We start from the raw sequence: 56,177 nt of genomic DNA on the forward strand, positions 1-56,177 counted from the left end.
CGGCTGCCGCCGGGAGGCGTGCTGCCGCAGGTGGGCATCGGCACCGACATCCACGCCTTCGAGGAGGGCCGCGAGCTGTGGTGCGCGGGCCTGAAGTGGGAGGGCGAGGGACCGGGCCTGGCCGGGCACTCCGACGCGGACGTCGTCGCCCACGCCGCCTGCAACGCCCTCTTCTCCGCCGCCGGCCTCGGTGACCTGGGACAGCACTTCGGCACCGGCCGCCCGGAGTGGTCCGGCGCGTCCGGGGTGACCCTCCTGACGGAGGCCGCCCGGATCGTCCGCGAGGCCGGCTTCACCATCGGCAACATCGCCGTCCAGGTGGTCGGCCCCCGTCCCAGGATCGGCAAGCGCCGGGACGAGGCCCAGAAGATCCTCTCCGAGGCGGCCGGCGCGCCCGTCTCCGTATCCGGCGCCACCACGGACGGCCTCGGCTTCCCGGGCCGCGAGGAGGGCCTGATGGCGGTGGCGACGGCACTGGTGGCCCGTACGGGCTGAGGCCGCCGGCGGCACTGCTCGTGGTGCGGGTGAGCGGAGAGCGTGCGAGGGTACCCGGAGAGTCACCGCCGACTGAGGAGGCACCCATGCCCGCCACCCTGCCCGACCGGCTCAAGTCCCTGCTCGACGCTCCCGTCTTCATCGTGGTCGGCACGATCCAGCCGGACGGCCGCCCGCAGATGTCCCCGGTGTGGGTGAAGCGGGACGGTGACCAGATCCTCTTCTCCACGACCGTCGACCGCCGCAAGAAGAAGAACCTCGACCGCGACCCCCGGGTGAGCGTCGTCGTCCAGGACCCCGAGATGCCGTACTTCTACGGGGAGATCCGGGGCACCGCGGAGCTCGACACCCAGGGCGCCGAGGCACTGATCGACGAGCTGTCACTGAAGTACACCGGCAAGAAGTACGCGGAGTTCAACCCGGCCTCCGCCAAGGACGCCGACCGAGTGATCGTCAGGGTCACGCCGGAGAAGGTCGTCGGGATGTTCTGAGTCACGGGATGTTCTGAGCCAAGCGGGACGAGGCACCACCCGGCGCCCACTACCCTGGAGTGGTGACCATTCGCCTGTACGACACCAGCGCCCGGCAGATCCGTGACTTCTCCCCGCTGACGCCGGGTTGTGTCTCGATCTACCTGTGTGGTGCCACCGTGCAGGCGGCACCGCACATCGGGCACATCCGGTCGGGCCTCAACTTCGACATCATGCGCCGGTGGTTCACCTACCGCGGTTATGACGTGACCTTCGTCAGGAACGTCACGGACATCGACGACAAGATCATCACCAAGGCCCGTGAGCAGGGCCGGCCCTGGTGGTCGATCGGGTACGAGAACGAACGCGCGTTCAACGAGGGCTACACCGCGCTGGGCTGCCTGCCGCCGACCTACGAGCCGCGCGCCACGGGCCACATCACCGAGATGGTCGAGATGATGCAGCGCCTCATCGACCGCGGGCACGCCTACGCGGCCGACGGCAACGTCTACTTCGACGTACGGTCCTTCCCGCGGTACCTGGAGCTGTCGAGGCAGGAGCTGGACAACCTGCTGCAGCCGTCCGGCGAGGGCGAGACGGGCAAGCGGGATGCGCGTGACTTCGCCATGTGGAAGGCGGCGAAGCCGGGCGAGCCGACCTGGCCGACGCCGTGGGGAGAGGGCCGCCCCGGCTGGCACCTGGAGTGCTCGGCCATGGCGCACAAGTACCTGGGGACCGCCTTCGACATCCACGGCGGCGGCCTGGATCTGATCTTCCCGCACCACGAGAACGAGATCGCCCAGGCCAAGGCCTACGGTGACGACTTCGCGCAGTACTGGGTGCACAACGCCTGGGTGACCATGGCCGGCGACAAGATGTCCAAGTCGCTCGGCAACAGCGTGCTCGTGAGCGAGATGGTCAAGCAGTGGCGGCCGATCGTGCTCCGCTACTATCTGGGCACCCCGCACTACCGCTCGATGATCGAGTACAGCGAGGAGTCGCTGCGCGAGGCCGAGTCGGCGTTCGCGCGGATCGAGGGCTTCGTGCAGCGTGTCACGGAGCTCGCCGGGAAGACCGTGGAGCCGGCCGCCGAGGTCCCGCCCGCGTTCGCCGAGGCGATGGACGACGACCTGGGTGTCCCGCAGGCCCTCGCGGTCGTGCACACCACCGTCCGGCAGGGCAACAGCGCGCTGGCCGCCGACGACAAGGACGCCGCCGTCGCCCGGCTCGCCGAGGTCCGGTCCATGCTCGGCGTCCTCGGTCTGGACCCGCTCGACGAGCAGTGGGCGGGGGAGTCCGACCAGGGCGAGGACCTTCACGGCGTGGTCGACAGTCTCGTCCGGCTCGTCCTGGAGCAGCGCGAGTCGGCCCGTGCCCGCAAGGACTGGGCCACCGCCGACGCCATCCGCGACCAGCTCAACCAGTCGGGCCTGGTCATCGAGGACAGCCCGCAGGGCCCGCGCTGGACCCTCGGGTCCCGGTAGGTCCCCGACCCTTGATCGATTGTGCCGCCCGGCCCCCCGGGCGGCACACTGCATAGACGTACACACACTTTTTCGTAGAGAACAGGTAGGTCATGGCCGCGAACAACCGCCGCATGTCCGGCAAGAAGGGCGCGCAGGTCGGCAGCGGCGGCCAGCGGCGCCGGGGCCTGGAGGGCAAGGGGCCGACCCCGCCCGCCGAGATGCGCAAGGGCCACGCCAAGCAGCGCGCCGCCGCCGCCAAGGCCCGCCGCGCCCAGGGCCGCCCGCAGCAGCGCCGGGGTGGTGGCAGGTCGGCCTCCGAACTCGTCGTCGGCCGCAACCCGGTGGTCGAGGCGCTCCGCGAGGGCGTCCCCGCCTCCACCCTCTATGTCCAGCAGTTCATCGACAACGACGAGCGCGTCCGCGAGGCCCTCCAGCTCGCCGCCGAGCGCGGCGGCATCAACCTGATGGAGGCCCCCCGCCCCGAGCTGGACCGCATGACGAACGGCCTGAACCACCAGGGCCTCGTCCTGCAGGTCCCGCCGTACGAGTACGCCCACCCCGAGGACCTCGCCGAAGCCGCCTACGACGACTCCGAGGACCCGCTGATCGTCGCCCTGGACGGGGTCACCGACCCGCGCAACCTCGGCGCGGTCGTCCGCTCCGTCTCCGCCTTCGGCGGCCACGGCGTCGTCGTGCCCGAGCGCCGCTCGGCCGGCATGACCGCCGGCGCCTGGAAGACCTCCGCCGGCGCGGCCGCCCGCACCCCGGTCGCCCGCGCCACCAACCTCACCCGCGCCCTGGAGGCGTACAAGAAGGCCGGCATCACGGTCGTGGGCCTGGCGGCGGACGGCGAGGTCGAACTCGGCGACCTTCAGGCGCTGGACGGCCCGGTCGTCATCGTCGTCGGCAGCGAGGGCAAGGGCCTGTCCCGCCTGGTCGGCGAAACCTGCGACTTCCGCGTCCGCATCCCGATGCCCGGCGGCGCGGAGTCGCTGAACGCGGGTGTCGCGGCGGGGATCGTCCTGTACGAGGCGGCGCGCAGGCGCAGCTGACGTGACGGCATGCCGACGGGTCTGAACACCCGTCCGGAATTTCACCCGTGCGGGGTAATTCTGGTGTCCATGTGGCGTTCGAGGCCGCTTTGACGGGGTCCGGACACATCCGCCCGGTCCAAGCAGTGTCCTAACTCCACGTCGCTCGGTTAGATGAGCGTGGACACCAGAACACCCCGCACACCCACGGGGGGACGCTCGTCGGGATTCCGGTCAGCACCCGACGAGGCTCCCGCGCTGAGCATGGTGAAGGTGCCGAGCGATCCGGCGCAGGTCATCGTCAATCACGCCAGCTTCCGCGTGCAGCTGGGCGCATCGGCGAAGCGCACCCAATCCCCGCGGATCGCCCGGCATCTGAGCGCCGCCCAGGACACCGCCCGGATGCCCGTCGTGGGCACGGCGGGCCGGCCGGGCGCCGCCGCCGGCCGCCGCCGCCCCGTCGTGTGGAGCGGCAAGTCCGCCCCCGACGACACCGGCGCCCACCGGCTCCTCCAGGCCGTGCGGGGCAGCAGCGTCCGCCACGCCGAAGAGCCCGAGCCCGGCGCCACCCAGGTCATCCCGCGCGTAGGCACCGACTACGCCGACGCCTACGACGACCTGGGCCAGACGGTCGAGACCCCGGTCGTGGGACACCAGCGCACGGCCCCCGACGCCGCCGACGGCACCCGCCTGCTGCCGCACATGCGCACGGTCGGCGGCGCCTACGACGACCCCGGCTACCCGGACACCGGCTTCGAGCCGTACGGCGGCTACGACGACCACGACGGCTACGACGAGTACGCCGACCCCTCCGACCCCGACGCCCCGCGCCCCGCCCGCCGCCAAGGAGACGATCCGGCCCGGCACGCCTACTTCCCCGGCCGCCGGATGAACCTGGGCGTGGTCCTGCTCCCGCTCCGCATCTTCCTGGGCTTCATCTCCATCTACGCCGGCATGGGCAAGCTGTGCGACCCCGTCTACTTCGACGGCGGCAAGCGCGGCTCGATGGTCAAATGGCTCAACACCCTGCACCCCTGGGACGTCGCCGAGCCACTGCGCCAGTTCGCCCTGCACCACCCCGTCGGCTCCGGCCTGGTCATCGCCTTCCTCCAGGTGGTCGTCGGCGTCCTGACCGTCCTCGGCTGCTGGCAGCGCGTCGCCGCGGTCGTGGGCGCCCTGCTGTCCGCCGCCCTCATCGTCACCGTCAGCTGGAAGACGGTCCCCGCCTACGACGCCCCCGACATCATCTACATGGCCGCCTGGTCCCCACTGGTCATCGCCGGCGCGCCCGTCTACTCCGTGGACGGCCGTCTCGCCGCGGGCGCCTGGCGCCGCCTCGGCCCCCGCGCCGACATCTGGGACCTGCGCCAGTACGTCCTGCGCCGCGGTGCCCTGATCACGGTCGTCACCGTGGGCCTCACCCTGCTCGTCGGCTCCCTGCTCGGCGGCGCCGTACGCGACTCCAGCCGCGTCATCGTCCCCGGCCCGGGCGAGGCCCCCCGCAACAACCTCCCCGGCTCCGCGCTCCCCCAGAAGCCCGGCCGACAGCACAAGAAGACCCCGGCGGCGTCCACCTCGCCCTCGGGCGGCGCCACGGCCGGAGCGAGCCCCTCCGGGGCGGCGACGACCCCGGGCGCCACCCGCAGCGCCGGCGGTACGACCACGACCCCCAGCCAGACCCAGGGCACCACGGGCCAGAACCCGCCCCGCCAGTCCTCCCCGACGGGCGGCGCCCCGAGCACGACGTCCGGTCCGTCCAGCAGTGGCGGCACCGGCGGCACCTCGGGCGGCTCGTCCGGCTCCGGCGGTTCCTCGTCCTCCGGGCAGACGGGCCTGGTGGGCGGCCTGCTGGGCTGACGGAACGCCACAGGAGAGGGCCCCGTACCGTGCAGGTACGGGGCCCTGTCCACATGGTGTGGATGCGGTGCGGGGAGACTACCGTCCCAAGGCCGCCAGTTCCCTGGCCGCTTCCGTCAGATCCTTCGCCGTGTCGATGGCCCGCCAGTAGGCCCCCTGCGGAATGGGGAACCCGGCGAGCTTCCGCTCCCGGGCGAGCACGGGAAACGTCGTGCGCTCGTGATCGCCCCGCTCGGGCAGCAACTGGGCGAACTCGGGCGAGAAGACGTACACACCCGCGTTGATCTCGAACGTCGACGGCGGGGCCTCGATGAAGTCGGTGATGTGCCCGAACCCGTCGGTCTTCACCGCGCCCCAGGGGATCCGCGGCCGGGCCAGAGCGAGGGTCGCGACGGCATCCCGCTCGGTGTGGAAGTCGGCCATGTCCCGCAGGGAGAAGCGGGTCCAGATGTCGCCGTTGGTGGCGTACCAGGGCCGGTCGGGGCGGGGAAGACGCGCGGCGGCGTACTTGAGGCCGCCGCCGCGGCCGAGGGGCTCGGTCTCCACGACGGTGGTGACGGAGACGGGCAGGTCGGCGGAGTCCAGCCACTTCTGCAGGACGTCGGCGAGGTGGCCGCAGGAGACCACCACGTCGGTCACGCCTTCCTCGGCGAGCCAGGTCAGTTGGTGGCCGATGATCGGAGTGCCCGTGCCGGGGATCTCGACCATCGGCTTGGGCCGGTCATCGGTGTAGGGACGCAGCCGGGAGCCCTGGCCACCGGCCAGGACCACGGCTTGAGTGGGGCGCGACGCGGCGTTGGGATGGGTCATGACCGCACTGTACGTTGCGCCCCGCTCGGCTCGGCCGACGGTTGTGAACCCGCAAGGGTGATGGACCGGAACCCGTAGGAGGCGAAGGAGCCGTCACCGAGGTCCCGGCGCACCCGGCGTTCAGCTGTGCGCGGCGAGCACGCCCGAGGCGAACGCCGTGTCGCACACCGGGCGGGCGTAGGACTGGGCGCGTGGGGCGCCGTAGATGCGCACCGCGGCCTGGCCCAGCGCGCGGGCGATGGCGGCGCAGTGCCGGGCCAGCGAGGGGTGTCCGTCGACGGCCTGCTGGAGGTGGGTGAGGACGACCCCGGGGTTCTCGTCCTGCAGCTCGCTCATCAGCTGGTCGCGGAGCATGTCCTGCGGGGCGAGGGCGACCGCCTTGTCGGAGACCTCCGCCGAGGAGACGTCCGAGGCGGCCAGCGCCGAGCTGGAGGGGCTCCCCGTCCAGTTGACCCGGGTCACCGCGAGGGTTCCGGAGAGCACCAGGACGACGGGCAGGACGAGGGCGAGAGTGCGGCCGATCCGGCGGGCAGGGCCGCCCCGGTGGCCGCGTCGCGTCTGAGGGTTGGTGGAGTGCTTCACGCGTGTGAGGGTAGCGCGGGGTAATGATTTGGCGACATTTAGTCACCCCTTCGGGGGATGGAGAGGCGCCACTTTCTGGGTAAGGGGTTGACGCGGCCCGCCCGGAATGATTGCTGTGCCGGGGTATATCCGGGGTGATCCGGACGCGCAAACCACACGAAAGGGGCCCCGCGGCACTCCGCGGGGCCCCTTTCGTCAACTCGGCGCAAACGCGCAGCTCAGTCGGCGTGAAGGCGTTCAGTCGGAGAGACGCTCACCCGAGGACGTCGAGAACACGTGGATCTCGCCCGGCCGCGGCACCACGTGCAGCGTGGAGCCCTTCTCCGGGACCTGGCGGCCGTTGACCCGGACGACCAGGTCCTTGACCTCGCCGCCGACCTCGGCGGTGCCGTACACATAGCCGTCGGCGCCGAGCTCCTCGACGACGTTCACGGAGACGGCGAGACCGGCCGGCGCGTCCGCGCTGTCCTTCGTCAGGGAGGTGGCCGCGCCGCCGCCCAGCTCCACCACGTCGAAGTGCTCGGGCCGGACACCGACCGTCACCGTGCGGTCGCCCTTGTCGCCGGCGGCCTTCAGCGCCTCCCGGTTGACCGGGACGACACTGTTGCCGAACTTCACGCCGCCGTCGGTGATCGGGACCTCGACCAGGTTCATGGCCGGGGAGCCGATGAAGCCGGCGACGAAGAGGTTCGCGGGCTTGTCGTACATGTTCCGCGGCGAGTCGACCTGCTGCAGGAGGCCGTCCTTGAGCACGGCCACCCGGTCGCCCATGGTCATGGCCTCGACCTGGTCGTGGGTGACGTAGACGGTGGTGATGCCGAGCCGGCGCTGCAGCGACGCGATCTGCGTACGGGTCGAGACACGGAGCTTGGCGTCCAGGTTGGACAGCGGCTCGTCCATGAGGAAGACCTGCGGCTCACGCACGATCGCGCGGCCCATGGCGACACGCTGGCGCTGACCGCCGGAGAGCGCCTTCGGCTTGCGGTCCAGGTACTCGGTGAGGTCGAGGATCTTCGCGGCCTCCTCGACCTTCTGCCGGATCTCCGCCTTGTTGACGCCCGCGATCTTGAGCGCGAAGCCCATGTTGTCGGCGACCGTCATGTGCGGGTAGAGGGCGTAGTTCTGGAACACCATGGCGATGTCCCGGTCCTTGGGCGGCAGGTGGGTGACGTCGCGGTCACCGATGCGGATGGCGCCGCCGTTGACGTCCTCCAGGCCCGCGAGCATCCGCAGCGAGGTGGACTTTCCGCAACCCGACGGGCCGACCAGGACGAGGAACTCGCCGTCCTCGATCGCGATGTCGAGCGAGTCGACGGCGGGCTTGGTGGAACCCGGGTAGATCCGGGTCGCCTTGTCGAACGTGACAGTGGCCATGGTGATGGGCCCCCTTCTACCGGCAGGAACGTGCCGGACGATCCGTTGTAGGAAGGTGGTTGGTGTAGTCCACACGAGTGAACTGCGCGAACTGGCTCAGGACGGTACCCGGCGTTCACCGGTCTGTCAGTACCTCGACGACTGTGAACTTCGCGGAAATTTTCGACAGGACCCGTCGCGGACCTGGGTACACTGCACGAGCACCCCGGTGCACGCCTCCTTAGCTCAGCTGGTCAGAGCGCCGCTCTTGTAAAGCGAAGGTCGTCGGTTCGAATCCGACAGGGGGCTCCACACACCAGAACCACCCGCGCCGGTCGGCGCGGGTGGTCTCTTCGCCCGCGAGGGCGCCGCGGCCGTCAGTAGAGGTTCAGGTAGTTCTGCCAGCCGGCGCCGGCCTTGATCCGGGCGCCGAACGTTCCGTCGCCGTGGCCGGGGTTGACCCAGACGTTTCCGGCGGAGTCGCGTTCCAGCAGGTCCGCCTTGCCGTCACCGGTCACGTCGCCCACGCCGTTGATCGCGTTGTATCCCCGTCCCCAGTCGGCGAAGATCTCCTTGCGCGCCGCGTAGTCGCCCTTGCCGTTGCCGGCCATGAGCCACAGGTTCCCCTGGTGGTCGTACGCCAGCAGGTCCCCGACCCCGTCACCGGTGACGTCCCCGACCGCGATCAGCCTGGTGTACGCCAGGCCGCTGCGCAGCAGCACCCGTGCCCCGAACCGGCCCTGGGCGTTGCCCGGGTACAGATACAGGTTGCCGTTCGACGCGCTCCACGCCAGCAGGTCCGGGTACCCGTCCCCGTTGACGTCCCCGGTGTGGCCGAGCCACTTGAACTGGTTCCAGCCGGTGCCCAGGTCGGTGTAGGCGTTGCCGTTGTACGGGCTCGAGTACGCGCGCAGATCACCGGACGGCATGCGCACGAGCACGTCGTTGGTCTTCCGGTCGCGCAGCGGACCGAACGGCACCATCGTGGTGCCGGCGGGCCAGGTCGTCTTGTCCTGGAGCGGGATGAAGGAGCCGTTTCCGGTGCTGTCCTTGTAGGAGAACGTGGTCGCCGAGGTGCGGACCAGGATGTCGCCGAAGGTGTCCGGCAGGCCGTTCGCCGACTGGAAGTCGTGGAAGGCCGGTGCGCCGCCGGGCAGCAGGGTCGTACCCGTGGTGGTGGCGTCCGGGCCCCGGCCGTCGGCCGGCCGAGCGGTGATCTTCCACGTGTAGGGCCCGATCGAGGGCCGGGTGATGCCCGGCTCGGTGCCGTCCCACTGGGCGGTGAACTGCGCACGAGCCGGACCGCCGGTGACGGTGCTGACGACCCTGCCGGTGGCCATGCTCGTGACGGTCAGCGTCCAGGAGGCGATCGGCCGGGAGATCTGCCACGTGCCCCGCCACCCCGTGCCGTCGTCCCTGGTGCCGGTCGTCTGGCCGTACAGGACCACGTCGGACGGCGACACCCCGCTGGGTACCACGTGCACCGTGCCGTCGCTGCCCGCGTACACAATCCCGCCGCCGTACGGGTCGACGGTCCAGCCCTGTCCCAGCACGGGGTCGGCCAGGTCGGCGACCTTGCGGGTCTGCGCCGTACCGCTCGTGACGTCGGTGACGCTCAGGGTGTTGCCGGAGACGGTCGCCACGAACCCGTCGCCGAGCGCGGTGTCCCCGTCGGCGGTCCACGGCACGGGCACCGAGGTGCGGGTCACCGTGTTGTAGACCCCGGCGCCGCCGTCGGCGGTGGCACAGGCCCAGTAGAGCCACTGGCCGTTCGCCCGCAGTACCGACAGCGGACAGTCCGCGACGGTGAACGTGCCGGGCGCGGGGGCGGTGGTGGGCAGGTTGATCAGGTCGGCGCCGGTGACCGTGCCCGGCGCGGTCTGGGTCCACAGGGTGGTCGCGGACAGCGCGAACGTCTTGAAGGGCAACTGGTGCGTGTTGACGCCCGTACCGACCTGGATGATCCGGGTCCCCGCCGGTGTCAGGCCGCTGAACGCCTCCGTCGAACCGGCCACCTGGACGTCGCTCAGGTGGGACAGGCCGGTGGGGGACATGGACCCGGCGCCCGCACCGATGTCGCCGTTCGCCGCGTCCACCACGACCGGCGAGCCGCCGGCGGTCGAGAACAGCGCGTCACCCCGCGGCAGAGAGGGGGCCGACGAGGTGGTCGAGCCCGTGGTCCCCGCGGCGTCGACGGGCAGTTCGGTGTGCTGCATCCGGGAACTGTCCGGGGTGTACGGGCTGGTGTAGGCGACGGTCAGTTCCCCGTTCGCCAGCGCGAGGGCGTCCGGCCGCCAGGTGGCCGTCGGGAAGTCCGCGAGCGGGGTCGAGTCCACGGAGCCGTCGGAGGCGGCGGTCAGCACACGCAGGGTGGTGCCGGACGCCGATGGCTGCGCGACCACGACCTTGCCGTCCGGGGACTCCGGGTCGGTGAGCGGTGCGGCGGTGACCGGGTAACCGGCGCCCAGCGACTGGCCGGGCCCCCCGTTCAGCGGGAGCGCCGACACCGTGAAGCCGGAGGCCCCTGCGGACGTGACCACGATGAGGTTGTCCCCCACCACGCCGACCGGGCGGAACCAACCGCGCAGACTCAGGGTCACGGACACCGGGGGCGCCGTGACGTCGCCTGCGTCGAAGACCCGGACGTCACCGGCGGCGTTCAGAAAGACGAGCTTGCCGCCGCCGACAGCGACGAACTGTCCCGACCCCGGCAGCTGGGACGCGTCGATCACGGAGGTGCTGCCGTCAGCGTTGATCCACAAGTAGTGTTGGACGCCGTTCTGCACATAGCCGATCATCATGTGATCGTTGTCCCCGCCGCCCCAGACCGAGCTGCTGAACACGGCGCCGGCCGGCGCGGCGACCGGGGTGAGGGTGCCGTCCGGCGAGGCGAGTGCCAGCCCCCTGCCTTGGTCGGACACCAGGGCCTTTCCGGCGAAGGCGCCGTACACGTAGCAGTCGCAGGCCGTTCGGCGGCTGCCGTCGGAAAGGCTGTGGAACACCAGCAGACTGCGGCCGGCCCCGTCGGCGTAGAACGCCACCAGCCCGTTGCCGGCGTACCGGGCGTTCAAGGTGCCTGAGGGGAGCGCCAGTTGCGTGGTGGTCCCGGAGGCGAAGTCGGTCCAGGCGTAGCTGTTCCCAGAACTGCCGTGCAGGACACCGGTCGAGGAGACGTCGACCACCTGGCCCGGGTCGACGGAGGCCGGAACGGTCTCGGCCGGCAGGGTGATCGGCGCGGTGACCGGTCCTGGTGCGGCGGTGTCCGCCCAGGCGACGGGAACGGCCAAGGTCGTCGCGAGCACGGTCGCGGTGGCCGCGGCCAGCAGACGGCCGCGTCTGTGAGGGTGTCGAGTCACCCGTTCCTCCCCATGAAGGGAGCGCACCGGGCGCTCAACGCCGGTCATGGTGGGGGAGAGCACGCCGGCGGCCGGTACCCGGTCCGCTCAAGTCGCGTCAGTGTACGCACCCTCCCCCCGGACCACGGCAGGGGCCCGCACCCCGCGCCGGCACCGGGCGCCCGGCCTGCCGGCCCGGACACCGCCACCGCGGGTGTCCGGGCCGTCGGTTGCCGAGGCGGCTCAGGTCCTGACCGTGAAGTAGAGCCAGCCGCCCCACGTGCTCAGGTTGGTGTTGTCCTTTGTGCTGGGCACGTACTCCGAGCGCACCCGGAACTTCTGGTCGACCGCGTTGGTGAGGCTCAACTGCGTCGCCCAGGTGCTGTTCGGGTCGAGGTAGTAGCAGCCCGAGGTGGTGAGCGTGTGCCAGGCGCCGCTGTAGTACTCCTGGGCCTGGAACTTCTCGCACTGGCCGGACTTGTTCGGCGACACGACGGCGGTCACCCGCGGCTTCACGGTGTGGTGGTAGACGCGGTAGGTGGTGCCGCTGTACGTGGTGCTCGTGTAATAGCCGCTCAGCGTCTCCGCGATCTTCACCTGGTCGTAGGCGGTGCGGGTGGCCGTGGCAGGAGCGTATCGGTAGTCGCCCGCGAAGGACGCCGTGAACGTCGTGTTGCGGGTGAGCCTGTACGTGGCCGAGAGGTTGCCACTGCTGTCCACGGTGCCGGCCTTGACCAGCGTCTTCCCGCCGCCGTAGGGCTGGGCGTAGATCGCCACCGTACGGCCGTTGTACGTCGTGCCCAGGTGGGCGGTGACGGTGGCGGTCGCGCCGTACGCGTACGAGGAGGCGTTGGTGGTGACGGACAGGGCCGTCGCGGCGCGGGACACCTGGACGATCGCGGAGGCGGTGGCCGCCTGGTGGGAGGCGTCGCCCGGGTAGCTGACCGTGTAGGTGTCGGCGCCACCGACGGACGGCGTGTCCTTGACGGCGATCGTGCCGTCGGCGCCCACGGGTACGGTCCACTGCACGGGTGTCGTCGTGTGGGCGGCGTCCGTACGGGACACGGTGACCGTCTCGCCGCTGTCGTACGGCGCGTCGCCCAGCGTGCCGCCGAACGTCAGCGCGGTGCCGCGGGTGGCGGTCGCGGGCGCGTTCAGCGTCAGGGCCGGGGCGTACGGGGAGACCTGGACGGTCACGTCGGAGGACGTCGGCCGGCGCGTGGCGTCACCCGCGTACGACAGGTGGTAGGTGAACCGTCCCGCGCGGTCCGGGGCGTCGGTGACGGTGAACTCGGTGGTGGCCGGGTCGACCGTGACCGACGGGAGCTGCGTCGTCTCCTGGGTGTCCTCGTTCGTCCTGGACACCTGGACGGTGGTGCCCTGAGGGAGGCTGCCGAGGTTCAGCCCGGTCATGAGCGAGCCCATGAAGGCCACCGAGTGCGGGGTCGCCGAACTGACGTCCGGGAAGGGGATGGTGGTCGTCGACTTCGCCACGTGCACCGCCAGCGAGGCCGTCACGGGCCGGTGCGTCGCGTCACCGGCGTACACAACCTGGTACGTGTACGCGCCCTCGTCCTGCCTGGTGTCACTTACGGTGAAGGATCCGTCCTTGCCGACCGTGGCATCGGGTAGCGGCGTGCCGTCACGGGTCACCTGGAGCGACGCGCCGGCCGGTACGAAGCCTCTGGTGCTCAGCGATCCGGTGAACGTGAACTGCTGGGTGGGGACCGCGTACTGCGGGGGATTCAGGGACAGTTGGGTGTCGGTGAGCTTGGGAGCGCTCAGCGTGCCGAGGGTGTAGGCCCCCGAGGAGTCCCGCGTGACGGCGTAGAGCGCCCCGTCGGCTCCCCACTCCAGGCCGTCCGGAGCCAGGGTGCCGGAGGCGAGAGTGACGTGGTTCTCGGCAAGGTTGTTCGGCCCGGCGTAGAGGTACAGGTTGGCTTCCGCACCCGAAGTGCCGCCGACGGCGATCGTCCCGTCGGTGTCGACCGCGACCGAGTTCGGGCCGGAGTTCACGCCGCCGACGTAGTACGCGTAGGGACTGGCGGAGGCGAGGTCCGCGGTGCTGTAGACATACACGGCGGACCCTTGGGGAGCGGCGAGTACGACCTCGGCGCCGTCCCCGGTGACGTGGAGCCCGGTCGCCGTGCCGCCGTGGACCAGGGTGTCGGCCTTGGCCGACGGCGTCCCCGAGGAGACGTCGAACGTGGCCACGTGGCTGAGGTTCTGCTGGGGCTCCTCGGCCGCGAGCACGCCACCGCCCGTCGCGAGCAGCGGTGCGACCGACCAGTGCGACATCGAGGGCTGGGGCGCTGCCGCCGGGGCGGCGGCGGACGGATCCACCGACCCTACGGCGCCCTTGCTGTCGGCGGTGTATCCGTACCAGACCTTGCCGCCCGCCACGGCGACGGAGACCGGGGCACTGCCGGACCCGGTCGAATAGCGGGTGGACTCGGTCAGCGTTGCCGTGTCGATCGCGGCGACCGCGTCTCCGTCTGCCAGGGCCGCGTAGAGCGTCCCGCCGTCGGCGGACAGGGCCAAACCGGTGGCGCCCGGCTCGTCCTGGATGGTGGTGACGGGGGTGCCGGACAGGTCGGTCACCACGATGCCGGTCGAGCCGGCACCCTGGCTGAAGAAGATGTGCTGGTGCGCGGCGTCGACCAGCATGTGCGCGTAGTGGGACAGCGGCAGCGCCGCCGTACCGTCGGCCCAGGCGGCGGAGCCGGTGAGGCCGACCGTGGCAGTGGTCAGCCCGGCGACGACCGATATCGCCGCCGTGAGCGAGGCCTGCTTGAGGCGCATGGGGCTCCTGGGGAGAAGGTGAACAAAGCAGGTCGGACGATAACGCCCGACCGTGACGAGGCCGTCTTCGCGGGCTCCCTCCCCAGCCCGTCCGACCAGCGCTTTTGCCCCGTTTCGCAGCATGGCCGCTCGCGCTCCGGCACCGCGCCGCAGGTCAGCGCCTCCGGCCCTGACCTGGTAAAGAGTCGGAAAATCCGGTTCAGGAGGTGTGGCCGAAGCCGCTCGCGTGGATGACCCGGCCGTGGTGGTGGCGTCGGTGGCTGTCGGGCTCGCGGTGGAGGGCGACGAGAGCCGCGTCGTCGTTGAGGCGCCCGCGGGTATGGGCGTACAGGTCGCGTTGGATGTGGTGGAGCAGTGATTCGGGACCGGCCTTGTGCCACTGGGCGGCCCGTGCCTCGAAGGGGTAGAAGCGACCGGCGGCGTCACGGGCTTCGATGACGCCGTCCGTGTAGAGCAGGAGTGTGTCGCCCGGCTCGAAGGAGGCCATGTCGATGGCGTAGTCGTCCGGCCCCGTCTCCGCGATCCCCAGGGGCGGCGCGGGGTGCAGGGTGGGGACGGTCAGGGCGTTACCGGGGCTGAGCAACAGGGGAGGGGGGTGCCCGCAGCTGATCATGCGGATGACGGGGTCGTCGTCGGGTATTTCCAGGAGCAGGGTGGTGGCGAAGCGTTCGCCGGCCTCGGCGGTCGGCTCGAAGTCGGCCAGGTAGCGGGTCACGCTCTGCTCGAGGGTGGCGGCCAGATCGGGGAGGGTGGCGTGCCGGTGGGCGGCTTCGCGGAAAGCTCCGAGCAGGAGCGCGGATTCGCCGATGGCGGACAGGCCCTTGCCGCGCACATCTCCGATCATGATGCGCACCCCGCCGATGATGCGGGTGGCCGCGTACAGGTCACCGCCGATCTGTGCCTCGTCCTCGGCGGCCAGATACAGGCAGGCGATCCGCAAGGGGCCCATCCGCTCGGGCAGCGGCCACAGCAGGCTGTGCTGCGCGGCTTCCGCGACGGACCGCACCTGGGCCAGCTGGCGCTGGTGCCGCTCGCGGACCAGGCAGAAGAACACGATCAGGGCCGACAGCACCGCCAGGGCGAGGATCTGCACCAGCACGTTGCGCGAGAACAGCACGCCGAAGTGCCAGCCGATGTACGCCTGTGCCGCCACGGTCAGGAAGCCGATCAGCCCGGTCAGCCAGGGCCCGGCGAACGAGGCGGTGATCGCGGGTGCGATGACCAGGAGCGGGCCGAGATGGACGTCCTCCGGGACCATCTGGTCCACCATCGTGATCACCAGGATGAGCACGATCGGGATCAGCAGCAGCGCGTGGCTCGACGCCCGTGGCTGCCGCACCCCGGCGAAGCCGTGCCCGGCGTTCACGTCTTCCACAGTGCCACCACCGAGCGCGCCTGACGACCAGGGACCGCTGCGGACGTTCTGGCCGAGGCGGAAGGCGTCGGCAGGGCCCCTTCACTCGGTCCTCAGGTCGGCCCGCTCACGTCGGCACCCTTCAGTGCCGCCCCGCCACCCGGTCCGCCAGCTTCGCCAGACGTGAGGACTCCGTGCCCGGCCGCAGGCGTTCGCGCTGGTCGGCGGTGCGGTAGGTGGCGTACATGCCGTGGACGCCGAGCCAGCGGAAGGGTTCGGGTTCCCACTTGCGGACCTTGTGGTCGACCCAGGGCAGGTCGGTCAGCTCGGTGCGGCCGCCCTGGCCGGAGTCCTGCTGGACCAGGTCGCGCAGGGTGCGGGCGGCCAGGTTGGTGGTGGCTACGCCGGAGCCGACGTAGCCGCCGGCCCAGCCGAGGCCCGTCGAGCGGTCGAGGGTCACCGTGGCGCACCAGTCGCGGGGTACGCCGAGGACGCCCGACCAGGCGTGTGTCACCCGGACCCCGGCCAGGGCCGGGAAGAAGCGGGTCAGGATCTCCCGGAGGGCTTCGACGGTCGCATCCTGCGTGCGGCCGTCGTTGTCCGTCCTCGAGCCGAAGCGGTACGGCATGCCCCGGCCGCCGAGTGCGATGCGGCCGTCGGCGGTGCGCTGGGCGTACATGTAGGCGTGGGCCATGTCACCGAGGGTTTCGCGGCCGTCCCAGCCGATGGCCGCCCACTGGTCCCCGGTCAGCGGCTCGGTGGCGATCATGGAGGAGTTCATGGGGAGCCAGGTGCGCTTCTGGCCCTTCAGGGAGGCGGTGAAGCCCTCGGTGCAGCGCAGGATGTAGGGGGCGCGGACGGTGCCGTAGGGGGTGACGGCGTGCCTGGGGCGGATCTCGGTGACCGGGGTCGACTCGTGGATCGTGACCCCGAGGGCCTCCACCGCCGCCGCGAGGCCCTTGACCAGCTTCACGGGGTGCAGCCGGGCGCCGTGCGGGGTCCAGGTGGAGCCGACCGCGTCGGCGATGCGGATGCGTTCGGCGGTCTGACGGGCGCCGTACAGTTCGCGGTCCTTCTCGCCGTAGGACAGCTCGTGTTCGTGGAAGGCCTTCAGACGGGCCAGTTGGGCGGGGGTGGTGGCCACTTCGAGGACGCCGCCTTTGTGGATGTCGGCGTCGATGCCCTCGGCCTCGGCCACCGCGATCACCTCGGCGACGGTGTCGTTCATCGCCTGCTGCAGGCGTACGGCGGCTTCGTGGCCGTGCAGCCGGGCGTACCGGTCGCGGCCGGCGATGCCGTTGTAGAGCCAGCCGCCGTTGCGGCCGGAGGCGCCGTAGCCGCAGAACTTCTGTTCCAGGACGGTGATGCGGAGGAAGGGGGCGGCCTTCTTCAGGTAGTACGCGGTCCACAGGCCGGTGTAGCCGCCGCCGATGATGGCGACGTCGGCGGTCGCGTCCCCGGGCAGTGGCTCGCGTACCGCGGGGAGACCGTCGTCCGCGTACCAGAAGGAGATTCCGCCGTTGACCACACTGCGTGCCGAGCTGCTCATGGCCGGGACGTTAACCCCTGGGAGCGGCCGGTGTCTCCTTCGGATTCCATGCTTTTCCGCGGCCTCTGGTCAGGGGGTAGCAGACCAGTCCGATCAGTACGGAGACCAGGTGGCCGAGTTCGGTGAAGGTGCGTCCCTGCACCAGGGGCAGGGTGAAGACGATGAGGATGGCCGGCAGATACGCGTAGCGCCAGGGGGGTGCGATGCGGTAGGTGAGGACGCCGATGACGCCGGCGAGTGCGTAACTGACGCCGATGTCGAGGGTGTTGAGGGCGGAGTACGGGGCGATGCCGTCGCGGACGGCCTTCAGCAGGGCGCCCTCGCTGATGAGCGTGGCCAGGACGTGGGCCAGCGCGCACACCGCGAACCAGCGGGCGGTGCCGAGCCAGCGTTCGGCGGGTGCGTGGAAGACGGTGTACAGCAGGACGTAGGGGAGCCAGCGGCCGCTGTCGATCCACATCGCGCTGGCCACGAGGACCCGTACGGGGTTGTGTGACAGTTCGTGGATGTTGGTCGACCGCTGCCGCAGGAAGTGCTGCTCGAACTCCGGCGACATCTGGTGCAGCGCGACGGTCGTGAGGAACAGGACCGCCAGCCACACGTATGCGCCGGGAGCACTGCGGATGTACGCCCACACGCCGCTCAGGCCCCGGTTGATTCGCATGAGCCGATTCACGCACGCCAGTGTCGTCCGGTTCGTGATTGACATCCCCGGCGATCTCACGGAGGCCCAGGAGACGTACAAGGGTGCGGCGGGGCGGGCGTTCACCGCCGCGCTGCGGGTGCGGGACGGCGACGGGGCCGTACGGCCGCTGGACCACGATCCGGCGACGGGCACCATGCTCCTGGAGCGGCTGGACGAGTCGCGGATGCGGTCCGCCGTGGCCGACACGCGTGAGGTCGTCGCGGAGCCCGGTGACCGGCTGCCGCACCGGGCTCCGCACTGGGACGTGGAGGACGGCCGGCCGGTCGAGGAGCGGCAGCTGGAGATCGCCCGACGTCAGGTGACTGATTCGGGCAGCGGGGCGTCGGCCGGCGCCCCGTGTTTCGGGGCCTTGGCCGTGACCATCAGGCCGGCCGTCAGGCCCGCCAGGAGCATCACGCCGGCCGCCCACCAGATGGCGATGGTGTAGCCGTGGACGACGCCGGCCGGGACCACGAGGGCCTTGGGCGCGCCGGTGCGCAGGTGGGCGGTGATGTAGGCCGTGCTGCTGGTCGTGGCGATGGTGTTGAGCAGCGCCGTACCGATCGAACCGCCCACCTGCTGCGAGGTGTTGACGGTCGCGGAGGTGACGCCGGAGTCGCGTGGTGCGACACCGGCGGTCGCGGTGGCGAACACGGGCATGAAGGTCAGACCCATGCCGAGGCCCATGAGGACGAGGGCGGGCAGGATCTCGGTGGTGTAGGAGGAGTGGACCGTCATGCGGGTGAGGAGCGTCATGCCGCCCGCGGCGAGGACCATGCCGGGGGCCATGAGCATGCGCGGAGCCACGTGCTGCAGCAGCCGTGCGGAGATCTGCGTGGAGCCGGTGATGATCGCGGCGGTGAGGGGCAGGTAGGCGAGGCCCGTCCTGACCGGCGAGTAGCCGAGGATGATCTGCAGGTAGTAGGTCATGAACAGGAACAGGCCGAACATGCCGATCGTCGCCAGCATCATGGTCAGGAAGCAGCCGGCGCGGTTGCGGTCCTTGATGATGTGCAGCGGGAGCAGGGGGCTCGGGGCCCGGTTCTGCCACCAGACGAACGCGGTGAGCAGGGCCACGCCGCTCGCGAAGAGGGCGAGGACCAGCGGGTCGCTCCAGCCGCGCGGCTCCGCCTCGCTGAAGCCGTAGACGATCGCGACGAGGCCGCCGCAGCCGAGCAGGGCGCCGGGGACGTCGAGGCCGGCCTCGCGGTGGCCGGGGCGGTCGTGCAGGAGGGCGAAGGCACCGACCACGGCGAGGACGGCGATGGGCACGTTGACGTACAGACACCAGCGCCAGTTGAGGTACTCGGTGAGCAGGCCGCCGACGATGAACCCGATCGCCGAGCCACTGCCGGCGAGGGCGCCGTAGACGCCGAAGGCCTTTCCGCGTTCGCGGGGGTCGGTGAAGGTCGTGGTCAGCAGGGAGAGCGCGGAGGGCGCGAGGACGGCGGCGAAGGCACCCTGGAGCGCACGGGCGCCGAAGAGCATGCCGGAGCTGGTGGCGGCGCCGCCGATGGCCGAGGCGACGGCGAAGCCGATGAGTCCGATGACGAAGGTGCGTTTGCGTCCGACGAGGTCGGCGATGCGGCCGCCGAGCAGGAGGAGGCCGCCGAAGGCGAGGGTGTAGGCGGTGATCACCCACTGCCGGTTGCCGTCGGACATGTGCAGGGCGTGCTGGGCGGAGGGGAGCGCGATGTTCACGATCGTCGCGTCCAGGACGACCATCAGCTGGGCGAGGGCGATGACGACAAGGCCCCACCAGCGGTGCGGATCGGTCCCCTCGGGGGTCTTCCGGAAGGGGTCGGCTTCACCTGTCCGGCCGGTACTCATCTGGCCAGAAGACCACGGATCGGGGCGTATTGCATCCGTCTGTGCGTTCCGGCCGTCCGGGGCCTCGTCCGTGGTTTTCGGCGGGTGCTTCATGGTTCCAGTACCACCTTTCCGATCGTGCGGCGGTTCTCGAGTGCGCGGTGCGCGGCGGCCGCGTCCGCGAGGGGGAAACGGGTGACGGCGGGGCGCAGCCGGCCGTGGGCGGCCTCGGCGAGCGCGCGCTGTTCGAGTGCGCGCAGGCCGCCCGCCCTGCGGAGCATCTCGGGGCCGAGCACGGACCGGGAGACGCCCTCGACGAAGTGCCCCCCGCCCTCCCCGATGCCTTCCGCCGACCAGCCGAAGACCAGGTGCCGCCCGCCGGGCCCGAGGAGGGCGACGGCGTGCCGGGCGGCCTCGCCGCCGACGCCGTCGTAGACGATCGAGGCCTGCCGGGCCCCGAGTTCGGCCCGGACCTTCGCGGGCCAGGCGGTGTCGGTGTAGTCGACGGCCAGGCCGGCGCCGTTCGCCAAGACCAGGGCCGTCTTCTCCGGGCCGCCCGCGAGTCCGATCACGGTGGCGCCGGCGTTCCTGGCGTACTGCACGAGCAGGGTGCCGATGCCTCCGGCGGCGGCCGGTACGACGACCACGTCGTCGGGGCCCGGCTCGGCGAACCCCGCGATCCCGAGCGCCGTACGCCCGGTGCCGATCATGGCGACGGCGGCGGCGAAGTCCAGGTTCAGCGGGATGTCGTGCACGCGGTCGACGTCGGTGACGGCGAGTTCGGCGTACCCTCCGGGCGCGAAACCGAGGTGGGCCACGACCCGCCTGCCCAGCCACAGCCCGTCGACGCCGTCGCCGAGCGCGTCCACGACCCCCGCGACCTCGCGGCCCGGCACGGTCGGCAGGGCGGGCCGCTCGGGCAGCGGGCCGCGGTGCCCGGCGCGCAGGGCGGCGTCGAGCAGGTGCACCCCGGCCGCGGCGACCGCGATCCGCACCTGACCCGGTCCGGGGACCGGGTCCGGGGCCTGTTCGTAGGTGAGGTTCTCGGCGGGACCGAAGGCGTAGAGGCGTACGGCGTGCATGGTGACCCCCCTGGAGGACGGCTGTGTCATCGCATCCACGCTCCGGCCTCAAGCGCGCTTGAGGTCAAGGGCGGGCCGGCCGAGGATCAGGGACACCGCGGTGACCGCGCTGTTGAAGGACACCTCCGACAGCACGCCCGGCGCCGCCACCTGGTCGCCGGCGAGATAGACCCCGTCGCCGCGGTCCACGGCGGGCCGGTCCCGCCAGCTGCTTCCCGGCAGGTCCAGGGCCCCGGTACGGCCGTCCGCCACCGCCTCCCGCCGCCAGGTCAGCCGCTCCCGCCAGCCCGGGAAGCCCAGGTCGAGAAGTTCCTCGGCGCGGGCCAGACCGTCGGCGCGGGACTCGCCCGGCCCGATCGGGAACTGCCCCTGGACCAGCTGCTCCCCGGCCGGGGCGAGGGACGCATCCGGCGCCGTGCACCGCTCCAGCCAGCCGGTCGCGTCGAGGTCGGAGAGGACGAAGGGGTCACCGCGCCGGGCGCGTACGGCGAGGTCGAGCAGGACGGTACGGCCGCTCGGCCAGGTCAGCGAGTCGTCGCCGAGCAGCCGCCGGGCGGCGGCGAGCGAGGTGGCGACGACCACGGGGGTGCCGGTGGGCAGTGCGTCGACGCGGGACAGTGTCTCGACCCGCACGCCCAGGTTCCAGGCGCGTGCGGCCATCCGGTCGATCAGGGAGCCCCAGCCGCCGACCGGGTAGTGCGCCTCCGGCGGCAGCTTGGTGGCCCGGCGCAGCCGTTCCTGCACGAACGCGGCGGACAGGGCGCCGGGGTCGTGGTGGAAGAGCGCGACGGCCGCGTAGTGCGCCGCGGCGCGGGCTCCCTCCTCCCCTGCGACACCGGTCGCCCAGGACAGGAAGTCGGCGTCGACGGGCGCCTGCCGGACGCCCGGGCGCAGCAGCTTCAGCATCCCGAAGGGCGGGGTGCGGCGCAGCGCGCCGTGGTGCCGCAGCCGCAGCCGGGCGGCCTCCAGGGCCGGTATCGGGGCGAGCGGTCCGATCAGCTTCCGCTGCCTGAGCCAGGCCCAGTGCGGGCCGCCGTTGTAGAGGGCGTGCGGGCCCTCGTTGATGCGGTACGGCCCCGCGGCGGTGCGGGCCCGGCCGCCCAGGGTGTGATGGGCCTCGTACACGGTGACCTCGGCGCCTGCCTCGGCCGCGGTGATCGCGGCGGTGAGCCCGGCGAAGCCGCCGCCGACGACGGTGATGCGGTGCGCGGTGCGGTGCGTGGTGCCGCGGTGCAGGGGGCGCTGCACGGGGTGGTTCATGGGTGGGGCCCTCCCTCGATCGGTACACCTGGTCCGTGCGTACGGCTGTCGGTCCGTAACTAGGACTGATGGGCGGGCCGGAATGTGACATCGCCCGGGTTTTCGCAGGTCAGGGCGATTGTCAGTGGTGGGGTGCAGCATGGGGGCATGGCGAGGAGAGCGACGGGCGGCCGTGCGGCGGGCCGGGCAGGGGTGAAGGGCGCGCGACGGCCGGAGCTGCGGCTGCCGCCCCTCCGGCCGTGGCCGGACGGCGAGTTGGAGCCGGACGGGGACTACGACGGGCTGGACTTCCGGGACGCCGACCTGACCGGGCAGGACGGCGTGGGCGCCCGGTTCATGGACTGCGCACTGACCGGCTGCGTGATGGACGGTACGGCGCTGGGCCGGGCCAGAGTGCTGGACTCGGTCCTGACCGGGCTGCGCGGGGTGGGCACGCATCTCGCCGAGTCCACGTTCCGGGACGTCGAGCTGATCGACGCCCGGCTGGGCGGCACCCAGCTGCACGGCGCCGTCCTGGAGCGGGTCGTCATCCGCGGCGGCAAGATCGACTACCTCAACATGCGGGAGGCCGGCCTGAAGGACGTCGTCTTCGAGTCCTGCGTCCTGGTCGAGCCGGACTTCGCGGGCGCGACCCTGGAGCGGGTGGAGTTCGTCGACTGCGCGCTGCGAGAGGCCGACTTCGGCGGCGCGACACTGAAGGACGTGGACCTGCGCGGGGCCGCGCCACTGGAGATCGTGCGGGGGCTGGACCGGCTGTCGGGGGCGGTGATCAGCACCGGGCAACTGCTGGATCTGGCGCCGGTGTTGGCGGCGGAGCTGGGCATCCGGGTGGAGTAGACCCTACGGCACGCGTGGAAAGCGGGCCTGCAGAGTCCAGACGGCCGGGTTCTCCGACAGGTCCTCGTGGAGGTCGGTCAGGTCGGCGATCAGGTCGTGCAGGAAGTCGCGGGCCTCGCGGCGCAGTTCGGCGTGGGAGAAGGACAGCGGGGACTCCTCGGCCGGCACCCAGTCGGCGGTGATGTCGACCCAGCCGAAGCGGCGCTCGAACAGCATCCGGTCGGTGGACTCGGTGAAGTCCAGCTCCGCGCGCTGCGGCCGGGCGGCGCGGGAGCCCATCGGGTCCCGGTCCAGCCGCTCCACGATGTCGCACAGCGCCCACGCGAAGTCCAGCACCGGCACCCATCCCCAGGCTGTGGACAGCTCCCGGTCCGTCTTGGTGTCCGCGAGATACACGTCACCGCAGAACAGGTCGTGCCGCAGCGCGTGGACGTCCGCGCGGCGGTAGTCGGTCTGCGGGGGGTCCGGGAACCGGTTGGAGAGGGCGTAGCCGATGTCGAGCACGGGAGAGATGGTGTCACGCCCCGGCAGGACCACCGGACACTCGGACCACTCGGACCCCGGCACTTAAGATCACTGACATGTCCAGATCCGTACGCCTTGTGCCGGCCGTCGCGGTCCTGCTCACCCTTGCTCTGACCGGCACCGCATGCGACGGCGGTGTGCGCGGCACCCCCGGCGGCTCCGGCGTACGCGACCCCTACTTCCCGAAGGCCGGCAACGGCGGCTACGACGTCGGGCACTACGACCTCACCCTGGACTACACCCCCGCCACCCGCCGTCTCACCGGCACGGCGGTCATCACCGCCCGCGCCACCCAGGACCTGTCCGCCTTCGACCTCGACCTCGCCGGGCTGCAGGTCGACTCGGTCACCGTCGAGGGCACACAGGCCCGCTTCAACCGGGCCGGCCAGGAACTCACCGTCCGCCCGCACGACGATCTGAGCAGGGGCGAGACCTTCCGCACCACCGTCCGCTACGCGGGCACCCCGCAGACCCTCACCGACCCCGACGGCTCGAAGGAGGGCTGGCTGCCCACCGCCGACGGCGCCCTCGGCCTCGGCGAACCCGTCGGCTCCATGGCCTGGTTCCCGGGCAACAACCACCCCTCGGACAAGGCGACCTACGACATCACCGTCACCGTCCCCGAGGGCCTGCAGGCGGTCTCCAACGGCGAGTTGGCGGACCAGTCCACCAAGGGCGGCCGTACGACCTGGCACTGGCACACCGCGCAGCCCATGGCGACCTACCTCGCCACGGTCGCCGTCGGGCACTTCGACCTCACCCGCACCACCGGGCCGCACGGGCTGCCGATCCTCACCGCCGTCGACCCCACCCAGGCGAAGGCGAGCGAGAAGGTGCTCGCGCAGCTCCCCGACATCATCAGATGGGAGGAGATCAACTTCGGGCCGTACCCCTTCTCCTCCACCGGCGCGATCGTCGACCGCCCCGATGACGCCGGCTATGCCCTGGAGACCCAGAACCGGCCCGTCGTCCCCGGCGCCCCGGACACCGGCACTCTCGTGCACGAACTCGCCCACCAGTGGTACGGCGACTCGGTCACCCCGAAGTCCTGGCAGGACATGTGGCTCAACGAGGGCTTCGCCACCTACGCGGAGTGGCTGTGGCGGGAGGACCACGGCGGCGAGAGCGTCCAGCAGACGTTCATGGACCAGTACAACAGCGACGACAAGTCCATCTGGGCCTACCCGCCCGCGAAACCGTCGAGCGCCGCCCACATATCCGACAGCCCCGTCTACGAGCGCGGCGCGATGGTCCTGCAGAAGATCCGGCAGAAGGTCGGCGACGACGCGTTCTACGACATCATCCAGGGCTGGGCCGCCGCTCACCGCGGCGGCAACGTGAGCACCGCCGACTTCACCGCGTACGTGGAGATGAAGGCCCCGCACAAGGACTTCACCGAGATCTGGAGGGACTGGCTGTACGGGGACGGCAAACCGGCCCATCCCTGACCGGCGAAACCGCGGTCGGGAGACGGCGCGCCGAGTCCCGTGCCGGCCGGTGTCGTCCACTTCTCCGCCGGCTCAGTCCTCCCACGCGTCCAGCAGTCCCGCGAGCCCCGGCGGCCACACCGGCTCGGGTGCCTCGGCCAGTTCCCGGCGGGTCCACCAGCGCCAGGTGAGGATGCCGTCGGCGGTGTGCGCGGCGGCGAGCCGGGGGCCGCCGACCGGGTCCCGGCGCGGGCCGCGGGTGACGTAGACGTGCTCGTGCTGGCGGACGGGGGTTCCCGTGTGGGTGAAGTCGTGTTCCCACGTGCACATCAGCGGGCCCGGCTCCAGGTCGGTCCAGCCGGTCTCCTCGGCCAGCTCCCGCAGGGCCCCCTCGCGCGGGGACTCGCCGGGCTCCAGGCCGCCGCCGGGCAGCGCCCAGTGGACGCCGACCTCGACGTTGTCGTACCGGAACAGAAGCACCGCGCCGTCCGGCGCCACCACGGCGATCCGGGCCGCCTTCCTCGGTGTGCGCGACTGCTCGCCCAGCACCTTGCGCAGCACGGCGCAGGGGCGGCCGAGCGCCCGGTCGGGGCGGTGGTCGATCACCTCATAGCCGAGGGCGGTCCAGAAGGCCAGCGCCTTGGGGTTGTTGGCGAGGACGGCGAGCCGTACGGCGCTGCGGCGGCCCTGGGCGCGGAAACGGGCCTCGACGAGTTCCGCGAGGGCGCGGCCGTAGCCCTTGCCGTGCTCGTCCGCGTGCACCATCAGCAGCCCGATCCACGGGTCCGGGTCGACGGGTTGCGGATGGTGGGCGAGCGTGCCCGCGAGTCCGACGAGGCGCCCCTCCTCCGTGCGGGCGAGCAGCACGTCGGCGCCCGGCACGGCCAGGTCCTCGGCCAGCGCGGCCGCGACCTGCTCGGGACGTATGTCGTCCGGATCGGGGAAGTCACCGCTGAGCCGGTGGAACTCGCGGTTGGACGCGTAGAGCGCGGTGAGTTCGCTCAGCAACGGGGCCGGGATGTCCGGGCCGGGGGAGAGGGCTTCGAGAATCACGCAGGCAAGCTATCCCCGAGGAGCCGTTGCACACCTCCGGATTTGTGTCGCCGGGGAGCGTGGAAGCCCCGGGCCGCGTACGGCCGGGCACGGGGCTTCCCGCGGGGGACGCGCGTCCGCCGGACGTTCGCCTCCGTCAGACGTTCACGCCGAAGTCCTGGGCGATGCCGACCAGGCCCGAGGCGTAACCCTGGCCCACCGCGCGGAACTTCCACTCCGCGCCGTTGCGGTACAGCTCGCCGAAGACCATGGCCGTCTCGGTGGCGGCGTCCTCGGAGAGGTCGTAGCGGGCGATCTCGGCGCCGCCGGCCTGGTTGACGATGCGGATGTAGGCGTTGCGGACCTGGCCGAAGTTCTGGCCGCGGTTCTCGGCGTCGTAGATGGAGACCGGGAAGACGACCTTGTCGATGTCGGCCGGGAGCGCGGCCAGGTTGACGTTGATCGCCTCGTCGTCGCCCTCGCCCTCGCCGGTGCGGTTGTCACCGGTGTGGACGATGGTGTTGTCCGGGGTCTGCTTGTTGTTGAAGAAGACGAAGTGCGCGTCCGAGAAGACCTTGCCCTGGGTGTTGACCGCGATGGCGGAGGCGTCCAGGTCGAAGTCCGTGCCGGTGGTGGTGCGGACGTCCCAGCCGAGGCCCACGGTGACGGCGGTCAGGCCCGGAGCCTCCTTGGTGAGCGAGACGTTGCCACCCTTGGACAGGCTTACAGCCATGTTGGGAGTCCTTTCCTCTGGATATGTGTGGTGCAGTGCCGTTGAAGCTACCGTCACCGGGAAGAACGTCGAGGGGGGTCCCGGTGGTTCCGGATCCCTTTACCTTTTTTACCGAGCACCTTTTTCACCGGGCGTGAGGTCCGGGCCCGGAAATCCAGGTGACGTGGACCGGGCGGGACCGGGAACATGGACCCCATGTCCGGTCCCTACGTCATCCGTGGCTCCGTCTCCCTTCCCGAGGCCGAGCTGATGTGGCGTTTCTCCAGGTCGTCCGGGCCCGGCGGGCAGCATGTCAACACCAGCGACTCACAGGTGGAGCTGCGCTTCGACCTGGCCCGCACCGAGGCGCTGCCCGCGGTCTGGAAGGAGCGGGCGCTGCAGCGGCTCGCGGGCCGGCTCGTCGACGGCGTGGTGACCGTACGGGCCTCCGAGCACCGCTCCCAGTGGCGCAACCGCGAGACCGCCGCCGTACGGCTCGCCGCCCTGCTCGCGGAGGCCAGCGCGCCCCCGCCCAAGCCGCGCAGACCGACCCGGATCCCGCGCGGCATCAACGAACGCCGGCTGCGGGAGAAGAAGCAGCGCTCGGAGACGAAGCGGGGCCGCACGGGCCGGGACTGGGCCTGAGCCCGGCGGGCACGGGGCGGCGCCCGCCACCCGCACGGTCCGTCACCCGCACGGCCCGCCGTCGCGCCGGTGAGCCGTCACATTCGCCGCCCGCCGTTCGTCAGTGAGTCAGTGAGTCAGTGAGGTGGGGGACCACCAGGGCGACGGAGAGGCCGGGCATCCCGATGAGCGACGACGAGCGGCAGCACCGCGACGACGAGTTTCTCGCCGAGCGGTTCGAGGCGTACCGGGGGCATCTGCGGGCCGTGGCCTACCGGATGCTGGGCTCGGTCGCGGAGGCCGAGGACGCGGTGCAGGAGGCGTGGTTCCGGCTGAGCCGGTCCGACACGCGTGAGGTGGGCAACCTCGGGGGCTGGCTGACGACCGTCGTCGGCCGGGTCTGCCTCGACATGCTCCGCTCCCGCCGCTCCCGGGGCGAGGAGCCCCTGGACACCTGGCTGCCCGGGGCCTCCGCCGAGCCGGACCCGGCACAGGACGCGGTGCTCGCGGACTCGGTCGGGGTGGCCCTGCTCGTCGTCCTCGACACGCTCTCGCCGGCCGAACGGCTGGCGTTCGTGCTGCACGATCTGTTCGGGGTGCCGTTCGAGGAGGTCGGCGGGATCCTCGGGCGCAGCCCGGCCGCGGCACGGCAGCTGGCCAGCCGGGCGCGGCGCCGGGTGCGGGGCGCGGACGCGCCGGAGGCCGACCTGGTGCGGCAGCGGGAGGTGGTCGACGCGTTCCTGGCGGCCGCGCGGGAGGGGGACTTCGACGGCTTGCTGGAGGTGCTCGACCCGGACGTGGTGGCGCGCGGCGAGTCGGGTGTGACCGCCGGCGCGGTGCGGGTCGCCTCCGGCGCGAAGAGCTTCGCCCATCTGGCCCGCGTGGCGCGTCCCGCGCTGGTGGACGGGGCGACGGGGCTGGTCGTGTACGCCGGGGATCGCCTCGAGCGGGTCCTGGCGTTCACCTTCGTGGCCGACCGCATCACGGCCATCGACGTCGTGACCAACCCGGAGGACCTGGCCGAGCTGACCATCGAGCCGGCGTAGCCGGGCCGGCGGCCGTCACCGGAGGTCCAGCACCCCCACCGTCTGGCCCCCGCTCGTCTCGCCGTTCTTGCGGAAGCCCAGGCGGAGGTAGAAGTCCTCGGGGCCGTCCGGGCCCGGGTGCCAGGTGACGTACAGCTCCTTGCCGCCGCGGCGGCGGATCTCGGCGGCGACGGAGTCGACGGCGAAGCGGCCGTAGCCGCGGCCCTGTTCCTCGGCGGCGATGTTCAGCCGCCACAGCCCGGAGCGGTGCACGCTGCCGTCGCCGTGCCAGTCGATGCCGAGGAAGGCCATCAGAAAGCCGACCGGGCGGTCGTCGTCCACGATCAGCCGGGGCCAGGCGACACCGGTGGGGTGGACGTACGCCTCGGCGAGGGACTTCACGACGGGCGCGACCGCGTGCTCCTGGTCGGGGCGGATCCGGAGGCCGATCGCGGCGTCGAGGTTCGCGGGGGTGACTTCTTCCAGACGAGGGGTCATCCGCGCAGCGTAGGAAGGCGGATCTTGCCGGGGCCACGGAATATCGGGGTCACCCCAACTGCCGGTACCGGCCCCGGAAGTACATCAGCGGCCCGCCCTCCGCGCTCGGGACGCTCGCGGTCAGCACGCGGCCGATGACGAGGGTGTGGTCGCCGGCCGTCACCCGCTGCTCGGTGCGGCACTCCAGCGTGGCCAGCGCGCCCCCCACCAGCGGGGCGCCGGTGGCCTCGCCGCGGGCGTAGGGGATGTCCTCGAAGAGCAGACGGTCGCTGATGCGGCCCTTCATGGCGAAGCGGCCCGCGATGTGCCGCTGGCTCTCGGTGAGGACCGACACCGCCCACAGGGGTTGTTCGTCGAGCAGGTCGTCCATGCGGGCGCCCGTGCGCAGGCTCACCAGGACCAGCGGCGGGTCGAGGGAGACGGACATGAAGGCGGTGGCGGTCATGCCGACGTCCTCCATGCCCGGCGCGTCCGGGTCGTCCGGGTCCAGCGGCGGCTCCTGCGCGGTCACCAGGACCACTCCCGCGGCCAGCCGGGACATCGCGGCCCGGAACTCGTCGTTGCTCACCCCCTCAGCATGCCCGGAAGTGGCGGTGGCGATGGGTGAGGCGGTCTTCAGCACGCCGGAAACGCTAGTCTCCGCCCCGCGCGGGCCGCATCGGGCCTTCGCCCGAGCCTGGTCCTAGGACCAACGGAGGACCGATGTGTGCATCAATGTGAACAGACCCCAGAAGTTTGCGTTCAGTAAACGCACGCGGAAATCGCGGAAACTCCTCTCAATTGTTCACGTTCGCCTGTGACTTGAGTCACAAGGGGCGGGAATTGTTGACCCTGTGTACCGAGTGGGCAGCGCGCTGTGATTCAGTGGCGGGGAAGCTGGAACGCACCGTAAGAGGCACCCTTAGGAAGCGCCGAAGACAACCCTTGATTCGCTGCGAGGTCTCGGGGGGAGGGCGAGCATGGAGACCGAGTCGGAGCCGTATGTCCGCCTTGCGTCCCTGCGGCAGCTGCACCAGGTCATGGCCGACATGAACACGGCACGCAGCCTGGCGGACACACTGCAGACCGTCGCCGACGGCGCCGTACAAGCCCTCGGATACGAGATGGCGTGCGTGAACCTCGTACGCCCCGACGGCGATCTCGTCGTCGCCGCGTTCGCCGGGAACTCCGCCGCCGAGGCCCTGATCACCGGCCGGGTCGGCTCCCGCGAGTCCTGGGACCGGCGGCTGAACATGGGTGAGCGCTGGGGCGACCTGATCTTCATACCGCACACCGAGGGCTGGGTGCTCGACGACGACGACGTACCCCAGTGGTTCACGGACGGGCCCGCGCCGCGCTTCGAGGACGAGTGGCACCCCTCCGACCGCCTCTTCGCCCCCATGTACACGCCGGGCGTCTCGGGCGGCTCCTGCGGTGAGCTGCTCGGGGTCATCTCCGTCGACCGGCCGCGCAACGGCCGCCACCCCGGCGCCTGGGGCCGCGAGGCCCTGCAGATGTACGCCTTCCAGGCCGCCATCGCGATCAGCAACGCCCGGCTGCGCGCCAACATGCAGCGCGCCCTGGTCCGCCTGGAGCGCGAGCAGCAGGCGCTGCGGGCGAGTGAGGAAAGCTTCAGGCAGGCCTTCGAGTACGCCCCCTCCGGCATGGCCATCGCCGAGATGGGCGGCGACCAGCACGGCCGCATCCTGCGCACCAACGACGCCCTGTGCCGTCTCCTCGGCCGCCCGGCCTCGGCGATGCGCCGCTACTCCTTCTCCGACCTCGTCCACCCCGAGGACATCGGCACCCTGCTGCGGACCTCGGCGGAGGGCGGCCGCGCCGAGCTCCGCCTGGGCCGCCGCGACGGCACGTACGTCTGGGTGAGCCTGCGCAACAGCGTCGTCGCGGACGCCGCCGACGGCCCCCGCTTCCTCCTCACCCACGTCGAGGACATAGAGGAACGCAAGCGCCGCGAGCTGCAGCTCGCCCACCGCGCCTCCCACGACTCGCTCACCGGCCTGCCCAACTCCGCCGAGCTGCGCTCCCGCCTGTCCGCCCGGCTGTGCCGGCGCCCGGCCCACAGCGGCGAGCTGGAGTCCCTGGACGCGGCCTACGGCCACCCCGCCTTCGACGGCCCCGCGGCCCACGGCTTCGACTACCGGCCGGGGACGGAGGCGTACGACGCCTTCGACCACCACGTCCACACGGTCGCCCCCGAGGACGGCCGCGACGACGGCACCAAGGGGCTCGCGGTGCTCTTCTGCGACCTGGACGGCTTCAAGTCGATCAACGACCGCTTCGGGCACAACGCGGGCGACGCGGTACTGATCGAGGTCGCCCGCAGGCTCACCAGGGGCGTACGGGACGGCGACACGGTCGCCCGGCTCGGCGGCGACGAGTTCGTGATCCTCGCCGACGGCCTCGGCCGGGCCGACGCCCAGGACCTCGCCGTACGGCTGCGCAACGAGATCATCCAGCCGATCCGGGCCGAGGGCCGGGCCGTCCGGGTGGGCGCGAGCTTCGGTATCGGATGGGCACACTGCGGCATGACCGCGGACGAAGTGTTGAAGTCAGCCGACGAGCGTATGTACGTAGAGAAACGATCTCGTCCCAAACAGCACCGGCGCGCCGGGTGAACCCCAGGTCAGCGAGTTGGTGCGGTCCGAGTCACCCGTTTGGGCCAGCCAGAGCGGGTAGGCTCGCCTTTCCAGACCTGTACCGCATCCACCGCACCCGCTGAGGAGACCTAGGGATGACGCCCGGCGAAAACGGCCCGAGCACGCCCGAGGACGACGACCCGTTCGGCTATCTGTACGCCGACGGCCAGGCCAGAGGCGCCCAGCCGCCGTCCGGCGGTTACGGCTACCCGGGTTCGGTCAGCAGGGTGCGTACGGTCGGCGAGCGCCAGTACGGCCAGCAGCAGCCGCAGTACGGCCAGCAGCAGCCGCAGTACGGCGGCCCGCAGCAGCAGGGCGCCTACGGTCAGCCGAACGCCCACTACCAGGCCCCGGAGACCCTCCCCGGCGGCGCCCCGACCAGCCGGCAGTCGCCCGTGCCCGCCCCCGGCCGCCGCGGCCCGAACACCAAGGGCCTGCTGATCGGCGCGATCGCGGTGGTCGCCGCGGTCGTCATAGGCATCGGCGTCTCGATGCTCGGCGGCAACGACGACAAGAACACGGGCAACCAGGCGGGCACGACGCCGACCCAGTCCCAGAGCCAGGGACCGAGCCCGTCTGCGAGCAACTCGGCGGCCAGTGCCTCGATGCAGTCCGACGCCTCGGCGCTCACGCCGGCCGGCGGTGCGGCGAAGGCTACTGACGTCAAGGGCGCGAGCTCCTCCGACGGCAGCTACATGACGGGACTGAACACGCCCGGCGCCTCGCTCACCTGGAACGTCAACGCCCCGGCGGACGGCACGTACACCGTGTTCGTGTACTACAGCGTGGCCGGCCCCGACCAGTCGATGACGGTCAGCGTCAACGGCACCCCGTTCGGCAGCAAGCTGAACCTGCAGAACTACCGGCACGCCAAGGACGGCGACTTCGCCAACGGCTGGACCAGGACCTATGTGTGGCCGACCCTGAAGCAGGGCTCCAACACCATCTCCATCTCCTGCGGTTCCGGAGACCAGTGCAACGCCCTGATCAGCAACGTCAAGCTGAAGCAGGGTCAGGTCAAGAAGGACAGCTAGGCCGCGCTGACCACCCCGGTCACCGCCACCCGCCCCCGCAGCTCCTCGTACACGGCGGGGTCGAACTCGCCGGCGGCCGGGGCCCGTACGGTCGCCGCCGACAAGGCGACCGCCCGGGTCAGCCGGTCCGGCCACGTCAGGCCCTCCACGAGCCCCGACAGCAGGCCCGCCACCGCCGAGTCGCCCGCGCCGGTCGGGTTGCCGAGTACGCGGGCCGGTGGGGCGGCGCGCCAGCGGCCCTCGGGGGTGACGGCCAGCAGGCCCTCCGGGCCGAGGGAGGCGACCACCGCGTGGGCGCCGCGGCGGCGGGCGTCCTGGGTGGCGCGCAACGGTTCGTGGGAGCCCGTCAGTTCGGCCAGTTCGTCGGCGTTGGGCTTGATGAGGTCGGGGCGGGCGGCGACCGCGCGGCGCAGGGGTTCGCCGCTCGTGTCCAGCAGGACGGGGACCCCGGCGGCGCGGGCGGCCCGGACGAGGTTCGCGTACGCCCCCACCGGCACGCCCGGGGGCAGGCTGCCGCACAGGGCCACCGCCGAGGCGCCCGCGAGCAGTTCCTCGTAGCGGTCCAGGAACGCGCCCCACTCCGCCGGGGCGATCAGCGGGCCCGGTTCGTTCAACTGGGTGGTGTCGCCCGACAGTTCGTCCACGACCGCGATCGTGCGCCGGGTCGCCCCCGCGACGGGCACCAGCGCGTCCGTCAGACCGGGGACGTCGGCGAGCCGTTCGCGTATCCCCCGGCCCGTGCCACCGCCCGCGAACCCCGTGACCGTCACCTCGTGCCCGAGCCCGGCCAGCACCCGGGCCACGTTCACGCCCTTGCCGCCGGGACGCTCGATGACCTCCGAGACCCGGTGCGAGGCGTGCGGGCGCAGCGACCGTACCCGGTAGGTCAGGTCGAGAGCGGTGTTCAGCGTGACCGTGAGGATCACCCGGGCCGACCTCCCTCGAAGTCCTGTGGCACGTCATCGCGCCCGACATCGGTTTCCGGGGGCACGATCATGCCAAAGAGACGGCGGTCCGCCCAGTCACGAGTCGGCCGCCGTCCAGGGAAAAGACGGGCAGATCAGGCCAGTTGGGGCGGGATCACCACCCACTCGCCCCGTCGCATCACGCCCTTGAGGCCGAAGTCCGCGTCCAGCACCAGCAGGTCGGCGTCCTTGCCCGGCTCCAGCGAGCCGATGCGGTCGGACAGGCCGAGGAGGCGAGCCGGGTTGGCGGACAGGGCCGTCACCGCGTCCTCGACCGACAGCCTGTCGACGGTCACCGCCCGCTTGAACGCCCGGTCCAGCGTGAGCGTCGAGCCCGCGATCGAGCCGCCCTCCACCAGCCGGGCCACCCCCTCGCTGACCTCGACCTCCAGGGGGCCCAGCATGTAACGGCCGTCGCCGATGCCGGCCGCGTCCATCGCGTCGGTGATGAACGCGACCCGGTCCGCCCCCGCGTGGCGGAAGGCCAGCTCCAGCGCGGCCGGGTGGAGGTGGGTGCCGTCGTTGATCAGCTCGACCGTGACCCGCTCGTCCTCCAGCAGGGCCGCGATCGGGCCGGGGGAGCGGTGGCCGAGGGCCGGCATGGCGTTGAAGAGGTGCGTGGCGACCGTGGCGCCCGCGTCGATGGCCTCCACCGTCTGCTCGTACGTCGCGTCCGTGTGCCCGATCGCCGCGATCACGCCGTGCTCGGCGAGGAGGCGTACCGACTCGATGCCGCCCGGCAGTTCGGTCGCGAGGGTGACCATCTTCGCCCTGCCGCGCGCCGCGTCGATCAGCTTGCGGACCTCGGCCGGGTCAGGGTCGCGCAGCAGGGCCTCGGAGTGCGCGCCCTTGCGGCACGGCGAGATGAACGGTCCCTCGAAGTGGATGCCCGCGATCTCGCCCTGCTCGGCCAGCTCGCTCAGCAGCCCGGCCTGGCGGACCAGCAGGTCCATCTCGTCGGTGACGGTGGAGGCCACCAGGGTCGTGGTGCCGTGCGCGCGGTGGGTGCGGAGGGCCGTCATGATCTGGTCCGGGGTGCCGGAGAAGGAGGCTCCGCCGCCGCCGTGGTTGTGGATGTCGACGAAGCCGGGGACCAGCCAGTGGCCGGTCAGGTCGATCACCTCGGCGTTCCCGGGAGCGGCGGCCGCGATCTTCGTACCCTCGACGACCACGCGCCCGTCGTCCACGACTCCGGTGGGCAGCACCACCCGAGCACCGGTGAGAACCAAGCTGGGAGCCATCAGGCGGTTACCTCCGAGGGGTCGGTGGGGTCGGTGGGGGCGGAATCGGCGTCGGCGGTGTCGAGGAGCTCGCGGGCCAGCAGGCCCGCGCCCAGGCAGCCGGCGGTGTCGCCGAGGGCGGCGGGGACGATGGCCGGCAGTTTCTGGAAGGTGACCCGCTGCCGGACGGCGTCCCGCAGGGGCTGGAACAACACTTCCCCCGCCTCGGCGAGACCGCCACCGATGATCAGGGTGCGTGGGTCCAGCAGGGTGAGCGCGGTGACCAGGCCGTCGGCGAGCGCGTCGACCGCTTCCTGCCAGACCCGGACGGCGTTCGGGTCACCGGACGCGACGGCCTTGGCGCAGTCGGCGGCGTCCGCGTCCGGGTCCCCGCAGGCCGCCGCCCAGGCCTCGCTGACGGCGGACGCGGAGGCGTACCGCTCCAGGCAGCCGTGCTGCCCGCAGGGGCAGGGGGTCCCGCCGGGGCGTACGACCACGTGCCCGATCTCTCCGGCGAAGCCGTGCGCGCCCGCCTCCACCCGGCCGTCGATGCCGATGGCGCCCGCGATTCCGGTGCCGAGCGGCACGAACAGGAACCGGTCGGCGCCCCTGCCCGCGCCGATCCGGCCCTCGGCGAGGCCGCCGGTGCGCACGTCGTGGCCGAGGGCGACGGGGACGCCGAGGCGCTCGCCGAGCAGCGCGCGCAGCGGTACGTCCCGCCAGCCGAGGTTGGCCGCGTAGGAGGCGATGCCCCGCTCCTCGTCGACGATGCCGGGCACGGCGATACCGACGGCGGCGGCCGCCTCGCCGTAGCGCTGCAGGCCGTACGCGCGCAGCTCGGCGGCGAAGCCGAGGATCGTCTCGACCACCGCGTCCGGTCCGCGCTCGCGTCCGGTGGCGCGGCGGGCGCGGTGGAGCAGTCCGCCGTCGTCGCCGACGAGGGCGGCCTTCATCCCGGTACCGCCCACGTCCAGGGCGATGACATGTCTCACCACGGGCCCTAGTGTGACCCTCCCACCCGCGAGAGGTCTAGTCCACTCACGTGGTGTAGACCTTACGTGTCCATATGTTGAACGGTCAGACAGCAGGGTTGGGGCGTTGAGGTTGCGTCGGCGTACGGCAGGAACGATCGCGGTGGTGTCCGCACTGGGCATGACGGCGGTCCTCGGCGGCTGCGGGAGTACGGGCTCCTCCGACGTCACGTTGAGACTCGTCGCCGCCGACTACGGCGACTCTCCCGCCAACAGCTCCCGGAAGTACTGGGACACCCTGGTCAGGGAGTACGAGTCCCAGCATCCCGGTGTGAAGATCGACGTCAGCGTGTACTCGTGGAACGACGTCGACGCCAAGGTCAAGGACATGGTCGCCGCCGGCCACGCCCCCGACCTGGCCCAGATCGGCGCCTACGCCGACTACGCGGCCGCCGGCAAGCTCTACCCGGCCTCCGACCTGCTCTCCATACGGACCCAGGCCGACTTCCTCTCCCAGCTCTCCGACGCCGGGCAGTGGAACCACACGCAGTACGGCATCCCCTTCGCCGCCTCCACGCGCGTGCTCTTCTACAACCAGACCCTGTTCGCCAAGGCCGGCATCACCCCGCCCACCACCTGGGACGAGCTCGCCGCCGACGCCAAGGCGCTCAAGGACAAGGGAGTGAAGTACCCCTTCGCGCTGCCGCTCGGCCCCGAGGAGGCCCAGGCGGAGACCATGCAGTGGCTGCTCAGCGGCAGCAGCGGCAACAACGGCGGCAGCGGCTACACCGACGACATCGGCACCTACACCATCGACTCCGCGCAGAACGTCCAGACCTTCACCTGGCTCAAGGACGACCTGGTCGACAAGGGCCTGACGGGCCCGGTCCCGCCCGGCAAGCTCAACCGGGCGACCGCGTTCGCCGCCTTCGCCGACGGTCAGGTCGGCATGCTCAACGGGCATCCCACGCTGATCCAGCAGGCCGGGAAGAAGGGCGTGAAGTTCGGCATGGTGCCGATGCCGGGGCGCACCGGCAGGGCCAGGGCCTCCATGGGCGTCGCCGACTGGATGATGGCCTTCAGACAGAACGGGCACCGCGACCGGATCGGCGACTTCCTCAACTTCATATACACCCGGAAGAACGTCCTGGCCTTCTCCCGCGAGTACGGCCTCCTCCCGGTCACCGGCTCCGCGTCCAACGCCATGAGCGCGTCGGACTCCGCCCCCGACAAGGCCCTGCACCCCTTCCTCGACGAGCTGCCCACCTCCGAGCTGTACCCCGTCGGCAAGACCTCCTGGGCGTCGGTCAGCGCGGCCGTGAAGCAGGACATCGGCCAGGCCGTCGCCCCCGGCGCCGACCCCGCCGGCGTCCTGACCCGCCTCCAGGCGATGGCTACGACGGCCGACAGCAGCGCGAAGAACTGAGCGCCGCTGTCAGTCCCCACCGCTACGGTGACGGCATGGAACTAGCCCCCCGCGAACAGGCCATCCTCGCGCTGGAGCGCCGCGGCTTCCCCGGCCCCGGCGCCAAGGAACGAGCGATACGCGAGGAACTGGGCCTGTCCCCGGTCCGCTACTACCAGCTCCTGAACGCGTTGCTGGACGACGAGCGGGCACTGGCGGCGGACCCGGTGACGGTGAACCGCTTGCGGAGGGTGCGGGACTCCCGGCGGACGGAGCGCTGAACCGGCGGCCGCCCAGCTGCGTGGGTGCCCGTTCGGCCGGCCGAGACGGGCGGGTGGGGAACGGAGTCCCAGGAGTGAGTCCGGCCGAGCCTGGATAGTGTCGCTGTATGCATCCTCTGCCGACCCCAGCCACTCGGCCCGGCCGGGACGGACTCGCCGCGCTCCTCGCCAAGCCGAGCGCCGCGACTGTCGGTCTGGACTTCGACGGCACGCTGGCACCCATCGTCGCCGACCCCGAGCGGGCCCGCGCCCACCCCGAGGCCGTACCGGCCCTCGCCGCACTGGCCCCCAAGGTGGCGTCCATCGCTGTGATCACCGGCCGCCCCGCCGGCGTCGCGGTCCGCTACGGCGGCTTCGCCGGCGTCCCCGGCCTGGAGCACCTGACCGTCCTCGGCCACTACGGCGCCGAACGCTGGGACGCGGTCACCGCCACCGTCACCGCCCCGCCCCCGCACCCCGGCGTCGCCGCGGCCCGCGCCGAGCTGCCGGGCGTGCTGGACCGCGCCGGCGCCTGGCACGGCACCTGGGTCGAGGAGAAGGGCCGGGCGGTCGCGGTGCACACCCGCCGCGCCGACGACCCGCAAGCCGCGTTCGAGGCCCTGCGCGGCCCCCTCACCGACCTCGCCGCCCGCCACGGCCTGGTGGTCGAACCCGGCCGGCTGGTCCTGGAACTGCGCCCGCCGGGCATGGACAAGGGCGTGGCGCTCGCCGACCACGTCCGCAGGACCGGCGCCGAGTGCGTCCTCTACGCCGGCGACGACCTCGGCGACCTCCCCGCCTTCGCCGCCGTCGAGGAACTCCGCGCCGAGGGCCTCCCCGGCCTGCTGGTCTGCAGCGGCAGCACGGAGGTCACGGAGCTGGCCGACCGCGCGGACGTGGTGGTGGACGGCCCGGCCGGCGTCGTACACCTGCTGCGGACCCTGGCAGCTCAGCTGGACCGAAGCTCCTCCAGCGCCTGAAGCTGCTGAAGGAACCACTGAGCGGGCGGCAACGCGGTGGCGGCCGCCGCCAGCCGCTTCGACCGCTCCGCCCGCTCGCCCGCCGGCATGGTCAGCGCGGAGTGCAACGCGTCGGCCGTGCCCCCGATGTCGTACGGGTTCACCACGAGCGCGTCGGTGCCCAGCTCCTCGTACGCCCCCGCCTCCCGCGACAGCACCAGCGCACAGCCCTCGTCGGAGACGACCGGCACCTCCTTGGCGACCAGGTTCATGCCGTCCCGGATGGGGTTGACCAGCGCCACGTCGGCGAGCCGGTAGGCGGCCAGGGAGCGGGCGAAGTCGTCCTTGACATGCAGGACGACCGGCGTCCAACCGGGCGTGCCGTAGGCCGAGTTGATCTGCTCCGCCACCCGCTGGACCTCGGCGGTGTAGTCGCGGTACACGGCGAGGTCCTGCCGCGACGGGTAGGCGAACGCGAGATGCACCACCCGTTCACGCCACTCGGGGTGGTCGTCCAGCAGCTGCCGGTACGCCAGCAGGCCGCGCACGATGTTCTTGGACAGCTCGGTGCGGTCGACGCGCACGATGGTGCCGCGGCCTTCGCCGATCTCCTCGCGCAGGGCCGCCATCCGCTCGTCCACATCGGGTTCATGGGCCCGCTTGCGCAGGAAGTCGGCGTCCGCGCCGAGCCCGTGCACACCGACCCGCACGGCCGGGGCCCCGGGTCCCAGTACCGCGTGACAGCACTCCGTGAACGCGTCCGCCCAGCGCCTGGTCAGGAATGCCGCCCGGTCCGCGCCCAGGATGCCGTTCAGCAACTCGGCGGCGATGTCGTCGGGCAGCAGCCGGAAGTACTCCGGGGGCGCCCACGGCGTGTGCGAGAAGTGGCCGATCCGCAGGTCGGGGCGGAGTGCGCGGAGCATGCCGGGGACCAGGCACAGGTGGTAGTCCTGCACCAGCACCGCCGCGCCCTCGCCCGCCGCCTCGGCCAGTGCCTCGGCGAAGGCCCGGTTGTAGGCCTCGTACGACGCCCACTGCCGCCGGAACTCCGCGTCGAAGACCGGTTCCAGCGGGGTCTGGTACAGCATGTGGTGCACGAACCACAGCACCGAGTTGGCGATGCCGTTGTAGGCGTCCGAGTGCACCTGCGCGTCGATGTCCAGCATCCGCACCCGCTGCCCGGCGGTGTCCTCGCCCGGCAGCAGCCCGCCGCCCGCACGCCGTACGGCCTCCCGGTCCCCGTCGCCGAGCGCCGCGCACACCCACAGCGAGTCCGTGTCCGGCCCGATGGCCGACAGCCCCGAGACCAGCCCGCCGCCGCCCCGCTTGGCGCGCAGCGAACCGGCCCCCTCCTCGTCGTCCACCGTGTACGAAACCGGGCCGCGGTTGGACGCGACCAGCACCTGAGCTCTCTCGGCAGCACCGTGCGTGGAAGCCATGGTCCTCAACCTAGCCCGGCCCGGAAACGCTCAAACGTACGGCCACGTCCGGCACGCCGACGTATACGACCCCGCGGCCGGTTCACGCCACCCTGCGCTCGGCGTACTCCGCGATCTCCACCATCGGCGGCCGTTCCTCGGTGTCCACCGAGTAGGTGCGCGGCTCGAAGCCCTCCTCGCCCCGCTCGAACTGGGTGAGGGAGGGGCGGATCAGATGGCCGCGGGCCAGCCGGAGCTGGGCCGTGCGGTAGATCGCCGCGGCCATCCGGCCCAGCGCCTGCCCGTCCTGGTGGCGGTGCTTGCGCACGCCCACGTCCACCTGTGCCAGCGCGTCGAGACCGACCAGGTGCAGGGCGTCCACCAGCATGCCCAGCTCCACGCCGTACCCGACCGGGAACGGCAGCTGTTCCAGCAGCGAGCGCCGGGCCGCGTACTCGCCGCCGAGCGGCTGGACGAAGCCGGCCAGCTGCGGCCAGTGCATGTTCAGCAGGGGGCGGGCCATCAGCTCGGTGACCCGGCCGCCCTGACCGGTGGCGCCGCCCAGCGGGCGGTCGTACATGCCCTTGACCAGGTCCACCCCGGGCTCGGTGAGCAGCGGGCCGACGATCCCGGAGACGAAGTCGGAGGAGAACTCCCGCAGGTCCGCGTCGATGAAACAGACGATGTCCCCGCTGGTGGCCAGGAGCGAGCGCCACAGCACCTCACCCTTTCCGGGGACGGCGGGAATGCGGGGCAGGATCTCGTCCCGGTGAACCACCCGCGCGCCCGCGGCGGCGGCGACCTCGGAGGTGCGGTCGGTGGAGCCGGAGTCGACCACCACGATCTCGTCGACGAGGGGGACCTGCTCGACGAGGTCGTGCCGGATGACGGCGACGATGTCGCCGACCGTCTCCTCCTCGTTGAGCGCGGGCAGTACGACACTGATCGTCTGGCCGGTGCGCTGCTTGGCGCACAGGATCCGGTGGAGCGGGCGATCGGCCACGGACCAGGAGCGGGTGGCCAGCCAGCGCTCGACTTCTTCCAGCACGGTCTGCGGCTCCTCACTGTTCGTGATCGCACGGGCTGCACCGTGTGATCCATCTCGCGGTTCGGACGACTATCTCAACTCTCCTGGCCTTCGGTTACAGTCTTGAACAACGCCGATGACCATCGCATGTCGGGGGTCGGAGCGCGTTCACAACCGCATACCGCTCATCCAGAGGGGCAGAGGGACACGGCCCGATGAAGCCCCGGCAACCCTCCAGTCGGTACTCGTAGATCGGCCTGATCAGGCTCGATCGCTCCGCGAGGCTCCCGGCTAGGGAAGGTGCCAAATCCGTCTCACGGCGAGGTGCGTCGTGAGGAAGATGAGGAGAAAGGGCCTCGCCTCCATGGCTGTGCAGACAGTTGCAAGCTCCACCGATTCCACCGTAGACCTCGGTCCCGCCGCGGCCCTGAGCTGTCGCGAGTGCGGTCACCGCGTCCCCCTCGGTCCGGTGTTCGCCTGCGAGGAGTGTTTCGGTCCGCTGGAGATCGCCTACGACTTCTCCGCCTACGACACCGAAGAGCTGCGCCGCCGTATCGAGTCCGGCCCCGCGAACATCTGGCGGTACGCGCCGCTGCTGCCGGTCCCGGCCGACGTGGCCGACAAGCCGAACCTGAACCCGGGCTGGACCAAGCTGGTCAAGGCCGACAACCTCGCCCGCGAACTCGGCGTCACCGGCGGCCTGTTCGTCAAGGACGACTCCGGCAACCCGACCCACTCCTTCAAGGACCGCGTGGTGGCCCAGGCCCTGGAGGCCGCCCGCGCCTTCGGCTTCACCACCCTGTCCTGCTCCTCCACCGGCAACCTCGCCGGTGCCGTCGGCGCCGCCGCGGCCCGCGCCGGTTTCCGGTCCTGCGTGTTCATCCCGCACGACCTGGAGCAGGGCAAGGTCGTCATGGCCGCGGTCTACGGCGGCGAGCTCGTCGGCATCGAGGGCAACTACGACGACGTCAACCGCTTCTGCTCCGAGCTGATCGGCGACCCGGCCGGCGAGGGCTGGGGCTTCGTCAACGTCAACCTGCGGCCGTACTACGCGGAGGGCTCCAAGACGCTCGCGTACGAGATCTGCGAGCAGCTCGGCTGGCGGCTGCCCGACCAGATCGTGGTCCCGATCGCCTCCGGCTCCCAGCTGACGAAGATCGACAAGGGTCTGCAGGAGCTGGTCGGGCTCGGCCTCGTCGAGGACAGGCCGTACAAGATCTTCGGTGCGCAGGCCGAGGGCTGCTCGCCGGTGTCGACCGCCTTCAAGGCGGGCCACGACGTCGTACGGCCCCAGAAGCCGAACACCATCGCCAAGTCCCTCGCCATCGGCAACCCTGCCGACGGGCCGTACGTCCTGGACATCGCGCGCCGCACCGGCGGTGCCGTGGAGGACGTGACGGACGGGGAAGTCGTGGACGCCATCAAGCTGCTGGCCCGCACCGAGGGCATCTTCGCCGAGACCGCGGGCGGTGTGACCGTCGGCGTCACCCGCAAGCTGGTCAAGGACGGCGTCCTGGACCCGACGAAGACCACGGTGGTCCTGAACACCGGTGATGGACTCAAGACGCTGGACGCGGTGGCCGGCACCGGCCTCACCGCCACCATCCGACCGACCCTGGACTCCTTCCGAGAGGCTGGCCTCGCATGAGCGTGACCGTTCGCATCCCGACGATCCTGCGCACCTACACGGGCGGGCAGGCCGAAGTGGCCGCCGAAGGCGGCACCCTCGCCGAGGTCATCGCCGACCTGGAGAAGAACCACACCGGGATCGCCGCGCGCGTCCTGGACGACCAGGGCAAGCTGCGCCGGTTCGTCAACGTGTACGTCAATGACGACGACGTCCGCTTCGAGCAGGGACTGGAGACCGCCACCCCGGACGGCGCGGGTGTCTCCATCATTCCGGCCGTCGCCGGCGGCTGATCGTTACCTTGGGTAACTTCGGTTACGCATTGTTCATCGAATTGCCTCCTCCGTGAGAGAAGCGGAGGGGGCAATTCTGTGTGATTGAGCGCGGTAGAGTTGGGGAACGCGCTCCGGGACCAACCGGTCGGGGGCCTTGTATTCATGCCGCACACCCGACAAGAAGTAGCCAAAGTCGACGTGTTTTATGCGGCTTTTGTGGTGATTTGAGGGGCCCGACTTGCCCTGGAGTCGGGTGAATTCTCACCACATTCCGGACCGTTCCCGTCCAGAATTCTCGTCCGATTGACCTGTTGCAGACGGCAGTTGGACAGATACATTCAGCCGCGGTCGACGCGTTCCGGCGCACGCCCCCGACCGATGGGGGGTGAGGTCTGACCCGGGTCCGCGAAGTGTGGATCTGTGCAAGGGCCAGTAATAGGGGAGTTAGGCATGGCTCAGGGCACCGTCAAGTGGTTCAACGCGGAGAAGGGGTACGGCTTCATCGCGGTCGACGGTGGTGCGGATGTTTTCGTCCACTACAGCGCGATCCAGATGGACGGTTACCGCACCCTGGAAGAGGGGCAGCGGGTCGACTTCGAGATCTCGCAGGGCCAGAAGGGCCCGCAGGCGGACATGGTCCGGCTGGCGACCAGCTGAAGCACGCGTCGACTGACAGCGACGTTCTTCTGTTCATCTTTCGAAGGGCCCGTACCTCCTGGGGTGCGGGCCCTTCGGCCTGCCCGGGGCCGCCTGTTCGCCCGCGGCCGAGTGCCCCTCCGGCAGGCCCGGGGCGCTTGCACTCGGGCATGCCGAGTGCTAATCATTGGCGTTAGCACTCTGAAGGTGAGAGTGACAAAGAAGGACCGGGTCGGTGAGGTGCGCGGGCCACGTGGGGCAAGGAACCACAGGCCGGCGAACCGTCCGTCGCGGGCGCGGGCGCGGTCCGAAGGAATCACCCCCAGTCCTGGAGGGACCACTTCACATGGCCAAGATCATCGCGTTCGACGAGGAGGCGCGGCGCGGCCTCGAGCGCGGCATGAACCAGCTCGCGGACGCCGTGAAGGTGACGCTCGGCCCCAAGGGCCGCAACGTCGTCCTCGAGAAGAAGTGGGGTGCCCCCACGATCACCAACGATGGTGTCTCCATCGCCAAGGAGATCGAGCTCGAGGACCCGTACGAGAAGATCGGCGCCGAGCTGGTCAAGGAAGTCGCCAAGAAGACGGACGACGTCGCCGGTGACGGTACGACCACCGCGACCGTGCTCGCCCAGGCCCTGGTCAAGGAAGGCCTGCGCAACGTCGCCGCCGGTGCCAACCCGATGGCCCTGAAGCGCGGTATCGAGAAGGCCGTCGAGGCCGTCTCCGCCGCCCTGCTGGAGCAGGCGAAGGACGTCGAGACCAAGGAGCAGATCGCCTCCACCGCGTCCATCTCCGCCGCCGACACCCAGATCGGCGAGCTGATCGCCGAGGCCATGGACAAGGTCGGCAAGGAAGGCGTCATCACCGTCGAGGAGAGCAACACCTTCGGCCTGGAGCTCGAGCTCACCGAGGGCATGCGCTTCGACAAGGGCTACATCTCCGCCTACTTCGCGACCGACATGGAGCGCATGGAGGCGTCGCTCGAGGACCCGTACATCCTCATCGCCAACTCCAAGATCAGCTCCGTCAAGGACCTGCTCCCGCTCCTGGAGAAGGTCATGCAGTCGGGCAAGCCGCTGCTGATCATCGCCGAGGACGTCGAGGGCGAGGCCCTGTCGACCCTGGTCGTCAACAAGATCCGCGGCACCTTCAAGTCCGTCGCCGTCAAGGCCCCGGGCTTCGGCGACCGCCGCAAGGCCATGCTCGGCGACATCGCCATCCTCACGGGCGGCGAGGTCATCTCCGAGGAGGTCGGCCTCAAGCTGGAGAACGCGACCCTGGACCTCCTGGGCCGCGCCCGCAAGGTCGTCATCACCAAGGACGAGACCACCATCGTCGACGGTGCCGGCTCCTCCGAGCAGGTCAACGGCCGCGTGAACCAGATCCGCGCCGAGATCGAGAACAGCGACTCGGACTACGACCGCGAGAAGCTGCAGGAGCGCCTGGCGAAGCTCGCCGGCGGTGTCGCGGTCATCAAGGCCGGTGCCGCCACCGAGGTGGAGCTCAAGGAGCGCAAGCACCGCATCGAGGACGCCGTCCGCAACGCGAAGGCCGCCGTCGAGGAGGGCATCGTCGCCGGTGGTGGCGTGGCCCTGCTGCAGGCCTCCCAGGTCTTCGAGAAGCTGGAGCTCGAGGGTGACGAGGCGACCGGCGCCAACGCCGTGCGCATCGCGCTCGAGGCCCCGCTGAAGCAGATCGCCGTCAACGCCGGCCTCGAGGGCGGTGTCGTGGTGGAGAAGGTGCGCAACCTGACCCCGGGCCACGGCCTGAACGCCGCGACCGGCGAGTACGTCGACCTGGTCGCCGAGGGCATCATCGACCCGGCGAAGGTGACCCGTTCCGCGCTGCAGAACGCCGCCTCCATCGCCGCGCTGTTCCTCACCACCGAGGCCGTCATCGCCGACAAGCCGGAGAAGGCCGCCGCGCCGGCCGGCGGCGGCATGCCGGGCGGTGACATGGACTTCTGATCGACCTGACGGTTGATCACCTGTCCTTCGGACCGAGGGTGGTACGCCCAGCTTCTGGCTGGGGGTACCACCCTCGGGCGTTTTCCTCGGTCAGGCGGCGTTCCGCAGATCCTCGGCTGTCAGCAACGACAACAGGCGGATGCCCTCGGCCGCGAGAGCGTCACCACCGCCTTGCTCACGGTCGATCACACACAGGGCCTCGTGCACCTGAGCACCCAGGCCACGCAGGTCCGCGCTCGACAGCACGATCTGTCCGCCGCTGGTGACCACGTCCTCCACGACCAGCACCCGCCGCCCCGCGACCCCGGCTCCCTCGGCGAGCCGGCAGGTGCCGTACGCCTTGGCCTGCTTGCGCACGAAGGCGCAGGGCAGGCCCGTGTGCCGGCCGAGAGCGGTCACCACCGGGATACCGCCCATCTCCAGTCCCGCCAGCACCTCCGTGCCGGACGGCACCAGCGGTGCCATCCGCCGGGCGATCTCGTCCAGCAGGACAGGGTCGGCCTCGAACCGGTACTTGTCGAAGTACTCCGTGGCAGTACGACCGGACCGCAGGGTGAACCGACCGGTCAGGTGGGCGGCGGCATGAATGCGATGAGCAAGATCGGCATGTGTCACAGGCGTCCAGTCTTCCAGATCGCCCGGACACGCTCCGAACCCTCGTTCTAACCCCTCGGTGTGACCACCGACAGCGTGTCGCCCGGTTCCAGCCTGTTGTAGAGCCACATGGCGTCCTTCATGCCGAGGCCGATCCAGCTGCCGGGCCGGGGGGCGCAGGTGAGGGAGCCCGCGTAGACACTGGTCCGGCCGGTGCCGCGGAGTTCGACCACGTACGGTTCCGCCACCTTGCATGAGTTCTTGGTGATTTCGTCGACCGTGTCCCGTTTGAGGTCGAGTTTCGCGGAGACGGTCAGCAGACCGGCGGAGGCGAGGGCCGGGAAGTCCGGGGTGATGTGCATGACCCGGCCGCCGATGGTCAGGGTCTGCTTCTCGAAGTCCACCCTGCCGGTGACCGGGGTCGCGGCGGGGGAGGCGGTGAAGGTGGGGGACGGGAGGCGGGGAGCGGTGGCGGCCGGGGACTGGCGGTGGGCGGGGGTGTCGCCCGAGTGCAGTGTCAGCGCGAATGCCGCCAGGGCGAGGACCGCGGTGCCCGCGCCGAGGGTGAGGGCCGTGCGGCGACGGCGGCCCCGGCGGACGGCGCGGCGGCGGATCCCGGGGGCGGCGACGGGTGGCGTGGTCTCGTTCGCCGTCGCCAACTCGCGGAGCCGGGTGGTCAGTTCATCCGTGGTGAGGTCATCCGACACGGCCGCCCTCCTTCCGTACCGGCTCATCGGCCTCGTCCGCGCCCAGCTGCTTCGCCAGTGCCGCCCGGCCCCGGGACAGCCGGGCCTTGACGGTGCCCACGGGGGCGCCGGTCTCGGAGGCTACCTGCTCGACACTCAGGTCGCACAGATGGTGCAGGACGATCGCCAGCCGCTGCGCCTGGGGCAACTGGCGCAACGCGGCCACCAGCGCGGCGTGTTCGGGACCGGGGCCGGGGGTCGACTCGGGGGGTGTGTGCCGTCGCATCAGCTCCAGCCAGCGCCTGGCGCGCCGCCAGCGGCTGACCGCCAGCCGTACGGCGACCGTGCGGATCCAGGCCTCGGGGGCGCTGTCGGCCAGGAAGGACTTCCGCCGGTCCCAGGCGCGTACGAACGCCTCCTGCACCACGTCCTGGGCCTCGCCGTGATCGCCGGTGAAGGCATAGAGCTGCCCGGTCAGGCGGGGGAAGGCCGCCGCGTAGAAAGCGTCGAACTCGTCCTCGGTCATGCCCTCCACCGGAGTCCTGCTGAGTCTCGCTGAGTCTTTCCGCGTCTTGCGTTCGCTGTGCAACCCGCCCGCCCCGCCCGTGCGTACAGGTCCCGTGAGCCGCGTGTGCGGCGTACATCGAAACACACGTGACCCAAGGAGAAGACGATGCGGACGGGTGCCCGGATCCATGACGACTTCGCCGCCTGCGCGCGCACCTGCTGGCCCCGACTCCTCGTCACGGCGCGGTTGCTCACCGAGGACCCGGCCGAGGCGGACGACCTGGCGAGAAGGACGCTGATACGGGTCTACGCGCGCTGGCGCCGTGTTCCGCGCAACGACGTCGACTTCCACGTACGGCGTCACCTGGTGCGGAGCCGGCTGCGGCGGCCGTGGCCGCTCGTGGGGCGTGCCGCACGGCAGCGGGCCGTGCTGGTGCTGCGGTACGGGGAGGGGCTCCCCGACGCGCAGATCGGTCAGTTGCTCGGCATCTCCAAGGGCGCGGTACGGCACTTCGCCAGGCGTGGGGTGAAAGCGGCCGGGGGTGATGAACAGCGGCTGCGCGAGGCCTACGCCGCCGTGGCCGGTGAGGTGGTTCCCGGCCCGCTTCCGCTGGACGCGGTGACCGTACGGGGGCGGGCGTGGCGGCGGCGCCGGGCCGCGGTGGCCGCCGGTGCCGCCGCGGTGGTGCTGGTGGCCGGGGGCTCCCTCGCCGTCGGCCGGGTCGCCGGGAGCGGCCGCGGTGAGTCGTCCGGTACGACGTCCGTCCGGGCGGTGGGCTCCGTACGGATCGTGGCGCCCGGGGAGCGGGTGCAGGCCGCGCCCGGCGTGGAGATGTGGCTGACCGCGGACGGCAGCCACTGGTCGACGCCGGAACAGGCCGACCAGTTCCGCGGGTTGGACGCCTACCCGCGCCACGAGCCGGGGGTGTCCCTGCAGGCGGAGCCGGTGCGGGGCAGGTACTTCCTGTCCGGCCTGTACTACGGCGTCTCCGGGGACCCGGGACGTGTCGAGCTGAGCACCGGTCACGGTCAGGTCGCCGCCAAGGTGCTCACCCTGGCGGGCAGCCCCGGCTGGGGCGTCTGGTACGCGACCACGTCGCTGTCCGCGCAGGACACCAAGACGCTCATCGTCCAGGGCATGGAGAAGGCCGACGGCGGTGAGGGCGGTGAGGGCGTCCGGGTGTACGACGCCGCGGGCGCCGTCGTGGCACGGCTGCGGAGCGGGGGGTGGTGGGCATGACCTTGGAGCTCGGGGAAGAGCCCAAGGAGGCCTCCGCGCGCCCGAGTTCGCGGCGCATCCCGCTCCGCGTCCGTCTGCGCCGCAACCGGGGCCGTATCGCGCGCCGGCTGCTGGCCGCCTTCCTGGTCCTGCTCACCCTGCTGGTCGGGGCGGTCGTCGTCGCGTACAAGCTCACCGTCATTCCCGACCCGCACCCGGACACGGTCGTCCAGAGCACCGTCTTCCTCGACGAGAAGGGCGCCTACCTGGGCCGCCGCGGCCCGGTGGACCGTCAGGAGGTGTCGCTGTCGCAGGTTCCGCGGTATGTGCAGGACGCGGTGATCGCCGCCGAGAACCGTTCCTTCCGGACCGACTCCGGTGTCTCCCCGAAGGCCCTCGTCCGTGCCGTCGCGGCGGCGCTGACCGGCGGCGAACGGCAGGGCGGCTCCACCATCACCCAGCAGTACGTCAAGAACGCGCTGCTCAGCCCCGAGCAGACGCTGTCACGCAAGGCGCGCGAGGCGCTGATCGCGGTCAAGCTGGACCGCACGCGCTCCAAGGACGAGATCCTGGAGGGCTATCTCAACACGGTGTACTTCGGCCGGGGCGCCGCCGGCATCCAGTCGGCCGCGCGCAACTACTTCGACGTCGACACCAAGGACCTCACGGTCTCGCAGGGCGCGGCCCTGGCCGCCGTCATCAACCTCCCCTCCTACTACGAGAAGGCCGGCTCGGACCCGAAGGTCACGGCGACGCTCCAACGCCGCTGGGAGTGGGTGCTGGACGCGATGGCGGCGAGCGGGAACATCACGGCGAGACAGCGGGCCGAGGCCCGCTTCCCGGCGTTCCGGTTCTATCCGCCCGGGGCGACCGACGGGCAGCGGCAGTACCTGATCGACGTCGCGGCGAAGGAGGCCGCCGACCGGCTCGGCATCACCGAGGACCAGCTGGCGAAGGGCGGCTACACCGTGCGCACCACCTTCGACCTCCCCCTGCAGGACTCGACGGCGGAACTGGTCAAGGGTCAGAAGGCCGGCAAGGGAGTACGGCTGCACACCGCCGTCGTGGGCATCGAGCCCGGCGACGGTGCGGTGCGGGTGCTGTACGGGGGGTCGGACTACGCCCGGCAGCCCTTCAACGACGCCGTGAGCGGGGCGGTGGAGGCGGGTACGGCGATGACGCCGCTGGCGGGGATGCGGTTCGGCGCCCCGCTCACCGGGTTGTCGAGGACGGCCGCGCCCACACCGCTGAGGCTCACGTCGGCGTACGCGGCGGTCGCGGCCGACGGCATGTACGCCGCGCCGTACACCGTCGCCCGCATCACCCGTGACGGCCGGACCGTCTACTCCGCGCACCCCGACCGCCACCGGGTCCTGCCCGAGCAGGCGGCCCGCGCGGCGGCCGCGCCGGTCCAGGGCGGCTTGCGGGCCACCCCGGGCGCCGGGCCTCCGGCGAGCCTGTTCACGGCGGGAGCGGGCGGCGGCATCACCCGCCGCACGGTGTGGACCGTCGCCTACGACGCCCGGCTCACCCTGACCGTCGCCCTCTTCGCCGACAAGCCGGGCAGGAACCACACGACGGTGCCGGCGCAGCTGCCGACGGATCCCTCACCGACGGGGTTCACGGAACAGACGGCGACGCAGCTCTGGGGGCGCTTGAGGTGAGCAGGGTGTGAGGGGCGTCACGTAAAGGCTTGCCCTGGGGCGGAATGTGGGGCAGCGCATAGGTGATTACTTAAGAAGCTGCAACAATGCGTGCTCACATACCGACCGGTTAACCCCGCACTCACGAGGAGCCCCCACGTGACCGCCACGACGCCCGCCTCCCGCGCGGCCCAGATCCTGTCCCGCCCGATCGCGCTCAACGGTCTCACCGTTCCCAACCGGATCGTGATGGCGCCGATGACCCGCATGTTCTCCCCGGGCGGCATCCCCGGCGAGGACGTGCGCTCGTACTACTCCCGCCGGGCCGCCGCCGGGGTCGGTCTGATCGTCACCGAGGGCACCTACGTGGGGCACGAGTCGGCCGGCAACAGCGGGCGCGTGCCCCGGTTCCACGGCGAGGAGCAGCTGGCGGGCTGGGCGAAGGTCGCCGAGGACGTGCACACGGCGGGCGGCACCATCGTCCCGCAGCTGTGGCACATCGGCATGGTCCGCAAGGACGGGGAGGCCCCCTTCCCGGAGGCCCCCGCGATGGGCCCGTCCGGCCTGGTCGCGGCGGACGCCGAGCCCACCGGCAGGGCGATGACCCAGGCGGACCTGGACGACGTCGTCGCCGCGTTCGCCAAGGCCGCCGCGGATGCCGAGCGCATCGGCTTCGACGGCGTGGAGATCCACGGCGCCCACGGCTACCTCGTCGACCAGTTCCTGTGGGAGGGCACCAACCGCCGTACCGACGCCTACGGCGGCGACCCGGTGGCCCGCACCCAGTTCGCCGCGGAGATCGTCGCCGCGGTCCGTGAGGCGGTCTCGGCCGAGTTCCCGGTCATCTTCCGCTACTCGCAGTGGAAGCAGCAGGACTACACGGCCCGGCTCGCCGAGACCCCCGAGGAGCTGGAGGCGATCCTCACCCCGCTCGCCGCGGCCGGCGTCGACGTCTTCCACGCCTCCACCCGCCGCTACTGGCTGCCCGAGTTCGACGGCTCGGACCTGAACCTGGCCGGCTGGACGAAGAAGCTCACCGGCAAGCAGGTCATCACCGTCGGCTCGGTCGGCCTCGACGGTGAGTTCCTGGGCGCCTTCCAGGGCCAGGGCTCCGAGGTCAAGGGCATCGACAACCTCCTCGACCGCCTGGAGGCCGACGAGTTCGACATGGTCGCCGTCGGCCGCGCCCTGCTCCAGGACCCTCAGTGGGCGGCCAAGGTGCTCTCCGACCGCCTCGACGAGCTGAAGCCGTACGACGCCGCGTCCCTGAAGACGCTCAGCTGAACCCGCCCTGCAGAGGGCCGTTCAGCGGCTCGATGTCGACGTGCACGGGGGTGCCCCACACCCGCAGCACCTCGTAGTCGGTGAACTCGTGCACGAGCCGGTAGGCCATGGCGGGCCGGGACCCGCGCCGCTGGGCGGCGAGATACGCCTCGGCCTCCCGCCGGTCCCGCCGCGGTGTCCCGCACAGCCGCCACTCCTGCCCGTTCCAGGCCTCCGGCAGCCAGCGCTGCTGGGGCTGGGGCCGGTCACCGCGCACCCCGTACCGGGAGGGCGCGGTGGCCACGGGCTCGGCGGCGGCCGGCCGGCCCTGGAACTCCGAGCGGCGGGCCGCCCGGCGCCGGGTCTCGCAGAGCAGGCACAGATCGGGCGCGCTCTCGTCCACGGGGCCCTGGGGATGCTCCGGGCAGCGGGTGCTGGGCGCGCCGTTCCCGGCGCTCTCGTCCACGAGGTCGAGTGCCCGGCGCAGATCCGCCTTGATCTCGTGCAGCCGGGCGTCCGGGGTGTCGGCGGTCAGGGCTTCCCCGTGCTCCCCGAGGAGCCGGAGCGCCCTTCCGAGGGCGGCGAGCTGGGCGTGGTTCATGGTCGGCCTGCGCAGTCCTTGGGTTCCTCGGTGTCCAGTCCGGGGCCGACGACCAGGGCGGGGTCGGGCGGCTCCACTGGGGATCCTCAAGGGTAACGGGGGCGTCGGCCGTGAACCGGGGGAGCCGGGAGAGCCGTAGGGTGTCAGCCGTGCTGCCGAGCCGACTGATCGACGCCCTTCACCGCTTCAACGCCGCCCACCCCTGGGACCACAACGCCCACTATCACCGGTGGCTGCTGCGGCAGTTGCCCCGCCGGTTCGGCAGCGCCCTGGACGTGGGGTGCGGCAGTGGGGACCTGGTCCGGTTGCTGGCCGGGCGGGGGGAGCGGGTGCTGGGGGTCGACGCGGACCCGGAGATCCTTCGGCGGGCCCGGGAACTGACCGACCCCGCCGCTCCCGTCGGCTACACCCTCGCCTCCGCCCCGGACGGTCTCCCGCCGGGGCCGTACGACGTCGTCACCTGCGTCGCCGTGCTCCACCACCTCCCCTTCGCCGAGACCCTCACCCGGCTCCGCCGGGAGCTCGCGCCCGGTGGCACCCTGGTGGTCGTCGGCTGTGCCCGGGCCGCGAGTCCCGTCGATCATGCGCTCGGGCTGGTCGCGATACCGCTCAACCTGCTGACCGGGTGGGTGAAGAACCGCGGGCGGCCCACCACCCGCCGGCCCGTCTCGATGACCGCGCCGACCCGTGAACCCGAGCTGTCCTTCGCCGGCATCGCCCGGGAGGCGCGCCGACTGCTGCCCGGCGCCCGGCTCCGGCGGCGGCTCTTCTGGCGGTACACCCTCGTCTGGCGCGCCCCCGAGGGCCCGCCGGGCCGCTGAGGGGCCGGGCGCTCGGTCGTCAGCCGGCGATGTGGTCGAGGACGCTCTGTGCTCCGCAGGCGGGGGCGGCGGCGAGGGCCCCGGCCGCCAGCGACAGCGGCGAGACGGGACTGAACGCGGGGAACAGGGCGAGGTTCTCGACACACGCCCGCGCGTCAGCGTCGGATCCGCGGACGTCGGCGTGGGCGGGGGCCGCCAGGGCGGCGGCGGAGACCGTGAGGACGGCGGTGACCAGGAGCTTCTTCATCATGCCCGGGGAACGACCGGCCGGACGGTACGTCACGCGGGTGCGCCCACTCGGGGGTGGCGGGGGAAGCCGAAGGCATAGGTCGCCAGGAAGCCGACCAGATAGCCGGTGAGGAGGCCGCCGGCATAGATCGCCGCCGCCGTCCCCATGCCCCGGTTGCCCGTCAGCAGCGGGAACAGGGCCCAGCCGGACGGGCCGATCGCCGTCGCGCCCACCCTGGTGCCGAGCATCGCGAAGAAGCCGACGAACGCCCCGCCCGCCGCCCCGCCCGCGCAGGCGGTCAGGAAGGGGCGGCCCAACGGCAGGGACACCCCGTAGATCAACGGCTCGCCCACGCCCAGCAGGCCCGCCGGGAGGGCCGAGCGGATCGTCGTACGCAGGGGCAGATGGGAGACGTCGTGGCGCAGGCGGACGTACACGGCCAGCGCCGCGCCGACCTGGCCCGCTCCCGCCATGGCCAGCAGGGGGAGCAGGACGGTGTAGCCCTGCTGCTCGATGAGGGTGGTGTGGATGGGGATGAGGGCCTGGTGCAGGCCCAGCATGACCAGGGGGAGGAAGAGGCCCCCGAGGAGCAGTCCGGCCACCGCTCCGGCGCCGGCCAGCAGCCAGGTCGCCGCCGTGCCGATCACCGTGGCCACCACTCCGGCCGCGTACATCAGCCCGTACAGCGTCACCAGGCCCGGGACGAGGACGGTGACCGTCGGGGTGAGGAGGACGTCCAGCGCGCCCGGCACCCGGCCCCGGACCCACTTCTCCACGCGGGTCGCCAGCAGGGCCGCCGCGAGGGCGCCGAGCACCCCGCCCTGGCCGGGGGCGAGGTGGGTGCCGAAGGCCGTCACCCTCGCCACGCCCGGGTACACGACCACGGCCGCCACCGCCCCGCCCAGCACGGGCGTGCCGCCGAACTCCTTCGCCGTGTTGTGGCCGACGAACACCGCGATCAGTGCCAGGAAGGCCGAGGCGACGGAGGAGAGGGCCGGGGTCAGGGACGGCAGCCAACCGGTGTTCAGCAGCAGGCCGTTGAGGCCGGACAGGACGCCGCAGCCGATCAGGGCGGGGATCAGCGGGACGAAGACGTTCGCTACCCGGCGCAGGGCGGTCTTGAGGGGGGCGGCCTGCTCCTTCGCCCGCTCCTTCGGCTCCTTCGCCCGCTCCTTCGGCTCCTTCGGCTCTCTCGGCTCTCCCGGCCCGCTCTGCCTCCTCGGCCGGGTGCCGCCGGGCTCGGGCCGGCCGGTGGCCGCGACCCGCGCCTCCACCTCCGCCGTGACCTCGTCGACCACGCCGGGCCCGAGCACGATCTGCAGGGCCGGCCCGTCGGACACCAGCCCGAGCACACCGGGCACGGCCCGCAGCCCCTCCTCGTCCACCGCCGCCGGGTCGGCGAGGGCCAGCCGGAGGCGGGTCATGCAGTGGGTCGCGGAGGTGACGTTGGCCGGGCCGCCGACCCGGTCGAGGAGGGCGGTCGCGGTGGAGGCGGGGTCGTTGCGCACGCCCCGAGCGTGCGCGTCAGCGGGTCGCGTGCGCCAGCGCGGCACGCAGATGGCCCCCGGACTCCTCCAGAAGGCGGGCGGCCGTCGGGCCGTCGACATCGGCGAGGAGGGCGAGGATCGCGTTCTTCACCTCGCCGCCGGACTCGGTGAGGGCCCTCTCGATCTCCTCGTCGGAGGCGCCCGTGGCCAGGGAGACGATCCGGCGGGAGCGGGCGCGGAGTTTGTCGTTCGACGCGCGGACGTCGACCATCAGGTTTCCGTACGTCTTGCCGAGCCGGATCATCGTGATGGTCGACAGCATGTTCAGGACCAGCTTCTGGGCCGTGCCGGCCTTCAGGCGCGTGGAGCCGGTGATCAGCTCCGGTCCCACGACCACCTCGATGCCGTGCTCGGCGGCGGCCGCGAGCGCGCTGTGCTCGTTGCAGGCCAGGCCGATGGTCAGCGCGCCCAGGGCGCGGGCGTGTTCGACGGCGCCGATCGCGTAGGGGGTGCGGCCGGAGGCGGAGATGCCGACGACCGTGTCCTCGGGGGTGAGCCCCAGGGCGTCCAGGTCGCGGTGGGCCAGTTCCCCGGAGTCCTCGGCGCCCTCGACGGAGGTCACCATCGCCTCCGGGCCGCCCGCGATCAGGCCGACGACCCGCGCGGGGTCGGTGTTGAAGGTGGGCGGGCACTCGGAGGCGTCCAGCACGCCGAGCCGGCCGGCGGTGCCGGCACCGGCGTAGACCAGCCGCCCGCCGCGTGCCATGCGTGCGGCGACGGCGTCGACGGCGGTGGCGATCCGGGGCAGCTGCGCCGCCACGGCCCCGGGCACGCCCGCGTCCTCACCGTTCATCAGGCGGGCGATGTCGAGGGTGGACAGACGGTCGATGTCGGCGAGCTCGGGGCGGAAGGCCTCGGTGGTCAGGGAAGCCAACTGCTGACGCAGGTCGGGGGAGGTCATGGGGAGGCGGCTCTCTCAGGTCTGGGTGCCGTTGTGCGTGCTGTTGCCCACCCGGGACTGGTGACCTGGGCTCGGTCACCTGGGGCTGGTGCGATGCCGGTGCGCCAGTGCCTCGTACGACGCGGCCAGCGCGGGCGCCGCCGTCTCGTAGGTACGCTGGGCCACTCCCACGAACAGGCAGTCCACCACGAGCAGTTGACTGGTCCGCGAGGACATCGCGGCCGGTCGCAGCTCGCTCTCCCGTGAGGTGGACGTGGTCAGTACGTGGTCGGCGTACTGGGTGACCGGCGAGTCCGGCCGGCCGGTGATGGCCACGGTCGTGGCCCCGTGCTCGAAGGCGACCCGCAGCGGCTCGATGACGTCCCCCGTCGAGCCGGAGTGGGTGATGGCGATCGCCACGTCACCCGAACGGAGCTGCACCGCGTTGGTCACGGCGAGGTGCGGATCGCTGTGGGCGTGGGCTATGAGGCCTATGCGCAGGAGCTTCTGGGTGAGGTCCTGGGCGACCAGCCCGGACGCCCCGATGCCGTACACGTCGGTGCGGCGGGCGCCGGCCAGGGCGTTCACCGCGGCGCCGAGCTGGACGGTGTCGAGTCCGGCGGCCGTGTCGGCGAGGGTCTGCTGCTCCTCGTAGGCCAGCTTGGTGACGACGTCGGCGATGGGGTCGTCCACCGCGATGTCGGTCGTGATCGCGGGCGCCCGGCCCGACTGCTGCTGTGCGGCGAGTCCCGCCAGGGCCAGGCGCAGGTCCCGGTAGCCCGGGTAGCCGAGGAGGCGGGCGGTGCGGACGACCGTGGCCTCGCTGGTGCCGGTGAGCTCGGCGAGGCCGGTGACCGTGAGGGCGGCGCAGCCGGCCGGGTCGCTCGCCACGGCCTCCGCGACGCGCTGCATGGAGCGGGTCATGGACGGGGCGAGGGTGCGCACCTTGGCGGCGAGGGAACCGCCCGGACTGCCGAAAATTTCCTTCACGTCCTGGGTCACAAGTGAAAGATATTTTCGGTTCGGCGCCGGGGTCAAGAGTGCGCACAATGGGTTCCATGGAACCCGTCACTCCCCTCGAGCAGGCCCTGCATGCCGCGCGAGCCCTCGTGCTCGCCGATCTGGTCGCGGGCCAGGTCGCGGAGGCGGACGTGGTCTCGCTGGT

General features: G+C 71.8%; 52 protein-coding genes, 1 tRNA gene, 1 pseudogene and 1 riboswitch (2 of these 55 cut by a window edge). Of the genes and pseudogenes, 25 read left to right on the plus strand and 29 right to left on the minus strand.

Annotation, left to right across the window (positions count from 1 at the left end; genetic code table 11):
• The 5 genes from ispF to ACWDEN_RS02550 form a co-directional block, all read left to right on the plus strand.
• Positions 1-495, plus strand: partial view of a 2-C-methyl-D-erythritol 2,4-cyclodiphosphate synthase gene (ispF, locus tag ACWDEN_RS02530; protein WP_351601650.1) — the 3' portion only. It extends 24 nt beyond the left edge of the window; 495 of the gene's 519 nt are visible here — the last part of the coding sequence; its start codon lies beyond the left edge, outside the window; it ends in the stop codon at positions 493-495.
• Between the two features lie 86 nt (positions 496-581).
• Positions 582-986 carry a PPOX class F420-dependent oxidoreductase gene (locus ACWDEN_RS02535; protein ID WP_450856822.1) on the plus strand — a complete coding sequence of 135 codons (405 nt, stop codon included), beginning with the start codon at positions 582-584 and terminating at the stop codon, positions 984-986.
• Between the two features lie 62 nt (positions 987-1,048).
• Positions 1,049-2,449: a cysteine--tRNA ligase gene (cysS, locus tag ACWDEN_RS02540; RefSeq protein WP_351601644.1), complete on the plus strand. Its 1,401-nt coding sequence runs from the start codon at positions 1,049-1,051 to the stop codon at positions 2,447-2,449.
• A 92-nt stretch (positions 2,450-2,541) separates the two neighbouring features.
• Positions 2,542-3,483 (plus strand): 23S rRNA (guanosine(2251)-2'-O)-methyltransferase RlmB, encoded by a 942-nt coding sequence (rlmB, locus tag ACWDEN_RS02545; RefSeq protein WP_351601641.1) that lies wholly within the window; start codon positions 2,542-2,544, stop codon positions 3,481-3,483.
• A 153-nt stretch (positions 3,484-3,636) separates the two neighbouring features.
• Positions 3,637-5,319 carry a DoxX family membrane protein gene (locus ACWDEN_RS02550; protein WP_351601638.1) on the plus strand — a complete coding sequence of 561 codons (1,683 nt, stop codon included), beginning with the start codon at positions 3,637-3,639 and terminating at the stop codon, positions 5,317-5,319.
• A 78-nt stretch (positions 5,320-5,397) separates the two neighbouring features.
• Here the strand turns inward: ACWDEN_RS02550 and ACWDEN_RS02555 are convergent, their stop codons facing one another.
• The 3 genes from ACWDEN_RS02555 to ACWDEN_RS02565 all read right to left on the minus strand — a co-directional run bounded on the left by ACWDEN_RS02555 (position 5,398) and on the right by ACWDEN_RS02565 (position 8,085).
• Positions 5,398-6,129, minus strand: a complete 732-nt coding sequence (locus ACWDEN_RS02555) for a nucleotidyltransferase family protein (protein ID WP_351601635.1) — start codon at positions 6,127-6,129, stop codon at positions 5,398-5,400.
• Positions 6,130-6,249: 120 nt separating this feature from the next.
• A complete protein-coding gene (locus ACWDEN_RS02560; RefSeq protein ID WP_351601632.1) occupies positions 6,250-6,711 on the minus strand; it encodes a hypothetical protein in 462 nt (153 codons plus the stop codon).
• Between the two features lie 237 nt (positions 6,712-6,948).
• A complete protein-coding gene (locus ACWDEN_RS02565; protein ID WP_351601629.1) occupies positions 6,949-8,085 on the minus strand; it encodes an ABC transporter ATP-binding protein in 1,137 nt (378 codons plus the stop codon).
• A gap of 214 nt (positions 8,086-8,299) precedes the next feature.
• Here ACWDEN_RS02565 and ACWDEN_RS02570 point away from each other — a divergent pair.
• Positions 8,300-8,376, plus strand: a tRNA-Thr gene (locus ACWDEN_RS02570).
• A gap of 65 nt (positions 8,377-8,441) precedes the next feature.
• On the opposite strand, the gene ACWDEN_RS02575 is transcribed toward ACWDEN_RS02570, so the two are convergent.
• The 5 genes from ACWDEN_RS02575 to ACWDEN_RS02595 form a co-directional block, all read right to left on the minus strand.
• Complete coding sequence (locus ACWDEN_RS02575) at positions 8,442-11,420, minus strand: VCBS repeat-containing protein (RefSeq protein ID WP_351601626.1); 2,979 nt, start codon at positions 11,418-11,420, stop codon at positions 8,442-8,444.
• Positions 11,421-11,642: 222 nt separating this feature from the next.
• The gene (locus tag ACWDEN_RS02580; protein WP_351601623.1) at positions 11,643-14,201 is read right to left on the minus strand and encodes a hypothetical protein; all 2,559 of its coding nucleotides are present in this window, start codon (positions 14,199-14,201) and stop codon (positions 11,643-11,645) included.
• Between the two features lie 199 nt (positions 14,202-14,400).
• Complete coding sequence (locus ACWDEN_RS02585; protein ID WP_351601620.1) at positions 14,401-15,576, minus strand: PP2C family protein-serine/threonine phosphatase; 1,176 nt, start codon at positions 15,574-15,576, stop codon at positions 14,401-14,403.
• A 121-nt stretch (positions 15,577-15,697) separates the two neighbouring features.
• Positions 15,698-17,104, minus strand: a complete 1,407-nt coding sequence (locus tag ACWDEN_RS02590; RefSeq protein WP_351601617.1) for an NAD(P)/FAD-dependent oxidoreductase — start codon at positions 17,102-17,104, stop codon at positions 15,698-15,700.
• Between the two features lie 10 nt (positions 17,105-17,114).
• Positions 17,115-17,768, minus strand: a complete 654-nt coding sequence (locus tag ACWDEN_RS02595; RefSeq protein WP_450856827.1) for a rhomboid-like protein — start codon at positions 17,766-17,768, stop codon at positions 17,115-17,117.
• Between ACWDEN_RS02595 and ACWDEN_RS02600 the strand changes: the two are divergent.
• Positions 17,767-18,036 (plus strand): annotated as a pseudogene (locus ACWDEN_RS02600) (hydroxyurea phosphotransferase); the annotation flags it as partial. The gene ACWDEN_RS02595 and the pseudogene ACWDEN_RS02600 sit on opposite strands and share 2 nt — an antisense overlap.
• A 68-nt stretch (positions 18,037-18,104) precedes the next feature.
• Here the strand turns inward: ACWDEN_RS02600 and ACWDEN_RS02605 are convergent.
• The 3 genes from ACWDEN_RS02605 to ACWDEN_RS02615 all read right to left on the minus strand — a co-directional run bounded on the left by ACWDEN_RS02605 (position 18,105) and on the right by ACWDEN_RS02615 (position 21,940).
• Positions 18,105-19,619, minus strand: a complete 1,515-nt coding sequence (locus tag ACWDEN_RS02605) for an MFS transporter (protein WP_450856829.1) — start codon at positions 19,617-19,619, stop codon at positions 18,105-18,107.
• 89 nt (positions 19,620-19,708) lie between these two features.
• Complete coding sequence (locus ACWDEN_RS02610; RefSeq protein WP_450857011.1) at positions 19,709-20,680, minus strand: zinc-binding dehydrogenase; 972 nt, start codon at positions 20,678-20,680, stop codon at positions 19,709-19,711.
• 48 nt (positions 20,681-20,728) lie between these two features.
• Positions 20,729-21,940 carry an NAD(P)-binding protein gene (locus tag ACWDEN_RS02615; RefSeq protein WP_351601608.1) on the minus strand — a complete coding sequence of 404 codons (1,212 nt, stop codon included), beginning with the start codon at positions 21,938-21,940 and terminating at the stop codon, positions 20,729-20,731.
• A gap of 147 nt (positions 21,941-22,087) precedes the next feature.
• On the opposite strand from ACWDEN_RS02615, the gene ACWDEN_RS02620 reads away from it, so the two are divergent.
• Positions 22,088-22,777, plus strand: a complete 690-nt coding sequence (locus tag ACWDEN_RS02620; RefSeq protein ID WP_450856831.1) for a pentapeptide repeat-containing protein — start codon at positions 22,088-22,090, stop codon at positions 22,775-22,777.
• Positions 22,778-22,780: 3 nt separating this feature from the next.
• Here ACWDEN_RS02620 and ACWDEN_RS02625 read toward each other — a convergent pair whose 3' ends face one another.
• Positions 22,781-23,281, minus strand: a complete 501-nt coding sequence (locus ACWDEN_RS02625; protein ID WP_351601602.1) for a hypothetical protein — start codon at positions 23,279-23,281, stop codon at positions 22,781-22,783.
• Positions 23,282-23,358: 77 nt separating this feature from the next.
• Between ACWDEN_RS02625 and ACWDEN_RS02630 the strand changes: the two genes are divergently transcribed.
• Entirely contained in the window at positions 23,359-24,750 is a 1,392-nt protein-coding gene (locus ACWDEN_RS02630; RefSeq protein ID WP_450856834.1) for a M1 family metallopeptidase, read from the plus strand.
• Between the two features lie 72 nt (positions 24,751-24,822).
• Here ACWDEN_RS02630 and ACWDEN_RS02635 read toward each other — a convergent pair whose 3' ends face one another.
• Both ACWDEN_RS02635 and ACWDEN_RS02640 read right to left on the minus strand, forming a co-directional pair.
• The gene (locus tag ACWDEN_RS02635; protein ID WP_351601596.1) at positions 24,823-25,782 is read right to left on the minus strand and encodes a bifunctional GNAT family N-acetyltransferase/NUDIX hydrolase; all 960 of its coding nucleotides are present in this window, start codon (positions 25,780-25,782) and stop codon (positions 24,823-24,825) included.
• A gap of 136 nt (positions 25,783-25,918) precedes the next feature.
• Entirely contained in the window at positions 25,919-26,494 is a 576-nt protein-coding gene (locus ACWDEN_RS02640) for a TerD family protein (protein ID WP_351601593.1), read from the minus strand.
• A 186-nt stretch (positions 26,495-26,680) separates the two neighbouring features.
• On the opposite strand from ACWDEN_RS02640, the gene arfB reads away from it, so the two are divergent.
• On the plus strand, positions 26,681-27,118 hold the full coding sequence (arfB, locus tag ACWDEN_RS02645; RefSeq protein ID WP_351601590.1) for an alternative ribosome rescue aminoacyl-tRNA hydrolase ArfB: 438 nt from the start codon (positions 26,681-26,683) through the stop codon (positions 27,116-27,118).
• A 164-nt stretch (positions 27,119-27,282) separates the two neighbouring features.
• Positions 27,283-28,143, plus strand: a complete 861-nt coding sequence (locus ACWDEN_RS02650; protein WP_351601587.1) for a sigma-70 family RNA polymerase sigma factor — start codon at positions 27,283-27,285, stop codon at positions 28,141-28,143.
• Between the two features lie 15 nt (positions 28,144-28,158).
• Here ACWDEN_RS02650 and ACWDEN_RS02655 read toward each other — a convergent pair whose 3' ends face one another.
• On the minus strand, positions 28,159-28,620 hold the full coding sequence (locus ACWDEN_RS02655; protein WP_450856837.1) for a GNAT family N-acetyltransferase: 462 nt from the start codon (positions 28,618-28,620) through the stop codon (positions 28,159-28,161).
• A 49-nt stretch (positions 28,621-28,669) separates the two neighbouring features.
• A complete protein-coding gene (locus ACWDEN_RS02660) occupies positions 28,670-29,239 on the minus strand; it encodes a flavin reductase family protein (RefSeq protein ID WP_450857013.1) in 570 nt (189 codons plus the stop codon).
• 340 nt (positions 29,240-29,579) lie between these two features.
• Here ACWDEN_RS02660 and cdgB point away from each other — a divergent pair, with 340 nt between their 5' ends.
• Positions 29,580-31,235, plus strand: coding sequence for a diguanylate cyclase CdgB (gene cdgB / locus ACWDEN_RS02665; RefSeq protein WP_351601579.1), 1,656 nt, complete (start codon positions 29,580-29,582; stop codon positions 31,233-31,235).
• Positions 31,236-31,351: 116 nt separating this feature from the next.
• Complete coding sequence (locus ACWDEN_RS02670) at positions 31,352-32,290, plus strand: carbohydrate-binding protein (protein WP_351601576.1); 939 nt, start codon at positions 31,352-31,354, stop codon at positions 32,288-32,290.
• Here ACWDEN_RS02670 and ACWDEN_RS02675 read toward each other — a convergent pair.
• From ACWDEN_RS02675 to ACWDEN_RS02685, 3 genes are all read right to left on the minus strand, one after another.
• On the minus strand, positions 32,287-33,216 hold the full coding sequence (locus ACWDEN_RS02675) for a 1-phosphofructokinase family hexose kinase (protein WP_450856840.1): 930 nt from the start codon (positions 33,214-33,216) through the stop codon (positions 32,287-32,289). The genes ACWDEN_RS02670 and ACWDEN_RS02675 overlap by 4 nt on opposite strands.
• 134 nt (positions 33,217-33,350) lie before the next feature.
• Entirely contained in the window at positions 33,351-34,496 is a 1,146-nt protein-coding gene (gene nagA / locus ACWDEN_RS02680; RefSeq protein WP_450856842.1) for an N-acetylglucosamine-6-phosphate deacetylase, read from the minus strand.
• Positions 34,496-35,467: an ROK family protein gene (locus ACWDEN_RS02685; RefSeq protein ID WP_450857015.1), complete on the minus strand. Its 972-nt coding sequence runs from the start codon at positions 35,465-35,467 to the stop codon at positions 34,496-34,498. Before ACWDEN_RS02685 ends, nagA begins: the two co-directional genes overlap by 1 nt.
• A 112-nt stretch (positions 35,468-35,579) precedes the next feature.
• Here ACWDEN_RS02685 and ACWDEN_RS02690 point away from each other — a divergent pair, with 112 nt between their 5' ends.
• The 3 genes from ACWDEN_RS02690 to otsB all read left to right on the plus strand — a co-directional run bounded on the left by ACWDEN_RS02690 (position 35,580) and on the right by otsB (position 38,091).
• Complete coding sequence (locus tag ACWDEN_RS02690) at positions 35,580-36,872, plus strand: extracellular solute-binding protein (protein WP_450857017.1); 1,293 nt, start codon at positions 35,580-35,582, stop codon at positions 36,870-36,872.
• Positions 36,873-36,907: 35 nt separating this feature from the next.
• Positions 36,908-37,132, plus strand: a complete 225-nt coding sequence (locus tag ACWDEN_RS02695; protein ID WP_351601564.1) for a DUF3263 domain-containing protein — start codon at positions 36,908-36,910, stop codon at positions 37,130-37,132.
• Between the two features lie 107 nt (positions 37,133-37,239).
• Positions 37,240-38,091, plus strand: a complete 852-nt coding sequence (otsB, locus tag ACWDEN_RS02700; RefSeq protein ID WP_450856844.1) for a trehalose-phosphatase — start codon at positions 37,240-37,242, stop codon at positions 38,089-38,091.
• Here the strand turns inward: otsB and ACWDEN_RS02705 are convergent.
• Together ACWDEN_RS02705 and ACWDEN_RS02710 are read right to left on the minus strand one after the other, a co-directional pair.
• Positions 38,061-39,509: an alpha,alpha-trehalose-phosphate synthase (UDP-forming) gene (locus ACWDEN_RS02705; RefSeq protein ID WP_351601558.1), complete on the minus strand. Its 1,449-nt coding sequence runs from the start codon at positions 39,507-39,509 to the stop codon at positions 38,061-38,063. The two genes, otsB and ACWDEN_RS02705, sit on opposite strands and share 31 nt — an antisense overlap.
• An 82-nt stretch (positions 39,510-39,591) precedes the next feature.
• Positions 39,592-40,536, minus strand: coding sequence for a glucosyl-3-phosphoglycerate synthase (locus ACWDEN_RS02710; RefSeq protein ID WP_351601555.1), 945 nt, complete (start codon positions 40,534-40,536; stop codon positions 39,592-39,594).
• Between the two features lie 161 nt (positions 40,537-40,697).
• Positions 40,698-40,862: riboswitch (SAM riboswitch) on the plus strand.
• A gap of 17 nt (positions 40,863-40,879) precedes the next feature.
• Here ACWDEN_RS02710 and thrC point away from each other — a divergent pair.
• The 4 genes from thrC to groL all read left to right on the plus strand — a co-directional run bounded on the left by thrC (position 40,880) and on the right by groL (position 45,022).
• Positions 40,880-42,163 (plus strand): threonine synthase, encoded by a 1,284-nt coding sequence (gene thrC, locus ACWDEN_RS02715; RefSeq protein ID WP_450856847.1) that lies wholly within the window; start codon positions 40,880-40,882, stop codon positions 42,161-42,163.
• Complete coding sequence (locus ACWDEN_RS02720; RefSeq protein WP_069780187.1) at positions 42,160-42,435, plus strand: MoaD/ThiS family protein; 276 nt, start codon at positions 42,160-42,162, stop codon at positions 42,433-42,435. The genes thrC and ACWDEN_RS02720 overlap by 4 nt, the downstream gene beginning before the upstream one ends.
• A 432-nt stretch (positions 42,436-42,867) precedes the next feature.
• The gene (locus ACWDEN_RS02725; RefSeq protein WP_019057200.1) at positions 42,868-43,074 is read left to right on the plus strand and encodes a cold-shock protein; all 207 of its coding nucleotides are present in this window, start codon (positions 42,868-42,870) and stop codon (positions 43,072-43,074) included.
• Between the two features lie 325 nt (positions 43,075-43,399).
• Positions 43,400-45,022, plus strand: coding sequence for a chaperonin GroEL (groL, locus tag ACWDEN_RS02730; RefSeq protein ID WP_228624502.1), 1,623 nt, complete (start codon positions 43,400-43,402; stop codon positions 45,020-45,022).
• Positions 45,023-45,112: 90 nt separating this feature from the next.
• Here groL and pyrE read toward each other — a convergent pair whose 3' ends face one another.
• The 3 genes from pyrE to ACWDEN_RS02745 are packed head-to-tail and all read right to left on the minus strand — an operon-like array spanning position 45,113 to position 46,828.
• Positions 45,113-45,637, minus strand: coding sequence for an orotate phosphoribosyltransferase (gene pyrE / locus ACWDEN_RS02735; protein WP_351601549.1), 525 nt, complete (start codon positions 45,635-45,637; stop codon positions 45,113-45,115).
• Between the two features lie 47 nt (positions 45,638-45,684).
• Positions 45,685-46,323, minus strand: coding sequence for a hypothetical protein (locus ACWDEN_RS02740; protein WP_450856850.1), 639 nt, complete (start codon positions 46,321-46,323; stop codon positions 45,685-45,687).
• A complete protein-coding gene (locus ACWDEN_RS02745; RefSeq protein ID WP_351601545.1) occupies positions 46,313-46,828 on the minus strand; it encodes a SigE family RNA polymerase sigma factor in 516 nt (171 codons plus the stop codon). Before ACWDEN_RS02745 ends, ACWDEN_RS02740 begins: the two co-directional genes overlap by 11 nt.
• A 147-nt stretch (positions 46,829-46,975) precedes the next feature.
• Between ACWDEN_RS02745 and ACWDEN_RS02750 the strand changes: the two genes are divergently transcribed.
• The 3 genes from ACWDEN_RS02750 to ACWDEN_RS02760 all read left to right on the plus strand — a co-directional run bounded on the left by ACWDEN_RS02750 (position 46,976) and on the right by ACWDEN_RS02760 (position 50,955).
• Positions 46,976-48,049 (plus strand): sigma factor-like helix-turn-helix DNA-binding protein, encoded by a 1,074-nt coding sequence (locus tag ACWDEN_RS02750; protein ID WP_450856852.1) that lies wholly within the window; start codon positions 46,976-46,978, stop codon positions 48,047-48,049.
• On the plus strand, positions 48,046-49,692 hold the full coding sequence (locus tag ACWDEN_RS02755) for a transglycosylase domain-containing protein (RefSeq protein ID WP_450856854.1): 1,647 nt from the start codon (positions 48,046-48,048) through the stop codon (positions 49,690-49,692). Before ACWDEN_RS02750 ends, ACWDEN_RS02755 begins: the two co-directional genes overlap by 4 nt.
• A 138-nt stretch (positions 49,693-49,830) precedes the next feature.
• On the plus strand, positions 49,831-50,955 hold the full coding sequence (locus ACWDEN_RS02760) for an NADH:flavin oxidoreductase (protein WP_450856856.1): 1,125 nt from the start codon (positions 49,831-49,833) through the stop codon (positions 50,953-50,955).
• On the opposite strand, the gene ACWDEN_RS02765 is transcribed toward ACWDEN_RS02760, so the two are convergent.
• Positions 50,948-51,535 carry a hypothetical protein gene (locus ACWDEN_RS02765; RefSeq protein ID WP_351601533.1) on the minus strand — a complete coding sequence of 196 codons (588 nt, stop codon included), beginning with the start codon at positions 51,533-51,535 and terminating at the stop codon, positions 50,948-50,950. The genes ACWDEN_RS02760 and ACWDEN_RS02765 overlap by 8 nt on opposite strands.
• A gap of 152 nt (positions 51,536-51,687) precedes the next feature.
• On the opposite strand from ACWDEN_RS02765, the gene ACWDEN_RS02770 reads away from it, so the two are divergent.
• Positions 51,688-52,356, plus strand: a complete 669-nt coding sequence (locus ACWDEN_RS02770) for a class I SAM-dependent methyltransferase (RefSeq protein ID WP_351601830.1) — start codon at positions 51,688-51,690, stop codon at positions 52,354-52,356.
• A gap of 19 nt (positions 52,357-52,375) precedes the next feature.
• On the opposite strand, the gene ACWDEN_RS02775 is transcribed toward ACWDEN_RS02770, so the two are convergent.
• The 4 genes from ACWDEN_RS02775 to ACWDEN_RS02790 form a co-directional block, all read right to left on the minus strand.
• Positions 52,376-52,639 (minus strand): hypothetical protein, encoded by a 264-nt coding sequence (locus tag ACWDEN_RS02775; RefSeq protein ID WP_351601530.1) that lies wholly within the window; start codon positions 52,637-52,639, stop codon positions 52,376-52,378.
• On the minus strand, positions 52,636-54,093 hold the full coding sequence (locus ACWDEN_RS02780) for a PTS transporter subunit EIIC (protein WP_351601527.1): 1,458 nt from the start codon (positions 54,091-54,093) through the stop codon (positions 52,636-52,638). Before ACWDEN_RS02780 ends, ACWDEN_RS02775 begins: the two co-directional genes overlap by 4 nt.
• A 16-nt stretch (positions 54,094-54,109) precedes the next feature.
• Positions 54,110-55,033, minus strand: coding sequence for an N-acetylmuramic acid 6-phosphate etherase (gene murQ / locus ACWDEN_RS02785; protein ID WP_351601524.1), 924 nt, complete (start codon positions 55,031-55,033; stop codon positions 54,110-54,112).
• Positions 55,034-55,108: 75 nt separating this feature from the next.
• Positions 55,109-56,014, minus strand: a complete 906-nt coding sequence (locus ACWDEN_RS02790; protein ID WP_351601522.1) for a MurR/RpiR family transcriptional regulator — start codon at positions 56,012-56,014, stop codon at positions 55,109-55,111.
• Positions 56,015-56,070: 56 nt separating this feature from the next.
• Here ACWDEN_RS02790 and ACWDEN_RS02795 point away from each other — a divergent pair, with 56 nt between their 5' ends.
• Positions 56,071-56,177, plus strand: the 5' end (the start) of a protein-coding gene (locus tag ACWDEN_RS02795; RefSeq protein WP_351601519.1) for a hypothetical protein. Its footprint extends 277 nt past the window's final position; the window shows 107 of its 384 coding nt (coding positions 1-107); its start codon is at positions 56,071-56,073; its stop codon lies beyond the right edge, outside the window.

It is taken from the genome of Streptomyces sp. NPDC001153, assembly GCF_053598315.1.

Coding starts and splice junctions, on each gene's coding strand:
- ACWDEN_RS02535 (WP_450856822.1), top strand. CDS start 582: ATGCCCGCCACCCTGCCCGACCGGCTCAAGTCCCTGCTCGACGCTCCC.
- rlmB (WP_351601641.1), top strand. CDS start 2,542: ATGGCCGCGAACAACCGCCGCATGTCCGGCAAGAAGGGCGCGCAGGTC.
- ACWDEN_RS02550 (WP_351601638.1), top strand. CDS start 3,637: ATGAGCGTGGACACCAGAACACCCCGCACACCCACGGGGGGACGCTCG.
- ACWDEN_RS02555 (WP_351601635.1), bottom strand. CDS start 6,129: ATGACCCATCCCAACGCCGCGTCGCGCCCCACTCAAGCCGTGGTCCTG.
- ACWDEN_RS02565 (WP_351601629.1), bottom strand. CDS start 8,085: ATGGCCACTGTCACGTTCGACAAGGCGACCCGGATCTACCCGGGTTCC.
- ACWDEN_RS02580 (WP_351601623.1), bottom strand. CDS start 14,201: ATGCGCCTCAAGCAGGCCTCGCTCACGGCGGCGATATCGGTCGTCGCC.
- ACWDEN_RS02590 (WP_351601617.1), bottom strand. CDS start 17,104: ATGAGCAGCTCGGCACGCAGTGTGGTCAACGGCGGAATCTCCTTCTGG.
- ACWDEN_RS02595 (WP_450856827.1), bottom strand. CDS start 17,768: ATGCGAATCAACCGGGGCCTGAGCGGCGTGTGGGCGTACATCCGCAGT.
- ACWDEN_RS02605 (WP_450856829.1), bottom strand. CDS start 19,619: ATGAGTACCGGCCGGACAGGTGAAGCCGACCCCTTCCGGAAGACCCCC.
- ACWDEN_RS02610 (WP_450857011.1), bottom strand. CDS start 20,680: ATGCACGCCGTACGCCTCTACGCCTTCGGTCCCGCCGAGAACCTCACC.
- ACWDEN_RS02615 (WP_351601608.1), bottom strand. CDS start 21,940: ATGAACCACCCCGTGCAGCGCCCCCTGCACCGCGGCACCACGCACCGC.
- ACWDEN_RS02620 (WP_450856831.1), top strand. CDS start 22,088: ATGGCGAGGAGAGCGACGGGCGGCCGTGCGGCGGGCCGGGCAGGGGTG.
- ACWDEN_RS02630 (WP_450856834.1), top strand. CDS start 23,359: ATGTCCAGATCCGTACGCCTTGTGCCGGCCGTCGCGGTCCTGCTCACC.
- ACWDEN_RS02640 (WP_351601593.1), bottom strand. CDS start 26,494: ATGGCTGTAAGCCTGTCCAAGGGTGGCAACGTCTCGCTCACCAAGGAG.
- arfB (WP_351601590.1), top strand. CDS start 26,681: ATGGACCCCATGTCCGGTCCCTACGTCATCCGTGGCTCCGTCTCCCTT.
- ACWDEN_RS02650 (WP_351601587.1), top strand. CDS start 27,283: ATGAGCGACGACGAGCGGCAGCACCGCGACGACGAGTTTCTCGCCGAG.
- ACWDEN_RS02655 (WP_450856837.1), bottom strand. CDS start 28,620: ATGACCCCTCGTCTGGAAGAAGTCACCCCCGCGAACCTCGACGCCGCG.
- cdgB (WP_351601579.1), top strand. CDS start 29,580: ATGGAGACCGAGTCGGAGCCGTATGTCCGCCTTGCGTCCCTGCGGCAG.
- ACWDEN_RS02670 (WP_351601576.1), top strand. CDS start 31,352: ATGACGCCCGGCGAAAACGGCCCGAGCACGCCCGAGGACGACGACCCG.
- nagA (WP_450856842.1), bottom strand. CDS start 34,496: ATGGCTCCCAGCTTGGTTCTCACCGGTGCTCGGGTGGTGCTGCCCACC.
- ACWDEN_RS02695 (WP_351601564.1), top strand. CDS start 36,908: ATGGAACTAGCCCCCCGCGAACAGGCCATCCTCGCGCTGGAGCGCCGC.
- otsB (WP_450856844.1), top strand. CDS start 37,240: ATGCATCCTCTGCCGACCCCAGCCACTCGGCCCGGCCGGGACGGACTC.
- ACWDEN_RS02705 (WP_351601558.1), bottom strand. CDS start 39,509: ATGGCTTCCACGCACGGTGCTGCCGAGAGAGCTCAGGTGCTGGTCGCG.
- thrC (WP_450856847.1), top strand. CDS start 40,880: ATGGCTGTGCAGACAGTTGCAAGCTCCACCGATTCCACCGTAGACCTC.
- ACWDEN_RS02720 (WP_069780187.1), top strand. CDS start 42,160: ATGAGCGTGACCGTTCGCATCCCGACGATCCTGCGCACCTACACGGGC.
- ACWDEN_RS02725 (WP_019057200.1), top strand. CDS start 42,868: ATGGCTCAGGGCACCGTCAAGTGGTTCAACGCGGAGAAGGGGTACGGC.
- groL (WP_228624502.1), top strand. CDS start 43,400: ATGGCCAAGATCATCGCGTTCGACGAGGAGGCGCGGCGCGGCCTCGAG.
- ACWDEN_RS02745 (WP_351601545.1), bottom strand. CDS start 46,828: ATGACCGAGGACGAGTTCGACGCTTTCTACGCGGCGGCCTTCCCCCGC.
- ACWDEN_RS02750 (WP_450856852.1), top strand. CDS start 46,976: ATGCGGACGGGTGCCCGGATCCATGACGACTTCGCCGCCTGCGCGCGC.
- ACWDEN_RS02755 (WP_450856854.1), top strand. CDS start 48,046: ATGACCTTGGAGCTCGGGGAAGAGCCCAAGGAGGCCTCCGCGCGCCCG.
- ACWDEN_RS02765 (WP_351601533.1), bottom strand. CDS start 51,535: ATGAACCACGCCCAGCTCGCCGCCCTCGGAAGGGCGCTCCGGCTCCTC.
- murQ (WP_351601524.1), bottom strand. CDS start 55,033: ATGACCTCCCCCGACCTGCGTCAGCAGTTGGCTTCCCTGACCACCGAG.